General features: G+C 59.5%; 50 protein-coding genes and 8 tRNA genes (2 of these 58 cut by a window edge). 41 read left to right on the forward strand and 17 right to left on the reverse strand.

Annotated features, from left to right (window positions below):
• Window positions 1-334: the final stretch of a DEAD/DEAH box helicase gene (locus tag NB231_RS14990; protein WP_005004495.1), read on the forward strand. Its footprint begins 1,751 nt before the window's first position; 334 of the gene's 2,085 nt are visible here — the last part of the coding sequence; its start codon lies off the left edge, out of view; its stop codon occupies window positions 332-334.
• 170 nt (window positions 335-504) lie between these two features.
• Here NB231_RS14990 and NB231_RS14995 read toward each other — a convergent pair whose 3' ends face one another.
• A complete protein-coding gene (locus NB231_RS14995) occupies window positions 505-1,119 on the reverse strand; it encodes a class I SAM-dependent methyltransferase (RefSeq protein ID WP_005004498.1) in 615 nt (204 codons plus the stop codon).
• A gap of 415 nt (window positions 1,120-1,534) precedes the next feature.
• Between NB231_RS14995 and NB231_RS15000 the strand changes: the two genes are divergently transcribed.
• Window positions 1,535-1,780: a type II toxin-antitoxin system Phd/YefM family antitoxin gene (locus tag NB231_RS15000; protein ID WP_005004501.1), complete on the forward strand. Its 246-nt coding sequence runs from the start codon at window positions 1,535-1,537 to the stop codon at window positions 1,778-1,780.
• Window positions 1,781-1,783: 3 nt separating this feature from the next.
• A complete protein-coding gene (locus NB231_RS15005; protein WP_005004505.1) occupies window positions 1,784-2,161 on the forward strand; it encodes a type II toxin-antitoxin system VapC family toxin in 378 nt (125 codons plus the stop codon).
• Window positions 2,162-2,418: 257 nt separating this feature from the next.
• On the opposite strand, the gene NB231_RS15010 is transcribed toward NB231_RS15005, so the two are convergent.
• Window positions 2,419-2,505 (reverse strand) — tRNA-Leu (locus tag NB231_RS15010).
• A gap of 164 nt (window positions 2,506-2,669) precedes the next feature.
• Here NB231_RS15010 and rnr point away from each other — a divergent pair.
• The 9 genes from rnr (at window position 2,670) to alr (ending at window position 11,033) form a co-directional block, all read left to right on the forward strand.
• A complete protein-coding gene (rnr, locus tag NB231_RS15015; RefSeq protein ID WP_005004506.1) occupies window positions 2,670-4,991 on the forward strand; it encodes a ribonuclease R in 2,322 nt (773 codons plus the stop codon).
• Window positions 4,992-4,995: 4 nt separating this feature from the next.
• On the forward strand, window positions 4,996-5,766 hold the full coding sequence (gene rlmB / locus NB231_RS15020) for a 23S rRNA (guanosine(2251)-2'-O)-methyltransferase RlmB (RefSeq protein WP_005004512.1): 771 nt from the start codon (window positions 4,996-4,998) through the stop codon (window positions 5,764-5,766).
• Window positions 5,767-5,901: 135 nt separating this feature from the next.
• The gene (gene rpsF, locus NB231_RS15025) at window positions 5,902-6,327 is read left to right on the forward strand and encodes a 30S ribosomal protein S6 (protein ID WP_005004515.1); all 426 of its coding nucleotides are present in this window, start codon (window positions 5,902-5,904) and stop codon (window positions 6,325-6,327) included.
• Window positions 6,328-6,344: 17 nt separating this feature from the next.
• Window positions 6,345-6,698, forward strand: a complete 354-nt coding sequence (gene priB / locus NB231_RS15030) for a primosomal replication protein N (RefSeq protein ID WP_005004517.1) — start codon at window positions 6,345-6,347, stop codon at window positions 6,696-6,698.
• A gap of 23 nt (window positions 6,699-6,721) precedes the next feature.
• Complete coding sequence (gene rpsR / locus NB231_RS15035) at window positions 6,722-6,946, forward strand: 30S ribosomal protein S18 (protein WP_005004520.1); 225 nt, start codon at window positions 6,722-6,724, stop codon at window positions 6,944-6,946.
• A gap of 25 nt (window positions 6,947-6,971) precedes the next feature.
• Window positions 6,972-7,853: a YybS family protein gene (locus NB231_RS15040; RefSeq protein ID WP_005004521.1), complete on the forward strand. Its 882-nt coding sequence runs from the start codon at window positions 6,972-6,974 to the stop codon at window positions 7,851-7,853.
• 39 nt (window positions 7,854-7,892) lie between these two features.
• Window positions 7,893-8,342, forward strand: coding sequence for a 50S ribosomal protein L9 (rplI, locus tag NB231_RS15045; protein WP_005004523.1), 450 nt, complete (start codon window positions 7,893-7,895; stop codon window positions 8,340-8,342).
• 211 nt (window positions 8,343-8,553) lie between these two features.
• Window positions 8,554-9,939, forward strand: a complete 1,386-nt coding sequence (gene dnaB, locus NB231_RS15050) for a replicative DNA helicase (protein WP_005004525.1) — start codon at window positions 8,554-8,556, stop codon at window positions 9,937-9,939.
• Complete coding sequence (alr, locus tag NB231_RS15055; protein WP_005004527.1) at window positions 9,936-11,033, forward strand: alanine racemase; 1,098 nt, start codon at window positions 9,936-9,938, stop codon at window positions 11,031-11,033. The genes dnaB and alr overlap by 4 nt, the downstream gene beginning before the upstream one ends.
• Before the next feature lie 93 nt (window positions 11,034-11,126).
• Here alr and folD read toward each other — a convergent pair whose 3' ends face one another.
• Entirely contained in the window at window positions 11,127-11,987 is an 861-nt protein-coding gene (folD, locus tag NB231_RS15060) for a bifunctional methylenetetrahydrofolate dehydrogenase/methenyltetrahydrofolate cyclohydrolase FolD (protein ID WP_005004529.1), read from the reverse strand.
• A 438-nt stretch (window positions 11,988-12,425) separates the two neighbouring features.
• Here folD and NB231_RS15065 point away from each other — a divergent pair.
• The 13 genes from NB231_RS15065 to NB231_RS15125 all read left to right on the forward strand — a co-directional run bounded on the left by NB231_RS15065 (window position 12,426) and on the right by NB231_RS15125 (window position 22,238).
• Window positions 12,426-12,502, forward strand: a tRNA-Pro gene (locus NB231_RS15065).
• 95 nt (window positions 12,503-12,597) lie between these two features.
• Window positions 12,598-12,674, forward strand: a tRNA-Arg gene (locus NB231_RS15070).
• Between the two features lie 42 nt (window positions 12,675-12,716).
• Window positions 12,717-12,792, forward strand: a tRNA-His gene (locus NB231_RS15075).
• 13 nt (window positions 12,793-12,805) lie between these two features.
• A tRNA-Lys gene (locus NB231_RS15080) sits at window positions 12,806-12,881 on the forward strand.
• A 136-nt stretch (window positions 12,882-13,017) separates the two neighbouring features.
• A tRNA-Leu gene (locus NB231_RS15085) sits at window positions 13,018-13,105 on the forward strand.
• A gap of 70 nt (window positions 13,106-13,175) precedes the next feature.
• Window positions 13,176-14,537, forward strand: coding sequence for a trigger factor (gene tig, locus NB231_RS15090; protein ID WP_040664284.1), 1,362 nt, complete (start codon window positions 13,176-13,178; stop codon window positions 14,535-14,537).
• Entirely contained in the window at window positions 14,534-15,178 is a 645-nt protein-coding gene (gene clpP / locus NB231_RS15095; RefSeq protein ID WP_005004532.1) for an ATP-dependent Clp endopeptidase proteolytic subunit ClpP, read from the forward strand. Before tig ends, clpP begins: the two co-directional genes overlap by 4 nt.
• Before the next feature lie 229 nt (window positions 15,179-15,407).
• Window positions 15,408-16,685 (forward strand): ATP-dependent Clp protease ATP-binding subunit ClpX, encoded by a 1,278-nt coding sequence (clpX, locus tag NB231_RS15100; protein ID WP_005004533.1) that lies wholly within the window; start codon window positions 15,408-15,410, stop codon window positions 16,683-16,685.
• Window positions 16,686-16,874: 189 nt separating this feature from the next.
• Window positions 16,875-19,310: an endopeptidase La gene (lon, locus tag NB231_RS15105; protein WP_005004534.1), complete on the forward strand. Its 2,436-nt coding sequence runs from the start codon at window positions 16,875-16,877 to the stop codon at window positions 19,308-19,310.
• A 345-nt stretch (window positions 19,311-19,655) separates the two neighbouring features.
• Window positions 19,656-19,928: an HU family DNA-binding protein gene (locus NB231_RS15110; protein WP_005004535.1), complete on the forward strand. Its 273-nt coding sequence runs from the start codon at window positions 19,656-19,658 to the stop codon at window positions 19,926-19,928.
• Window positions 19,929-19,940: 12 nt separating this feature from the next.
• Window positions 19,941-20,013: transfer RNA gene (locus tag NB231_RS15115), tRNA-Val, on the forward strand.
• 11 nt (window positions 20,014-20,024) lie between these two features.
• Window positions 20,025-20,101 (forward strand) — tRNA-Asp (locus tag NB231_RS15120).
• A gap of 199 nt (window positions 20,102-20,300) precedes the next feature.
• Entirely contained in the window at window positions 20,301-22,238 is a 1,938-nt protein-coding gene (locus NB231_RS15125) for a SurA N-terminal domain-containing protein (RefSeq protein WP_005004536.1), read from the forward strand.
• Window positions 22,239-22,246: 8 nt separating this feature from the next.
• On the opposite strand, the gene NB231_RS15130 is transcribed toward NB231_RS15125, so the two are convergent.
• Entirely contained in the window at window positions 22,247-23,047 is an 801-nt protein-coding gene (locus NB231_RS15130; RefSeq protein ID WP_005004537.1) for an enoyl-ACP reductase FabI, read from the reverse strand.
• 440 nt (window positions 23,048-23,487) lie between these two features.
• Between NB231_RS15130 and der the strand changes: the two genes are divergently transcribed.
• The 7 genes from der (at window position 23,488) to NB231_RS15165 (ending at window position 33,918) form a co-directional block, all read left to right on the forward strand.
• Window positions 23,488-24,918 (forward strand): ribosome biogenesis GTPase Der, encoded by a 1,431-nt coding sequence (gene der, locus NB231_RS15135; protein WP_005004538.1) that lies wholly within the window; start codon window positions 23,488-23,490, stop codon window positions 24,916-24,918.
• Window positions 24,919-25,282: 364 nt separating this feature from the next.
• Window positions 25,283-26,161: a c-type cytochrome gene (locus NB231_RS15140; protein ID WP_005004539.1), complete on the forward strand. Its 879-nt coding sequence runs from the start codon at window positions 25,283-25,285 to the stop codon at window positions 26,159-26,161.
• 69 nt (window positions 26,162-26,230) lie between these two features.
• Window positions 26,231-29,887, forward strand: coding sequence for a nitrate reductase subunit alpha (locus tag NB231_RS15145; protein WP_005004540.1), 3,657 nt, complete (start codon window positions 26,231-26,233; stop codon window positions 29,885-29,887).
• A gap of 80 nt (window positions 29,888-29,967) precedes the next feature.
• Window positions 29,968-31,506 carry a nitrate reductase subunit beta gene (gene narH / locus NB231_RS15150; protein ID WP_005004545.1) on the forward strand — a complete coding sequence of 513 codons (1,539 nt, stop codon included), beginning with the start codon at window positions 29,968-29,970 and terminating at the stop codon, window positions 31,504-31,506.
• Between the two features lie 25 nt (window positions 31,507-31,531).
• Complete coding sequence (locus NB231_RS17130) at window positions 31,532-32,302, forward strand: nitrate reductase molybdenum cofactor assembly chaperone (protein WP_005004548.1); 771 nt, start codon at window positions 31,532-31,534, stop codon at window positions 32,300-32,302.
• Window positions 32,303-32,314: 12 nt separating this feature from the next.
• Window positions 32,315-33,004 (forward strand): respiratory nitrate reductase subunit gamma, encoded by a 690-nt coding sequence (locus tag NB231_RS15160; RefSeq protein ID WP_040662549.1) that lies wholly within the window; start codon window positions 32,315-32,317, stop codon window positions 33,002-33,004.
• A gap of 329 nt (window positions 33,005-33,333) precedes the next feature.
• Window positions 33,334-33,918, forward strand: a complete 585-nt coding sequence (locus tag NB231_RS15165) for an exonuclease domain-containing protein (RefSeq protein ID WP_156777046.1) — start codon at window positions 33,334-33,336, stop codon at window positions 33,916-33,918.
• A 232-nt stretch (window positions 33,919-34,150) separates the two neighbouring features.
• On the opposite strand, the gene NB231_RS15170 is transcribed toward NB231_RS15165, so the two are convergent.
• From NB231_RS15170 to gluQRS, 3 genes are all read right to left on the reverse strand, one after another.
• Window positions 34,151-35,170: a hydrolase gene (locus tag NB231_RS15170; protein WP_005004561.1), complete on the reverse strand. Its 1,020-nt coding sequence runs from the start codon at window positions 35,168-35,170 to the stop codon at window positions 34,151-34,153.
• 45 nt (window positions 35,171-35,215) lie between these two features.
• Entirely contained in the window at window positions 35,216-37,153 is a 1,938-nt protein-coding gene (acs, locus tag NB231_RS15175; RefSeq protein ID WP_005004563.1) for an acetate--CoA ligase, read from the reverse strand.
• Between the two features lie 197 nt (window positions 37,154-37,350).
• Window positions 37,351-38,295: a tRNA glutamyl-Q(34) synthetase GluQRS gene (gene gluQRS, locus NB231_RS15180; protein ID WP_005004566.1), complete on the reverse strand. Its 945-nt coding sequence runs from the start codon at window positions 38,293-38,295 to the stop codon at window positions 37,351-37,353.
• 73 nt (window positions 38,296-38,368) lie between these two features.
• Between gluQRS and NB231_RS15185 the strand changes: the two genes are divergently transcribed.
• On the forward strand, window positions 38,369-39,544 hold the full coding sequence (locus NB231_RS15185; RefSeq protein WP_040662551.1) for a pyridoxal phosphate-dependent aminotransferase: 1,176 nt from the start codon (window positions 38,369-38,371) through the stop codon (window positions 39,542-39,544).
• A gap of 93 nt (window positions 39,545-39,637) precedes the next feature.
• Here NB231_RS15185 and cysZ read toward each other — a convergent pair whose 3' ends face one another.
• Both cysZ and queF read right to left on the reverse strand, forming a co-directional pair.
• Complete coding sequence (gene cysZ / locus NB231_RS15190; protein WP_232210495.1) at window positions 39,638-40,417, reverse strand: sulfate transporter CysZ; 780 nt, start codon at window positions 40,415-40,417, stop codon at window positions 39,638-39,640.
• 178 nt (window positions 40,418-40,595) lie between these two features.
• Window positions 40,596-40,985, reverse strand: a complete 390-nt coding sequence (queF, locus tag NB231_RS15195; RefSeq protein WP_005004572.1) for a preQ(1) synthase — start codon at window positions 40,983-40,985, stop codon at window positions 40,596-40,598.
• A 180-nt stretch (window positions 40,986-41,165) separates the two neighbouring features.
• On the opposite strand from queF, the gene smc reads away from it, so the two are divergent.
• From smc to ligA, 3 genes are all read left to right on the forward strand, one after another.
• On the forward strand, window positions 41,166-44,678 hold the full coding sequence (gene smc / locus NB231_RS15200; RefSeq protein WP_005004573.1) for a chromosome segregation protein SMC: 3,513 nt from the start codon (window positions 41,166-41,168) through the stop codon (window positions 44,676-44,678).
• A 91-nt stretch (window positions 44,679-44,769) separates the two neighbouring features.
• Complete coding sequence (zipA, locus tag NB231_RS15205) at window positions 44,770-45,660, forward strand: cell division protein ZipA (protein ID WP_005004575.1); 891 nt, start codon at window positions 44,770-44,772, stop codon at window positions 45,658-45,660.
• A gap of 99 nt (window positions 45,661-45,759) precedes the next feature.
• Window positions 45,760-47,778 (forward strand): NAD-dependent DNA ligase LigA, encoded by a 2,019-nt coding sequence (ligA, locus tag NB231_RS15210; protein WP_005004578.1) that lies wholly within the window; start codon window positions 45,760-45,762, stop codon window positions 47,776-47,778.
• Between the two features lie 190 nt (window positions 47,779-47,968).
• Here ligA and NB231_RS15215 read toward each other — a convergent pair whose 3' ends face one another.
• Both NB231_RS15215 and NB231_RS15220 read right to left on the reverse strand, forming a co-directional pair.
• Window positions 47,969-48,262: a BolA family protein gene (locus tag NB231_RS15215; RefSeq protein WP_005004580.1), complete on the reverse strand. Its 294-nt coding sequence runs from the start codon at window positions 48,260-48,262 to the stop codon at window positions 47,969-47,971.
• The gene (locus NB231_RS15220; protein ID WP_005004581.1) at window positions 48,259-48,558 is read right to left on the reverse strand and encodes a YciI family protein; all 300 of its coding nucleotides are present in this window, start codon (window positions 48,556-48,558) and stop codon (window positions 48,259-48,261) included. The genes NB231_RS15215 and NB231_RS15220 overlap by 4 nt, the downstream gene beginning before the upstream one ends.
• 133 nt (window positions 48,559-48,691) lie before the next feature.
• Here NB231_RS15220 and NB231_RS15225 point away from each other — a divergent pair, with 133 nt between their 5' ends.
• The 5 genes from NB231_RS15225 (at window position 48,692) to rluB (ending at window position 52,915) form a co-directional block, all read left to right on the forward strand.
• The gene (locus NB231_RS15225) at window positions 48,692-49,315 is read left to right on the forward strand and encodes an L-threonylcarbamoyladenylate synthase (protein WP_005004583.1); all 624 of its coding nucleotides are present in this window, start codon (window positions 48,692-48,694) and stop codon (window positions 49,313-49,315) included.
• 92 nt (window positions 49,316-49,407) lie between these two features.
• Window positions 49,408-50,628, forward strand: coding sequence for a tryptophan--tRNA ligase (locus NB231_RS15230; protein ID WP_005004585.1), 1,221 nt, complete (start codon window positions 49,408-49,410; stop codon window positions 50,626-50,628).
• A complete protein-coding gene (locus NB231_RS15235; protein WP_005004587.1) occupies window positions 50,628-51,512 on the forward strand; it encodes a segregation and condensation protein A in 885 nt (294 codons plus the stop codon). The genes NB231_RS15230 and NB231_RS15235 overlap by 1 nt, the downstream gene beginning before the upstream one ends.
• 6 nt (window positions 51,513-51,518) lie before the next feature.
• Entirely contained in the window at window positions 51,519-52,115 is a 597-nt protein-coding gene (scpB, locus tag NB231_RS15240) for an SMC-Scp complex subunit ScpB (protein WP_005004589.1), read from the forward strand.
• Window positions 52,112-52,915 (forward strand): 23S rRNA pseudouridine(2605) synthase RluB, encoded by an 804-nt coding sequence (gene rluB / locus NB231_RS15245; protein WP_005004592.1) that lies wholly within the window; start codon window positions 52,112-52,114, stop codon window positions 52,913-52,915. The genes scpB and rluB overlap by 4 nt, the downstream gene beginning before the upstream one ends.
• An 18-nt stretch (window positions 52,916-52,933) precedes the next feature.
• Here the strand turns inward: rluB and NB231_RS15250 are convergent, their stop codons facing one another.
• The 6 genes from NB231_RS15250 to NB231_RS15275 form a co-directional block, all read right to left on the reverse strand.
• Window positions 52,934-53,503: a hypothetical protein gene (locus NB231_RS15250; protein WP_005004594.1), complete on the reverse strand. Its 570-nt coding sequence runs from the start codon at window positions 53,501-53,503 to the stop codon at window positions 52,934-52,936.
• Window positions 53,504-53,593: 90 nt separating this feature from the next.
• The gene (locus NB231_RS15255; protein WP_005004596.1) at window positions 53,594-54,382 is read right to left on the reverse strand and encodes an SDR family NAD(P)-dependent oxidoreductase; all 789 of its coding nucleotides are present in this window, start codon (window positions 54,380-54,382) and stop codon (window positions 53,594-53,596) included.
• A gap of 12 nt (window positions 54,383-54,394) precedes the next feature.
• Window positions 54,395-55,249, reverse strand: a complete 855-nt coding sequence (locus NB231_RS15260; RefSeq protein WP_005004598.1) for a squalene/phytoene synthase family protein — start codon at window positions 55,247-55,249, stop codon at window positions 54,395-54,397.
• Between the two features lie 142 nt (window positions 55,250-55,391).
• Complete coding sequence (locus tag NB231_RS15265; protein ID WP_156777047.1) at window positions 55,392-56,132, reverse strand: HAD family hydrolase; 741 nt, start codon at window positions 56,130-56,132, stop codon at window positions 55,392-55,394.
• Window positions 56,133-56,342: 210 nt separating this feature from the next.
• Window positions 56,343-57,047, reverse strand: a complete 705-nt coding sequence (gene ubiG / locus NB231_RS15270) for a bifunctional 2-polyprenyl-6-hydroxyphenol methylase/3-demethylubiquinol 3-O-methyltransferase UbiG (RefSeq protein WP_005004601.1) — start codon at window positions 57,045-57,047, stop codon at window positions 56,343-56,345.
• Window positions 57,048-57,263: 216 nt separating this feature from the next.
• Window positions 57,264-57,671: the end of a TRZ/ATZ family hydrolase gene (locus tag NB231_RS15275; RefSeq protein WP_040664312.1), read on the reverse strand. Its footprint extends 906 nt past the window's final position; the window shows 408 of its 1,314 coding nt (coding positions 907-1,314); its start codon lies off the right edge, out of view; its stop codon occupies window positions 57,264-57,266.

Here is a 57,671-nt window from a genome sequence, read left to right on the forward strand (position 1 = left end):
CACGCTATCCCTGACCCCCCTTCGGCTCCAGGAGGGCGGCTTCGAATGGTGGACCTACGCAGGGTTGGCCGCCAATATTTTGTTGGCCGCGCGCATCGCCGCCGCTGGCGGCAGTTGCGGCGCCGTCGGCTCCTATAGCTTTCGGTTCAAAATAAGCGATGCGGCGGTGACGGCGCACGGCGGCTGGGACGCCATACGCAAGCTCACCCCCAGGCTGGAGCCTCTGGACCGGCAGCGCATCAAGTTCGCTGAGTTGCTCCCCCATGATCTTTTGGCTGAGATGAGCTTGCGGCGAATCAATGCTAAATCCCGACCGCGCGGCGGCCTTTCATGATGTGTGTGGTCAAGGAGGCAAAGATCTGGAACCGGTAGGTGCCACTGTAGATTGTGATTGTCCCAAGTTCGACTCCGTCTCGCGAGCGCCGCAGCGGCGGGTGTGCCGGTCACGGCGTTTCGGCACCGAGACGGCAAGCCGCGCCTATGCCTGGGAAGGCTCCATGTGCCTTAGTTCGGGCGGGCGCGGCCTTCGTAGAGGAAGGCCATGGGCTTTGGTCCTTTCATATAACCGGTCTCGAGTTGAGCAATGGTGAAACCGGCTTGTTCAATAAGGTTTCGAATAGGCCGGTTCAGATGGCAACCGCCGCTGATCCTTTTCCAAATCGGAGTCAACCGATCTTGCCATTTCCTGACACGCTCCTCCGGCCCCAGCCCATGCTCCACGAACAGCAACTGTCCGCTCGGCGTGAGCACGCGGCGCATCTCGGTAAGGGCCGGTGCCGTTTCTGGAATGGTGCACAATGTCCACGTCGTCACCACCGTATCGATGCTGTTATCAGCAAGTGGGATCGACTCCGCCGAGCCTTCGATAAGGGTCATCGGTATGGTTGATCGCTCGGCGGCATACCGCGCCATCGCGATCAGCCGTGGCGAGGGCTCCAGGCCCTGGATGTCGCGCACGCCGGCAGGGTAGAAGGGCAGATTCAGGCCGGAGCCGATGCCGATCTCCAGCACATGGCCCTGCGCCATGGCAATTACCCGTTGGCGATAAGGCACAAGGTAGCGATTGCGCATCGCCATGTGGCAAAGCCTTGGCAGAATCACATCGTAATAGAAGCCCATGTTTCATTCCTTTCGCTTTGCTATAAAGTGCCTCTAAACATATCGCAGCTACTGCTTGCCAAGCTGTTGGGATACTCGATTTGAGGAGACGGATGGGGCACGTAAGCGGTTTGGTGGCGGAGTTCAAGGCGAAGACAACATTGCGGGAAAGCGCGTTAGCGCACGGAGGGTTGCTCGGATTGAGGTGCTGGAATCCAGTTCAAAGCCACGGCGAGGGACAGATTGACACAGTTGACCGGTGGTGGTGCGCGGACGACAGGCAGGGGTTGGTTCCGGCGCCGAAAAGAGCGGTTATATGCCCCATATTCAATTGGCTGCCTGGTAGGCAACGATCATAAATTGCGATCTGTCCCGCCTTAGCGAACAAGACTAAACTTAGTTGACCAAGCTGAATTGTCGGTTTACATTGGGTCGTATGAAGACGATCAACATTCACGAAGCCAAAACCCATCTGTCCCGAATCATCGAGCGGGTTGCGCGTGGGGAGTCGGTGATCATCGGCAAGGCGGGCAAGCCGGTGGCAGTGCTGAGCCCCTATGTTGCCTTGGGGCAGGCGCGTAAGCCGGGAAGCATGCAGGGCAAGATACGCATCGCCGACGACTTCGATGCCGCCGACGCCGTTATCGCCGATTTGTTCGAGGGCGCGGCCGGATCACGTTGATCAGTGGACATCCTGCTCGACACTCATGTATTGCTCTGGTGGTTAAGCGACGATCCGCGCCTGTCGGCTAAGGCGCGCAACCTGATCGCCGATCCGGCCAACGCGATCACGGTGAGCGCAGCGACGGCGTGGGAAATTGCCATCAAACAGGGGTTGGGCAAGCTCATGTTCGATGGCGATCTGGAACAGGCCGTCCGCGAGCAGGATTTTCAGATGCTTCCCATCACGTTTGCGCACACGGCGCAGATCGGACAATTGCCCGAGATTCATCGCGACCCGTTCGATCGCATGCTCGTGGCGCAGGCCCGCTCGGAAAATCTCGCACTACTCAGCGCCGACCCCCATGTCGCTCGCTATCCGGTTAACGTGATCGAGCCGTAGTCGTACGTAAACCGTGGCCGGTTCACGATTTCGCAGCGGTTTCGCCACCTGTGCGCCGCCGACCAACCTACCGGGCGCGATTCTGCCGTTCGACGGCGCCGATCGCTTCGAAATCGGATTTGCCCGCCTTTCTTCAGAATGCCACGAGAGCAATTCGCAGCGTTTCCTAGCGAGAAACGGCATGAAACGAGTCGTAAAACCGCTGAAAAGCAGATCGTTGCGAGGCTATCGATGGTCTTGTGATAGGCTGTTCGAAATGGTGCCGAGGAGAGGACTTGAACCTCCACGGGGTTACCCCCACTAGCACCTGAAGCTAGCGCGTCTACCAATTCCGCCACCTCGGCGTGTGCGGCGTCCGCGCACCAAGGTGCGCGGGTCGCACATTCTGCAGGCGGCGAGCTGGCCTGTCAATGCCGCGTCGAGAGAGCGCGAGCGCGCGGTGTTTGGCGGCATTCCCGAATAGCATTGATGGATAAGTTTTACCTCACATCGAGACGAACAATAGCGAATGACCAAAGAACATAACGCAAGTCTGGAGGACGATCCTTATCTCGAACGCGAACGGCGCAAATACGCGCAACCGATCCCCAGTCGCGAATACATCATCGAGCGGCTCGCTGAGCAAGCTCGGCCGCTTACCCGAGTGCAGCTTGCGGAGCTTTTCGCGCTGACCCAACCCGATGAGCTGGAAGGCCTGCGCCGCCGTTTACGGGCGATGGAGCGCGACGGTCAGTTGATTCGCAATCGACGCGGCGGCTATGTCATCGTCGACAATCGCGACTTGATCCGCGGTCGAGTGCGCGCGGCGGCGGATGGTTCGGGCTGGCTCAAACCGGACCGTCCGGGCTTAGAGGTTTACCTTCCGCCGCGTGCAATGAGTAGCCTACTGCACGGCGACCGCGTGGTGGTTCGATTGGTGAATCTCGACACGCGCGGCCGTCCCGAAGGTGAGTTGGTGGAGGTTCTGGAGCGGGCCAATCGGCGGGTGGCGGGCCGCTATTATGAAGAAAGTGGGGTGGGTTTCGTAGTTCCGGCGAGCCGGCATATTCACCAAGACATCATCATACCGGCCGCAGAGCGCAACGATGCGGCCTATGGGCAGTTGGTCGTCACCGAGATCCTCAGTCAGCCGGCCAAGCGCCGCCAGCCCATCGGCCGTATCGTCGAGGTACTAGGAGCGCATATCGAGGTTGGCCAGGAGATTACGGTTGCCGCAAGCGCCCATGGGATTCCGGTCGATTGGCCCGCTGAGGTCGAAGCGGCGCTCGCTGGGTATACCGATCGAGTGCCGGAATCGGCCAAGCAGGGACGGGTGGATTTGCGCCACCTTCCCTTGGTTACCATCGACGGGGCTAGCGCGCGCGATTTCGACGACGCGGTCTACGCCGAGCCCATGACCAATGGTTGGCGCCTCTACGTGGCGATCGCCGATGTTTCCCACTATGTTCGCCCCGGGACGCCACTCGAGCGCGAGGCCGTCAAGCGCGGCAACTCCGTTTACTTCCCCCGCAGCGTGGTGCCCATGCTGCCGGCAATACTCTCTAACGGATTGTGCTCGTTGAATCCCCGCGTGGATCGCCTTTGCGTGGTTTGTGAGATGCAGATCAGCCAGGAGGGCGCTTTGCGGCGTTCGCGCTTCTATGAGGCGGTCATGCGCTCCCGGGCGAGGTTGACCTACGAGGTGGTCGCGGCGTTGCATGGAGAGCGCGATCCGGCGCTGCGTCGGCGCCATCGTGGACTACTCAAGCATCTCGATCATCTCTTCGGCGTCTACCGGGTGTTGCGCAAGGAGCGTGATCGCCGTGGCGCGATCGACTTCGAGACCACCGAGAGCACCATCGAGTTCGACGAGACGGGGCGTATCCGTGCCATCCATTCGGCCCGGCGGACCGACGCCCACCGAATGATCGAAGAGTGCATGGTAAAGGCCAATTTGGCGGCGGCGCGCTTCCTGCGCCGCCATCGCATGCCGGCCCTGTATCGGGTACATGAGCCGCCGGAGACGGCACGGCTTGAAAAACTACGTGCCTTTCTTGGCCAGACCGGCCTGCGTCTGAGCGGCAGCGATAAGCCCCGGCCCAAGGATTTCGCCCGATTGATGCAGCGGGTGCATGATCGACCCGATCGGCATTTGATCGAGACGGTGTTGTTACGCTCGATGATGGCCGCCGAATACCGGCCCGACAATGCGGGGCATTTCGGGTTGGCGCTGGATGCCTATACTCACTTCACCTCGCCGATCCGGCGCTACCCCGACCTGATCGTGCATCGGGCCATCAAACACGTTCTCTCCGGTGGTCGCGCCGCGACTTTCGAGCTCAGCCACGATCAGTTGACCACCCTCGGTGAGCATTGCTCCATGACCGATCGGCGTGCTGAGGAGGCTACCCGAGACGCGGTGATGACCCTCAAATGTCGCTATATGGCCGAGCGCTTGGGAGAGGAGCTTCCTGGGGTGATCAGTGCGGTGACCTCGTTTGGTCTGTTCGTTGAGCTCGATGAGGTCTATGTCGACGGGCTCATCCACATCACCAATCTGGAGAGCGATTATTTTCATTTCGATCCCATCGGTCATCGCCTCGTTGGTGAGCGCACCGGCAAGGAGTATCGATTGGCCGATCGGTTGCGGGTACGAGTTGCGCAGGTGAATATCGACGAGCGTAAACTCGATCTGACGCTGGTGGCGCATCCGGTGGATGCGCACGGCAACCCGATGGAGCCTCCGCGACGCGGGCCGGGGCGGCGCCGCAAGGCTCATCCGGCACAGCGCTCCGCCTCGGTGAAGAAGACTAGCGGCGGAGGACGCTCGCGGAGCAAGCGCGTGCGCTAGCGTAATGACGCAAAATCGCATTATCCATGGCCTGCATAGCGTCCGCGCAGCGGTACGCTATGATCCCACCCATGTGGTTGAGGTTTGGCTCGATCGGCAAGCCCGCAGCGGGCGCTGGCAGGCACTGCGTCGGCAGCTAGAGGCACTCGCCTGCCCTGTACATCTAGTCGATCGTCGGCAATTGGATCGTCTCACGAGCGGGCAGGTACACCAGGGTGTGGCGATTCGGTACGCTGGGCAACCGCCCCGGGCCGAGCACGAGTTGGAGGCATTGCTCAGCGAACTCGGCCCGGATCCTTTGCTATTGGTGCTCGACCAAGTGCAGGATCCGCACAATCTCGGAGCCTGCTTACGCACGGCCGCCGGGGCCGGCGTCCAGGCGGTGATCACTCCGCGGGATCGCGCGGTCGGTTTGACGCCGACAGTGTACAAGGCCGCCACCGGCGCCGTGCAGCATATCCCTTTGTTCCAGGTGACCAATCTGGCGCGCACTTTGCGCAAGCTGCGCGAGGCGGGTATGTGGCTGATTGGTGCGGCCGAGCAGGCCGACGTTACACTCTATGAGGTGGATCTTAGTGGTCCGCTGGTCTTGGTCATGGGCGCGGAGGAGGCCGGTTTGCGTCGGCTCACGCGCGCATGCTGCGATCGGTTGATTCGAATCCCTATGCTCGGAGCGATCGACAGTCTCAACGTCTCGGTTGCTACCGGGGTGGTGCTCTACGAGGTCGTGCGTCAGCGGATGCACGGCTTTACCAAGCCCCCGCTGCGAGAGTAAACTTTGCCGCCTATTGTCCGTTGCTTGAGCTTTGCCCGGCTGTGGGCAGCGGCTCTCCTTGCCGAGCGCTGTTGGGCGGGCGGCTTTTCTGACTACACATGATGTAGTGGTCCGATTACCCGAAAGGAGTTATGCATGCGACATTATGAAGTCGTGTTCCTGGTCCATCCGGATCAGAGCGATCAGGTCTCGGCCATGATCGAGCGTTACCGGAGTCTGATCGAAGGCAACGGCGGCCAAATCCACCGTTTGGAGGATTGGGGGCGTCGTCAGCTAGCTTACCCGATCAAAAAACTGATCAAGGCGCATTACATTCTCATGAATGTGGAGTGTCGACCCGAGAATATGGAAGAGCTCGTTTCCATGTTCCGTTTCAACGATGCGGTCATTCGCCATATGGTTTTGTCCCGGCAAGAGGCAATCACCGACCCCTCTCCGCTGGCGAAAAGCCAGGACGAGGAAAGAGGCGCTCGGGGCGAGCGGCTGGACAAGCAGGGTCGAACCGACAAGCCCGACAGGAGCGAGACGGAAAGTGAGCAGGAGGAGCCTGCCGAGCTCTGAAGAGGTTGATTGGCGGTGTGGCCGAGACTCGATCCGAGTATGCCTTGACCCCGCGCGATAGCCACGTCAATGTGGTGACGCTGACCGGGGCTCTAGTGGCACCGGCCGAGCTGCGCTACTCACCGGCGGGTATTCCGATCGCCCGTTTCCTACTGGAGCACTTCTCCGAGCAGAGCGAGGCAGGGGCACATCGGCCGGTGCGTCTGCGGATCGGCGTGCGGGCTTCAGGGCAGCCGCTGGCCGAGGCGCTACAGGGGGTATCGGCGGGCACGTGTTTGCGCGTGGTCGGCTTTTTAATCCGATCCCGGCAAAGAAGCGGGGAATACCCATTGATCATCAGTGCCAGCCAAATCGAGCGGTTGGCGTCGTAGAGCAACCAGTAAAGGTAGAGGCTATGGCTCGTTTTTTCCGTCGCAGGAAGTATTGTCGATTTACGGCTGAGGGCGTTAGGGAAATCGATTATAAAGACCTCAATACGCTCAAGAGCTACGTTACTGAAACCGGTAAAATCGTTCCCAGCCGGATCACCGGGACGCGTGCCAAGTATCAGCGCCAGCTCGCCAGCGCCATCAAGCGCGCGCGCTACCTGGCGTTGCTACCCTACACTGACCGTCATTGATTAAGCCGGCCATCCGAGTTTATCCGTGAGGCGTTTCGCCGACTTCATCATGCGCGGCCGGGTGCCGGCGGTTTTGGTAATCTTCGTGAGCGCGATGGTGCCCCCCCTGCTCTGGGTCAGCGGTGGTGCATTGTCCCTTGTCACCCTACGGCGTGGTGCCGTCGAAGGTGCTTTCGCCGCAGGTGCTGCAACGCTTGTGCTTTTGGTCGCAATCGGCGCCTTGGCCGGCTCTCCGCAGCCTGCCCTGTCGCCGATTCTGCAGCTCTGGTTGCCGGTCTTTTTGATCGCTTTATGGTTGCGCTACAGTGTTTCCTTGGCACAAGCCTTAGAGGTCGCTGCGGGGTTGGCGGCGCTGGCTGTGGCCGTATTCCATTTTCTGCACCCGGATGCTGTTGGCTATTGGCGTGAGGTTTTTGCGCAGGCCCGGACTCTATTTCCGGCATCATCGCAGCTCGACTCTAAGGCTTGGGAAGAGGTGGTGACGCTGCTCGCCCCGGAGATGACGGGATTATGGGCGGTGAATCTGCTTGGTTTGGCTGTCGGTAGCCTGCTTTTGGGTCGTTGGTGGCAGGCCATGCTGTATAATCCGGGCGGGTTTCGCGCGGAGTTCCATGCCCTGCGCTTGGAGCGCTGGTTCGCGTGGCTGGTTTTGGCATGCCTGGTCGCGGCGGCGGGGTTGGGCCATGGGTTGGTCTACGATATTGCCTTCGTGCTCAGCGCGGTATTTGTGCTGCAGGCCCTGGCCGTATTGCATACATTCTCGGCTGGGCAGCGTTGGGGCAAGCTGTGGCTAGGGCTGGTCTACTTATTCTTGTTCTTGCCGCTGATACTCCAACTGGTGGCAGTGGTGGGTATCATCGATGTATTTCTGGATATGCGGCGACGCACTAAACTTGGCTCGCCTTAAGCGGCGTTTGCGAGAGCAGATTTTTTTGAGGGTTCAGCGATGGAAGTCATCTTACTTGAGAAGGTGGAGAATCTCGGTAGCCTAGGCGACCGAGTACGTGTGCGTCCAGGGTACGGGCGGAATTTTTTGATTCCTTATGGCAAGGCCAAGCCTGCCACATCAGAGAACATTAAAGACTTCGAGGCGCGCGCCGCGGAGCTGGCGCGTGCGGCTGCTGAGGTGTTGCAGTCTGCGCAGCAGCGCGCCGAGCAACTCGCTGGGCTGAGCGTGACTCTGACCGCGAAGGCGGGTGATGAGGGTAAACTGTTTGGCTCGGTCGGCACCGGCGATATCGCGGATGCGATTACCCGTGCCGGGGTCGAGATCCAGCGCAGCGAGGTGCGCCTACCCGACGGTCCGCTGCGTAGTTGTGGTGAGTTCGATGTCGCCCTGCATTTACATACGGATGTGAATGCAATCGTCAAAGTGACCATCGCCCCCGAGGGTTAACTAAAAAGGATCGTGCTTGGTCGGCAGCGCGCTGTGCCGATGAACGCGGATGGACTTGTCCGATCCGGATAAGGTTGCGATCAAACCTGTTCGTTTCTTGTCGACAATTTATTGCGTGCGGCTTGACCCTGCGGGCGGGTTTTAAAGCCCTGCAATGCGCTGGGTAAGGTCGTTGCCATCAGTGTGCTCGACCACCGGCAGAGGGTGATCGATGGTGGCCGTGGACGCGGTTTTGAGCGAAACCGAAGCGCTTAAGATTCCACCGCACTCAATCGAGGCTGAACAGGCCGTGCTCGGCGGTCTGATGGTTGACAATGACGCCTGGGATCAAGTGGCCGACCGGGTCGTCGATGCCGATCTCTATCGTCGTGATCACCGCTTGGTATTTCGCGCCATAGAGGCTCTGGCCGAAGCGGGTCAACCGATGGACGTGGTGACCCTCTCCGAGTGGTTGAAGGCTCAGGGCTTGCTCGAAGAAGCCGGCGGCCTTGCCTACTTGGGAGCCCTTGCCAGGGATACGCCCAGTTCGGCCAACATCCGCGCTTATGCCGATATCGTCCGGGAGAAGTCGGTATTGCGGCATCTGATCAGGGCCGGGACGGAGGTCGCGGGCAGCGGTTATCGACCTGAAGGTCGCAGCAGCAGCGATTTGCTCGATGCGGCCGAGCGCTTGATCTTCGAGATCGGTGAGCGGCTTCAGCGCCATCGGCAAGGCTTCGCCAGCGTAAAAGATATCCTCCCCGCGGTAGTGGAACGTATCGATACGCTCTACCTACAGGAAGGCGATGTCACCGGTCTGGCGACCGGTTTTACCGATTTTGATCGTATGACGGCTGGTCTGCAGGTCGGTGATCTGGTGATCGTTGCCGGCCGACCTTCCATGGGCAAGACGACCTTCGCGATGAACCTGGCGGAGGTCGCTGCTATGCGCGGGGATCAACCGGTGGCGCTGTTTAGCATGGAGATGCCTGGGGAGGCCTTGGCCATGCGCATGCTCTCTTCCCTCGGGCGAGTGGAGCTGCAAAGAATCCGCACCGGTCGTTTGGAAGACAGCGACTGGCCACGCCTGACCAGTACCATGAATCTGCTCTCCCAAGCGCGGCTGTTCATCGATGATACGCCAGCTCTGACTCCCATGGAGATGCGTGCTCGTGCCCGCCGGCTCAAACGCGAGCACGGTTTAGGCCTGATTGTGGTCGACTATCTCCAGCTCATGCACCTACCGGGTCATAAAGAAAACCGGGCCACCCAAATCGCTGAGATCTCCCGAGCGCTCAAAGCGATGGCCAAGGAGTTGGGAGTACCGGTGGTCGCGTTGTCGCAGCTCAACCGCAGCTTGGAGCAACGTCCCAATAAGCGTCCGGCCATGTCTGATCTACGCGAGTCCGGCGCAATCGAGCAAGATGCCGACGTTATCGTCTTTATCTATCGCGACGAAGTCTACAACCCGGACAGCCCTGACAAAGGCGTTGCGGAGATCATCATCGGCAAGCAGCGCAATGGCCCCATCGGAACCGTACGGCTGACGTTTCTCGGTAGATATACTCGGTTTGAGAACTACGTCGGCGACGACTATCGAGGTGAGGGCTTTTCGTGACACGCCTGGCTCGGGCAACCGTTGACCTCGGCGCGCTGCGGCACAATTTGGCGGTGGCTCGCCAAGCGGCCCCGAGTGCGCGTGTCATCGCGGTGTTAAAGGCCAACGGTTACGGGCACGGATTGCTTCAAGTTGCCGCAGCGTTGGCGCAAGCGGATGCCTTTGCGGTGAGCTGCATGGCTGAGGCGAGCCGGCTGCGTTTGGCCGGTTATCGGCACCGAATCATCCTGCTGGCAGGCTATTTCGAGCCGGATGAGCTGCCGCTGTTCGATCGGTACGCGCTCGATCCGGTTATCCATGCCGAGTGGCAATTGGCGCCGCTGGAGCGCTCAACCCTGCAGCGGCCGCTGGATGTTTGGCTCAAAGTGGATACGGGTATGCACCGGCTTGGTTTCCCCGCCGGGCAAGTATGCGAAGTCTACCAGCGGCTGCGCTCCATGCCCTCGGTGGCCAGCGTACGCTTTATGACTCATCTTGCGCGCGCCGATAACCGGCGCGATCCGACCACTCGGATGCAGCTAGAGACTTTTGAAGCCGCCTGTCAGGGGCTCTCTGGCGAGCGTAGCATCGCCAACTCGGCGGCTACACTCGCCTGGCGGCAAACCCATGCACAATGGGTTCGCCCGGGCATCATGCTCTACGGTTGCTCTCCTTTCATCGATGGTCTCGAAAGCCCAGCGCTGTGGCCCGTGCAAACCCTGGAGGCACGTCTGGTAGCAGTCAACTATCACCGGCGAGGAGATCTCATCGGCTATGGGGGAATCTATGCCTGTCCTGAAGCAATGCCGGTAGGCGTCGTCTCCGTTGGTTATGGCGACGGGTATCCGCGGCATGCTCCCAGCGGAACCCCATTGTTGGTTGCAGGACGCGAAGTGAGCTTGGTGGGTCGTGTCTCGATGGACATGCTCAGCGTGGATTTACGCTCGGCTCCGAATGCACAGGTTGGGGATTTGGTCGTGCTCTGGGGGGAGAGCCTGCCGGTGGGGCGCGTTGCCGAGCAGTGTGGCACCATCGCCTATGAACTGCTGTGCAAGCTTACGAGTCGCGTCCAGTTCCGTTATGTGAATCGACCCACCAACATGAGAGAGACCTAACGGGGTTGGTCCGGACCCGACACCGCGCCGAGCGCGAGCACCGGCATAGCTGGGCTGAGCCGCTGCTACCGCCCGTTTGTTCGGTGCACGATTTCAGGGCCGGTGGCTGTGCCGCTCCGCAGCGAGCAGAGTATTTTCCAGCAGTGCGGCGCGGGTCATGGGGCCCACCCCGCCGGGTACCGGAGTGATCCAGGCGGCTCGCTCGCAAGCCGTGGCGAAATCGACATCGCCTACCAGTTTACCAAGTGCATTGCGATTGATGCCGACGTCGATGACGATTGCGCCGGTTTTGATCCAAGTACCGGGAATGAAGCCTTCGCGGCCGACGGCGGCAATCACGATATCGGCACTGCGTACTTTGGCTTGTAGATCTCGGGTGCGGCTGTGGCAGATGGTGGGCGTGCAGCGCGCATTGAGCAGTTCGATGGCCATGGGGCGACCGACGATGTTTGATTGACCGATGACGATCGCATCCTTGCCTTCCAGTCGTTCGTCGGTGTGTTCCAACAGGCTCATTATGCCGTATGGAGTGCATGGACGTATGCCCGGTAGACGCAGCAGCAGGCGCCCGATATTCTCGGGATGGAATCCGTCCACATCTTTTCCGGGATCGATGCGCTCGATTACCGCCTGTGTGTCCATATGTCCCGGCAGCGGCAACTGGACCAGCACACCGTCGATTGCAGGATTCTTATTCAGCCGATCCACTAAGTTTACCAGTTCCTTTTCACTGGTCTGCAGGGGCAGTTCGTAGGCTTCGGAATGAAAGCCGACCTCAGTGCAGTCCCGGCGCTTATGGCTGACGTAGACGCTTGAGGCGGGGTTGTCCCCCACTTGGATCACGGCGAGACCGGGTCGAGGCAGCCCCGCGGTCATACGCTTGCGAACGGCCTCGGTGATGCGCCGGCGAATGGCCACAGCGATGGACTTGCCGTCGATGATGCGCACGCTCATAGTGATTAGGGCCTGTTGACAATTAGCCGCGCCGCCGCGCCGGCGGCCATTTCCTCGCAAGACAAGGCATCGCGAGCGATAACGCAGGATTGTGGGAAAATGGCCCCGGCCCTTTGGGTGGCGCCCAAAATGCGGCCATCCGGCGTTGCTCGTCGTTCATTTGGAATAGCCAAACTTCTCTCCTCGCGCCTTGGCTGGCCGCATTTTGGGCAGCCACGCGACGCCGCGGGTGATCGTCAACAGGCCCTAGGCTTCTATTTGCCAAACTTCGCGGATTTCACGACAATAGCAAAACGTGGATTTTCGCACGCAGTGCCGGATCTTCACAAGGCAGTACAGCGCGGCTGTTTGACGGGAGGCCTGGGCGTGCGTATTATGCTGCCGTTCTGTACCCGAGCGGTAGGGAACAGGCGTGGTGCGTATCGGGCAGGGGCTCAGCGGGGTGTAGCGCAGCCTGGTAGCGCGCCTGCTTTGGGAGCAGGAAGTCGGGGGTTCGAATCCCTCCACCCCGACCATTTTAGAGTCGCGCGGGTTTTGCCGATCGCGATCGATCGAGGGCAGCCGGTGAGTCGGCGTGTTACCCGCGGCAGGCACTGAGGCGGTTGGTTATGCGCCCGTGGCTCAATCGGATAGAGCATCGGCCTTCTAAGCCGACGGTTGCAGGTTCGAGTCCTGCCGGGCGTGCCAGTCCTCGGCGGATCCTAAATATGAAGAGCAAGCCGCGTAATGGTGGGCGTAGCTCAGTTGGTAGAGCTCCGGATTGTGGCTCCGGCGGTCGTGGGTTCAAATCCCATCGCTCACCCCAAAAATTAAATTTTGGGCCGCTAGCTCAACTGGTAGAGCAGCAGACTCTTAATCTGTCGGTTCGGGGTTCGAGTCCCTGGCGGCCCACCAAATTTGCTTTGTGTCGTGCTCGATCGCTGTTTTTGTCTTGCGTGTAACCAAAATCCCACACCATCATGGCTGTTCGCGGTGGCAAGCGCTTTTTGGCCGCTTGCATTACTGCTTGTATAATTCGGCTGAGATCCAAGCGAAAGTGGCGGAATCGGTAGACGCGCTGGGTTTAGGTCCCAGTGGGGCACTTCCCCGTGAGAGTTCGAGTCTCTCCTTTCGCACCACACGGTGAATCGGCATCCACCCGCCGATCATGATCCGAAGCCGAAACAGCCGCGCAACGAGGTAGGCTCGATGCAAGTATCCGTGGAAACGACCCAGGGCCTGGAGCGACGCTTGAGATTCCAGGTTTCTAACGAACGTATTGATAAGGAAGTGAAATCGCGCTTGACCTCTTTGAAAAGCCAAGTGCGATTGGATGGTTTCCGGCCGGGTAAGGTTCCCTATAAGGTCGTAGAAAAGCGCTACGGCGCCGAGGTCCGCGATGAAGTAGTGACCGAGGTGCTCCGGGCGAGCTATGTGGAGGCTATGGAGCAGGAGGGGCTGCGTCCAGCGGGTGCGCCGGATATTCAGCCTTTACCCACGGCGGAGGGTGAGGATCTAGAATACACGGCAACCTTCGAGGTGCTGCCGGAGATCGAGGTCAAGGGGCTCGATGAGCTCGAAGTGGAGCGACCGGCGGTGGAAATCGCGGATGCGGACCTTGACAAGGTGCTTGAGCAGCTGCGCCGGCAAAACGTCGACTACGTGGAGGTGGGGCGGCCTTCGGCTGACGATGACCGAGTCACCATCGATTTCACCGGGCAGATTGATGGCGCTGGGTTCAAGGGCGATAGAGGCAAGGATGTCGGAGTGCGGATTGGCTCTGGCCAGATGCCCAAGGAGTTCGAGCAAGCTCTGAAGGGATTGCGTGCCGAGGACGTGAAGGATATCGAGTACCATTTTCCGGAGCGCTCCCCAGATCAACAGCTTGCTGGGAAAACGGCCATTTTTCACGTTACGGTCAACCGGGTCGAGGAACCGCAGTTGCCGGCACTCGATGACGAGTTTGCAAAGCGGTTGGGCATCGAAGAGGGTGGTTTCGAGCAGGTTCGTGCCCAGATTCGTGAAAGCCTCGAATTCGAGCGTGACCGAGCGGTGCGTGCCCGGCTTAAGCAGCAGGTATTGGATAAGCTGTTGGCGCATCATGATGCGTTGGAATTGCCGCAGTCGTTGGTGAACGCTGAGCTCAAGGTGCTGCGGGAGCGGGCGTTGCGGCGAATGCAGCAAGCCGGTTCTGACGAGCAGACGCCGGATATTCCCGACTCAGCGCTCGAGCAGGGTGCGCGGCGCCGTGTCACATTATATCTGCTGATCAACGAGATCGTCCGCAGCAACGATATCCGGCTGGATGAGGGACGCTTGCAGGAAGCGTTGAACGAGCTCGCCTCCAACCACAGCCGACCTCAGGAACTCTTGCAATATTACATGGAACATCGGCAGATGATGGAGGGTCTGGAACTGGCCGTTATCGAAGATCAAGCTGTGGACTGGATTCTTGAGCGAGTGAAAACGGTCGATCAAGTGATGAGCTTCGACGAGCTGATGGGTATCAAAGGTGGAACCGAAGATCAAGACAGCGAGTCTGAAGATGAAGGCAACGAGGTGAACGCATGAGCACATCCAGTGATCGACGCCACGAGCCGATGGCCACCGGTCTCGTGCCGATGGTGGTGGAGCAGACCGCCCGGGGCGAGCGCGCCTATGATATCTATTCACGGCTGCTCAAGGAGCGGGTCATCTTTCTAGTGGGTCCGGTGGAAGATCATCAAGCCAACTTGTTGATCGCGCAATTGCTGTTTCTGGAGTCCGAGAATCCCGACAAAGACATTCACCTTTATATAAATAGCCCCGGCGGGGTCGTGAGTGCGGGCCTCGCCATCTATGACACCATGCAGTTCGTCAAGCCGGATGTCAGCACAGTTTGTCTCGGTCAGGCAGCGAGTATGGGCGCACTCTTGCTCACCGGTGGTGCCGCCGGCAAACGCTACTGTTTGCCGAACTCCCGTATCATGATCCATCAGCCGCTTGGCGGTTTTCAGGGACAGGCGACGGATGTGGAGATTCATGCGCGCGAGATACTGGCCATGCGTGAGCGCTTGAATCAAATTCTGGCTCAGCATACCGGGCAAGACATTGAGACGATCCAGCAGGACACGGAGCGTGATAATTTCATGGGCCCGGAGGCGGCGCAATCTTACGGTATAGTAGATGGAGTGTTGCGCGATCGGGGGAAGCTCGCACCATCCGAGTCATGACGGCCCGTAGGGTCGGTGCCGCATGAGCAATGATCGATTGACGCTTGAACTTGAACTAACAGCCCGCTCGGCTCATTCTTAAAGATAGAAAGGTCGGCGTGCTACTCGGCCCATAAGTAGGGTAGGGGCACTCAAAGTTTTTGCAAGGCGATAACTACGCTCTTGCGTGAGTCGGCAAAAGAAGGCATGGTTTGAGGAGAGTCCTTCTGCCACGTTCGAGGTTGACATAATGACTGACAGAGAGAACGGCAGAGGCGACGGGAGCGGCAAGCTGCTCTACTGCTCTTTTTGCGGTAAGAGTCAGCATGAGGTGCGCAAGCTTATTGCGGGCCCGTCCGTTTTCGTCTGCGACGAATGTGTCGAGCTCTGTAACGACATCATTCGTGAAGAGATGGAGGAGAAAGCGGCGGGAACGGGTAGCAAGTTGCCCAAGCCGCATGAGATTAAGACCGTATTGGATGACTATGTCATTGGCCAAGAGCAGGCGAAGAAGGTCCTGTCGGTGGCGGTCTACAATCACTATAAGCGCATGGAGGCCAGCCACTCGAAGAGCGAGGTCGAACTCTCCAAGAGCAATATCTTGCTGATTGGCCCTACGGGTTCAGGAAAGACTTTGCTGGCGGAAACCTTGGCGCGATTGCTTGATGTGCCATTTACCATCGCCGATGCGACTACCTTGACGGAGGCGGGTTATGTCGGTGAGGATGTAGAGAACATCATCCAGAAGCTGTTGCAGAAATGCGACTACGATGTCGAGAAGGCTCAACAGGGTATCGTCTACATCGATGAAATCGATAAGATTTCGCGCAAGGCGGATAATCCGTCCATTACCCGCGATGTCTCGGGTGAAGGTGTGCAGCAGGCTTTGTTGAAGCTGATCGAGGGGACGATTGCTTCGGTACCACCGCAGGGGGGCCGTAAGCATCCACAACAAGAGTTTCTTCAGGTAAATACGGGAAACATCTTGTTCATCTGCGGCGGAGCTTTCGCCGGGCTGGAGAAGATCATCCAGCAGCGTTCCGAGCGTGGCGGCATCGGCTTTTCAGCTGAGATCAAGGGGCGGGAGCAACGCAAGAGCATCGGCGACTCACTGCGGGATGTGGAACCGGAAGACTTGATCCGGTATGGGTTGATTCCTGAATTCGTCGGTCGCATGCCGGTAGTGGCAACCTTGACTGAGCTCGATGAGGAGGCTTTGATGCGCATTCTCATAGAGCCTAAGAACGCCTTGGTTAAGCAATATCAGAAGCTCTTTACGATGGAAGGCGCGGCGCTCGAGTTTCGAGAGGACGCTCTGCGTGGAGTAGCCCGTAACGCGATGGAGCGCAAGACGGGTGCCCGTGGTTTGCGTACGCTGATCGAGCGTGTATTGCTGGATACTATGTACGAGCTGCCTTCGATGGAGCACGTCAGCAAGGTGGTCGTCGATGAGTCAGTTATAAGCGGTGAGTCCAAGCCTTTCATTATTTATGCAGGCTCGGATCAGCCGGTGGCGGCATCCGACTGACTCCACCCGAGCCCACCAGGGGCCGGTTCGGCCCCGTCCGCTCCGTAGCAGAGCGCCGGCCGCTTCGCGACCGGCGTTTTTTTCTGCATTGAAAACGGGCTGAGGTGGCCGCATGTTGGAGTTTAATCCGCACACGGGCCGCCTAGCGGTGGCCGTGCCATGTAGTCGATTTCGATGAGGAATTCCGGTATGGCGAGTGACACCGTGACCGAATACATCGATACCGCACCGGTACTGCCATTGCGCGACGTTGTCGTTTACCCGCATATGGTGATCCCGCTGTTCGTGGGCCGAGAGAAGTCAATCCGTGCACTGGAAGCCGCTATGGAGGTGGATAAGCGAATCTTCCTGGCCGCTCAGAAAAGTGCTGAGGTCGATGATCCGGGGCGCAATGATATCTACCGAGTCGGCACCGTGGCCAATATCTTGCAAATGCTCAAGTTGCCCGATGGAACGGTGAAAGTGTTGGTTGAAGGCGCCGAGCGGGCCCGTATCGTACATCTCGATACGGCGGGAGCCTATTTTTCGGCTCGTGTCGAAGGACTTGAAGAAAGCGGTTATCGTGGTGAGCGCGAGGTCGGAATTATCATGCGCTCGCTGCTCACTTTGTTTGAGCAGTACGTTAAGTTGAACAAGAAGATTCCGCCGGAAATCCTCTCTTCACTATCCGGCATCGATGATCCGGGTCGTTTGGCCGATACGATTGCCGCGCATATGTCGCTCAAGATCGAGGAGAAGCAGAAGATTCTCGAGATAGAGAATGTGCAGAAACGCTTGGAGCATATGATGGCTCTCATAGAAGGGGAGCTCGATGTCCTCCAAGTGGAAAAGCGCATCCGCGGGCGTGTCAAACAGCAGATGGAGAAATCTCAGCGCGAGTATTACCTCAACGAGCAGATGAAGGCGATTCAAAAGGAGCTCGGTGAGCTGGAGGACGCCCCGAACGAACTCGAGGAGCTTGAGAAGAAAATCAAGTCTTCGGGTATGCCCAAGGAAGCACGGGAAAAGGCGGAACAGGAGCTCAATAAGCTGCGCTTGATGTCACCGATGTCAGCTGAGGCTACGGTGGTTCGTAACTACTTGGACTGGATCATCAGCGTGCCGTGGAAAAAACGTACGCGAGTGAGCCACGATTTGCGTCACGCCAAGAAGATTCTGGATGCCGATCACTACGGTCTAGAGCGTGTCAAGGAACGGATCGTCGAGTATCTGGCGGTGCAGCAGCGTGTGCGCAAGCTCAGAGGTCCTATTTTATGCTTGGTTGGTCCGCCCGGCGTTGGTAAAACCTCACTGGGCCAGTCCATTGCCCGTACAGTCAATCGCAAATTCGTGCGGATGTCATTGGGTGGCGTACGCGACGAGGCAGAGATACGGGGCCATCGCCGGACTTATATCGGCTCGTTGCCCGGCAAGATCTTGCAAAAGCTCGCCAAGGTAGGAACCCGTAATCCGCTGTTCTTGTTCGATGAAGTGGACAAGATGGCGATGGATTTCCGTGGCGATCCGGCCTCGGCGTTGCTTGAAGTGCTGGATCCTGAGCAGAACTCGACGTTCAATGATCACTATCTGGAAGTCGACTTCGATCTCTCCGATGTTATGTTCGTGTGCACCGCCAACACGCTGAGCATACCGGCTCCGTTGCTGGATCGTATGGAGGTGATCCGCTTGCCGGGGTATACGGAGGAGGAAAAAGTCAATATCGCCTTACGTTATTTGATCCCCAAACAGCGCAAAGCCAACGGAATAAGAAAGGGTGAGATGGATATCAGCGAGAACGCAATCCGTGGTATTGTGCGCTATTACACGCGTGAGGCGGGTGTGCGTAACCTTGAACGGGAAATCGCCAAGATTTGCCGTAAGGTGGTCAAAAGTGTATTGCTCAAGCCACGCGAGAAAAAGATTCTAATTACCCAGCAAAATCTGGACAAATACCTTGGTGTGCAACGTTATCGCTATGGCGTCGTGGAGGAGAGCGATCAAGTCGGTCGCGTCACGGGGCTTGCCTGGACCGAGGTCGGCGGTGAATTACTTACCATCGAGACCGCTGTCGTGCCCGGCAAAGGCCGGTTGACCAATACGGGTCAGCTGGGGGAGGTGATGCGCGAGTCCATTCAAGCCGCTATGACGGTAGTACGCAGCCGTACCCGAGCGCTTGGAATCGATCCGGAGTTTCATCAGAAGCTGGATGTCCATATTCATGTCCCGGAGGGTGCCATTCCGAAAGACGGTCCGAGTGCGGGGATAGGAATGTGCTTGGCTTTGGTGTCGGCGCTAACCGGGATACCGGTTCGTGCGGATGTGGCAATGACCGGCGAGATTACGTTGCGCGGTGAAGTCCTGCCTATCGGTGGGCTCAAGGAGAAGCTTCTAGCGGCATTGCGTGGCGGTATCAAGACCGTATTGATCCCAGAGGAGAACCGCAAGGATCTGGCCGATATAACCAAGGATGTGAAGAATCGGCTTGATATCCGCCCGGTGCGTTGGATCGACGAGGTCTTGGAGGTCGCTTTGACCCAGCAGCCAACCCCGCTGCCCGAAAGCGAGGGCGAGGCTCAAGAGCCTGGCAAAGATGAGCGTCGTTCCACCAAGGGGCGCAAAAAAAGAGATGTGGTCCGGCCCCACTAAGGCATCGGATCTGTGTTGACGCCTTTCCCGAGCGTCTGCTATATAAAATGCGCGGCAGGCCGGTCGTTGTGGCCTGCCGTTCGCTTACAATAAAAAAACACCCGTTTTTGACGGCTTCACCTACAAGTAGGATCATCGGGTGCTAAGAGGCTCAATAGCATGGGGCGCGGCGCTTCTGTCGTCCCGAATGTCAAGGTTGTTCTCAACAAATGAGGACGCTAGCATACCGCCATGATGTCTGTGGTATTGCTTCAACGCTGAGAGGGGCCGAAATTATCGCCTTTTCCAGGTGGGTTGCGTCCAGGGAATTTGCTTGTGTTCAGAGAACAACAGGGGAATACTTGAATGAACAAGTCGGAACTGATCGAAGTCGTTGCCCAGTCTGCCGACCTTTCTAAAGCAGCTGCAAGCCGTGCTGTCGATGCGTTCGTTACTTCCGTGACTGATGCTCTAAAGGAAGGCGACCAGGTGACGTTAGTCGGATTTGGGACATTTGCTGTTCGTGAGCGTGCCGCGCGTACTGGTCGTAACCCCAGGACGGGTGAAAGCATCACCATCCCGGCATCCAAAACGCCCGGGTTCAAGGCTGGCAAGGCTTTGAAGGATGCAGTAAATTAGCCAACTACGTGCGGGTGGTTAGCTCAGCTGGGAGAGCGTCGCCCTTACAAGGCGAAAGTCGGGGGTTCGAGCCCCTCACCACCCATTAAGAAAACCGGAGCGGTAGTTCAGCTGGTTAGAATGCCGGCCTGTCACGCCGGAGGTCGCGGGTTCAAGTCCCGTCCGCTCCGCCACTTCTCTTCGTCAATGAGTGTGGCGCGTCGACGCACTACACAAGAGAGGCGCCTTGCGGGGCGCCTTTTTACTTCTATGCTCGTCCAAGTCGGGTTGGCTAAGTTATGGCTCAGCGCCTGTTTCATTAAACCTGCCCGGGGCGGTTGCGTTGGTTGTCGAGTCTTAAAAAGACGCGCGCACTGAACAGGTAGCTCTATCATGCTGCAAACCATCCGAGATCGGGCGCAAGGTATAGTGGCCTATATCATTGTTGGTCTGCTGATCATCCCTTTCGCTTTTTTCGGTGTTTACAATTATTTTACGGGAGATTCAAACCCGACCGTTGCCACCGTGAACGGTATCGATATCACGCGTGCCGAATTGGATGCGGCCGTGCAGCGTCAGCAGAGCCAATTACGCGAGTTGCTGGGTGATCAATACAATCCGGCGCTGTTTGATGAGAGCCATCTACGCCCACAGGTGCTCGACCGCCTAGTCGACCAGGCTGTGTTGTTGTATTTCATACGCAGCCAGGGCTTTCGCGTGACGGACGAATCGCTGCGTTCATTTATTCGTAGCCAACCGTATTTTCTCGCCGATGGTCAATTCTCAAAGGAACGTTACCGGGCGGTGCTGCGGCAGAGCGGCTATTCTACGGACCAATACGAGGCCCAACTACGCCAGCAGCAGCTGTTGCGACAATTGGAACTCGGTATCGTCGGTACCGCCGTGGCTACTAAGCACGAGATGGCGCGATTCGTGGCGCTCGAGCGCCAAAGCCGCGACCTGGCCTGGCTCAAGATCGACTCGGCGAATTTTCGGGATCAGACTCAAGTGGACGCAAAGGCCATCCAGCAATATTACGCTACGCACAAACAAGCATTTGAACAGCCCGCGCAGGTGAAGGTCAGCTACATCGAGCTCTCCGAGAACGCCTTGGCAGATCAGCTCGAGCTGGATGACAAAGCAGTGCAGCGGTTTTACGAGGAATTCAAAGACAGCCGTTTCACAGTCCCTGATGCGCGTCGAGTCCGGCACATCCTAATCAAACTGCCGAAAGATGCGAGCCAGCACCAGATCGAAGTCGCCCGCGGGCAAATCGAGGCGTTGCGCGAGCGAATCGTGCAGGGCGCGAGTTTTGCCGAACTCGCGCAACGTCAATCTCAGGATGTGGGTTCGGCGCGACAGAGTGGTGATCTTGGTTTCGTGCGCCAAGGGGAGATGGCCAAGGCGATCGATGAGGCGGCTTTCAAGCTTCCAATCGGCGAGACCAGTGAGCCCATACGCAGTCGGTTTGGTTGGCACCTGATCGAGGTTACGGCTAGCCGCGCCGGTGGGGTCAAGCCATTCAGTGAGGTCGAATCTCAGATTCGCCAGGAATTGCTTAAGCAGCAGTCTGGCAAGCGTTTCTATAAGCTCAGCAATCAGGCGGCCAACTATGCCTATGAGCATCCAGACAGTCTCGAGCCGTTAGCCGCTAAATTCGGCCTCAAAATCCGTCAGAGCAATTGGTTCTCGCAAGCCGGTGCTAAGGAAGGCATCGCCTCACACCCCAAGGTCGTCAAGGCCGCTTTCAGCGACGAGGTTTTGAAACAAGGACTCAATAGTCAAAGCATCGATCTCGGCGATGAGCACCAGGTGATTTTGCGTGTCGATCAGCACAAGCCGGCGGCTGTGCGCCCACTGGCCGAGGTCCGGGATCGAGTCCGCGAGCATCTGGTTACTGTTGGGGCATCTGAACAGGCACAAAAACTTGGTGCGCAGTTGCTCGAAAAAGCGAAATCCGGGCAATCTCTCGAAGCTCTGGCTGAGGCTAATCAGCACGCCCGGTACTCGGCTGTGGGCTGGGTGCGACGTGGTAGCAACAAAGTCCCGGCGGCCATTGTGGAACGAGGTTTTCGTCTCCCGCATCCAAGCAGTGACGCGCTTGCCCTGGCAGGAATCGAGTTATCGGATGGGGGCTATGGCGTGGTGGAAGTGCGTGGTGTGCGTGATGGCGCGCTCGACAAGCTCGACGCGGCCGAGCGCACGCAGGTGCGCCAGGGGCTACAGCGTTTGAACGCCGAGTCCACCTTGCAGGCGATGATTCATGTGTTGCGACAACAGGCTGATGTGGAATTCGATCGCGGGCAGGTTCCGTCTGGCGATGCGCCGTGACGCATCGGTTATGGATTATCGCTCAGTTCGGCTCCGGAGAGCGCGACCGCATGGAAGCCGGCGTCTACATGCAGTACCTCGCCGGTGATACCCAGCGCCAAGTCCGAGCAGAGAAACGCGCTGGCGTTGCCGACCTCCTCCAGGGTCACGTTGCGCCGCAGCGGCGCGGCCTTGAGATTGAAGTCCAGCATCTTGCGGAAATTGCCGATTCCGGAAGCCGCTAAGGTACGGATGGGACCGGCCGAGACCGCGTTCACCCGGATGCCGTCCGGTCCGAGGTCATAGGCCATATACCGCACATTGGCTTCGAGGCTTGCCTTGGCCGGCCCCATGACGTTGTAGCTCGGCAGCGCGCGTTCGCCGCCCAGATAGGTCAGCGTCAGCAGTGCGGCGTTGCGGCCTTGCATCAGTGAGCGTCCAGAGCGCGCGAGCGCGATAAAACTATAGCTGCTGATATCTTGTGCAATCCGAAATCCTTCGCGGGTCGTATTATCGACGAAGGAGCCTTGCAATTCCTCGCGGGGTGCAAAGCCGACGGCGTGAACCACGATATCGATACCTTCCCAGCGCTTACCAAGCGTTTCGAAAACGGTCTCGATTTGGTCATCGTCGGTAACGTCCAGCGGCAGTACGAGTTCGCTGCCGCACTCCCGCGCACACTGTTCCACACGCGATCTGAGCTTGTCGTTCTGATAGGTGAGAGCGAGTGTGGCCCCTTCCCGATACATGGCTTGGGCAATACCCCAGGCAATGGAACGGTTGCTGGCGATACCGACAATGAGGGCACGCTTATCTTTGAGAAATCCCATGTCATCTTCCCGGCTGCGGCAGTCTAGGGGGGAGACCGAATTGGGTTCGGCCAGGCTATCTGTTTACTTTCCTATCGCACTCGCACTCGCACTCGCACTCGCACTCGCACTCGCACTCGCACTCGCACTCGCACTCAAGCGGCGCTTGCGAGCATTAGCTTCAGGGTGTTGCGGTCATGCTCCATGCTGCCTGATGCTATCATCAAACACCGGCATTCGCCGAGGAAGAGGCTTCACATGGGCTCTATCGCAATACACCCCGGTTGGTCGGTGTTATCCTCTTCGCGGTTATAAATATACTTGTCGCCTTGTCGAGTCGACGACGCAGGGCGCTCAGGCCGTGCAGGTGGCTCACTATTCTAAGGTGCCCAAGCGATGTCCGCTATTAGGGCTACGTTTATTCACTAAGCGGCTTTGATGGGGCGAAAAGCGTGAATTCCATGGAACCCGTAATCGTTCTGGTAGGGCGGCCCAACGTCGGTAAATCGACATTATTTAATTGCCTCACTCGTAGCCGCGATGCCTTGGTAGCCGATTTCCCCGAACTGACCCGCGATCGCCAGTATGGCCGAGGGCGGATCGGGCCGTGTGCCTATATCGTGGTGGATACTGGTGGTATGGGGCAGGGCAATGGGGCTATTAGCGAGGGTGTCCAAGCTCAGGCGCGCCAGGCGATCGCACAAGCCGATGCCGTGTTGTTTTTGGTCGATGCACGCAGCGGACCCACCGCGGCGGACGAGGCGCTTGCAGGCGAGTTGCGCGCGCAGGGCAAACAGCTGTTTTTGGTCCCCAACAAGGTGGATGGGCTCGACGCGCGTGTCGTAGCGGCGGATTTTTATACGCTCGGTTTGGGAGACCCGCATCCAATAGCCGCGGCGCACGGTACCGGCGTGGCTCGGCTCATGGCCAGCGTGCTGCAGGGTATGACGGCAGCGGTAAACGAGGTGGTGGAGCCCCCCTATCGAAGAGATACCGCTGTCGAGCGCATTCGGGTTGCCATAGTTGGGCGTCCCAATGTCGGCAAGAGCACACTGATCAATCGCCTTTTGGGCGAAGAGCGAGTGCTCGTTCACGATCAACCCGGCACTACACGAGACAGCATCTTTATTCCCTTCGAGCGCGACGGGTTCGCCTACACTCTGATCGATACCGCCGGGATGCGGCGCCGCAGCCGCGTCTATGAAGCCGTGGAGAAATTCAGCGCCATCAAGACGCTGCAGGCCGTCACGGCAGCACAGGTCGTGATCTTGCTGCTGGATGCTCACGAGAGCATCACCGAGCAGGATGTTCGTATCATCGGTTATGTGCTCGATGCCGGTCGTGCGTTGGTGCTGGCGGTTAATAAATGGGATGGCCTGGAGCCTTCGCGTAGGGAGCAGATCCGCCGCGGATTGGAGCGCAAGTTGGGCTTCCTCGATTTCGCCAAGCTGTATTTCATCTCGGCACTCTACGGCACGGGTGTGGGTTTGCTGTACGGTGCGGTGCAACAGGCCTATGCATCCTCTTGCCGTAAACTCGATACGCCGCAGCTCAATCGGATATTGACCGAGGCGGTGGCCGCGCATCAGCCTCCATTGGTGCGGGGACGTCGGGTGAAGCTGCGCTACGCCCACCAAGGTGGGCGCAATCCGCCGGTGATCGTCATCCACGGTAACCAAACCGCTCGGTTGACATCCGCCTACCGGCGCTATCTGGTCAATATCTTTCAACGCCAATTGGGCCTCTGGGGTACCCCTATCCGTTTGGAGCTCCGGGCTGGATCGAACCCTTATGCCGGGCGTGTCAACGTGCTCTCTCCCCGTCAGCAGGCCCGGCGCAAACGGCTGTTGGCCTTCGTCAAGCGGAACCGGTCGCGGCGCAAGCGCGGCTAGTCGCCCGGGGGTGATCCTCGAAGCTTGCCCAGGTGCTACCGGCACGGGTGTCTTCTCGACCCAGCTGCCCGGAAAAACTCCGCAGGCCTGTCTGGGGAGAGGTTTGCGAGTGACGCACGGCTGTAGGTAAATTACCGACAGTCGCCGCGGGTCTCTTGAAAAAGGTTGAGTCGCGTGCTACATATCCTCGCACGGGTTGTTGCAAATTTCTTTGCAGCTTTTCTTCACAACAGAGGCGTCGTACGTGGCGCACGGCTCGCGCGGAGCGCGAGCTGTTGCGTTTAGATGCGGGCGGGCCTTTTCGTAGACGCGCGCGGGACATTGAAAATAAGGAATTCAACGTCCTGGGTAAGGAGGTTAAGCGATGCTGAATGCCCCGAGCAGGCGGCGAGCGCGGTTTAAGCAGGTGTTGTTGGTGTCGGCGGCGATCGGTCTTGGAGTGTTCACTACGGGCACTTGGGCGGGTGATGCGTCCGCAGGCGCTACGCTCTTCAAGCAAAAATGCGCGGCCTGCCATACTATTGGTCAAGGCGACAGGGTGGGTCCGGATCTCAAGGGTATTACCAAAGAGCGTGATGAAGCGTGGCTGAAGGAATGGCTTAAAGATCCGGCTGCGATGATCGCCTCGGGCGATCCGGTCGCCAAAAAAGTCAGTGAAAAATACCCCATGACCATGCCCAATCTGGGGCTGTCGGACCAGCAGATCGATGATTTGATCGCTTATATGGCTCAAGATGGAGCCGCGGGTGCTCAGTCCTCGGCAGCGGGCGCCACTGGATCGGCCGCGGCCCCGGCGGCAGCGGCTACGGAGGAGAGCGCGGGCTCGGCCGACAAGGGTGAGCAGTTGTTCACCGGTGAGACGAGCTTTCGAAACGGTGGTCCCTCCTGCGCCGCTTGCCACAGCGCTGCCGGGTTAGGTGGCGGCAGCATGGGGCCTGATCTGACGAGCACGCACGGTCGGCTCGGTGATGCCATTGTCACTTGGCCAGAGGCGATGGCGCCGATGCAGCCAATCTTCTCTGCCAAACCGCTGACGGACTCCGAGAAAGCGGATCTGCTTGCTTTCTTCAAGGCGACAGCCGCTGACCCCAATCAATCCTCCGGCGGACCGGTGGGTATGCTGCTCGGGTTGTCGATCCTCGGGGTCGTGGCGCTCGGGGCGATCGTGAGCTTCGTTTGGCGGCGTCGGATTATTGCGGTCCGTGAGCCCATGGTGTCGGGTACTGGTCGCTGGCGGCGGTGATCGTCAATGATCGGTAAAGAAGCAGTGATGACCACTGAATTACGATTTCGACGAGGAGGCTAACAAGCTATGGGCTGGATTCAGGATCTTATCAATCCAAAGACACGCCGGTGGGAGGAGTTTTACCGCAACCGCTGGCAGCACGATAACATCTTCCGGAGCACCCACGGTGTGAACTGCACGGGTGGCTGTTCGTGGGCGATTTACGTCAAGGACGGCATCATCACCTGGGAAATGCAGCAGACCGACTACCCCTTGCTCGGGCGGGGTGAAGGTGGCCGCGGCATACCGCCCTATGAGCCGCGCGGCTGTCAGCGCGGCATCTCTGCATCGTGGTATGTCTACAGCCCGATTCGCGTCAAATACCCCTACGGCAAGGGTGTATTGCTGGACTTCTGGCGCGAGGCGCGCTCCAGTCACAACAACCCGGTCGAAGCGTGGAGCTCCATCGTCACCGACGAGAACAAGCGTAAGCGCTGGCAGAAGGCCCGCGGCAAAGGCGGCTATCGACGCACAACCTGGGACGAGCTGCTCGAGCTCATCGCCTCCGCTTGTCTGTACACCGCCCAGAAGTACGGACCCGATCGGGTAATGGGCTTCTCCCCGATCCCGGCCATGTCGATGCTCTCCTATGCGGCCGGCTCGCGCTTCCTGCAGCTCTTCGGCGGCGTGAACATGAGCTTCTATGACTGGTACGCCGATCTGCCCAACTCCTTCCCGGAGATCTGGGGTGATCAGACCGACGTCTGCGAGAGCGCCGACTGGTACAACAGTAAGTTCATCGTATCGATGGCCTCCAACCTCAACATGACCCGCACCCCGGATGTGCATTTTATCTCCGAGGCGCGCCATGAGGGGGCCAAGTTCGTGGTGCTGGCGCCGGATTTCAGCCAGGTCAGCAAGTACGCCGACTGGTGGATCCCCGTTAAGAAAGGGGAGGACCTTGGGCTGTGGATGGCAGCCGGCCATGTCATCTACACCGAGTTCTACGTCAAGCGCCAAGTGCCTTACTTCATCGACTACGTGACGCGCTACACGGACATGCCGTTCCTGGTCAAGCTCGAGAAGGACGGTGATGGCTACCGTCCGGGTCGCTACCTGACCAGCGAGGAGGTCAAGAAGTACAAGAAGCAGGAGAACGCCGCCTGGAAGCAGCTGGTGTTCGATCGCAAGAGCAACGAGGCCCGCTGCCCGAAAGGCCAGATCGGCCATCGACATGGCAAGCACGGTCAGTGGAACCTCAAGATGGAGGACGGTCTCGACAACAGCCCCATCGAGCCCGTGCTGAGCTTCCTCGGCGAGAGCGACGATGTCGCCATGGTGCAGTTCTACGAGTTCGCCTCGCAGACCGTATACAAGCGCGGCGTACCGGCGAAGAAGATCGACACCGGCAGCGGCAGTGTATTGGTCGCCACGGTCTATGACCTGAACATGGGTCAGTATGCTGTGAATCGTGGTCTGCCGGGCGATTACCCGGAGAGCTACGACGATCTCAAGCCCTACACCCCGGCCTGGCAGGAGCAGTTCAGCGGCATCGGCCGGCAGACGGTCATTCGCTTCGCCCGCGAGTTCGCCGGCACCGCGGAGAAGACCAAGGGCCGCTCGATGGTCATCGTCGGCGCCAGCGCCAACCACTGGTACCACAACAACCACATCTATCGGGCCGCCATCAACTGCCTGATTGCCTGCGGTTGCTGTGGCCGCAACGGCGGCGGCATGAACCACTACGTCGGTCAGGAGAAGCTCGCGATTGTTGCGCCATGGAACGCTCTCGCCCTGGCTGGCGATTGGGGTATCAAGCCGCGTCTGCAGCAGTCGCCGGTCTGGCATTACGTCAACAGTGACAGCTGGCGCTATGAGGGCTCGTTCGAGGAGTATGCACCCTCTCCGCCCAATGCCAAATGGGCCAAAGGTCACTCTGTCGATTTGGTCGCCAAGTCGGTGCGCATGGGTTGGATGCCGCACTACCCGCAGTTCAACCGCAGTCCGCTGGAGGTCGCCCGCGAGGCGGAAAAGGCGGGTGCGAAGGACGACAAGGGTATGGCGGATTATGTGGTGCAGGCGCTGAAGAAGAAGAATCTCAGCTTTTCGGTCGACGATCCGGATGCCCCGGAGAACTGGCCGCGAGTGTGGTTCATTTGGCGGGGCAACGCCATGCAGTCGAGCGCCAAGGGCGCGGAGTTCTTCTTGCGACACTACCTTGGCACGCATGACAACGCGGTCGCCGAAGAGCGCGCCAAGCCGCACGTCAAGCACGTCAAGTTCCGCGAGCCTGCTCCGCGCGGTAAGTTCGACTTGGTGGTCGACATCAACTTCCGGATGGATTCCACGGCGTTGTACTCCGATATCGTGCTGCCGACGGCCTTCTGGTACGAGAAGAACGATCTCAACAGCACCGACTTGCACTCGTTCATCCATCCGTTGGGTCAGGCGGTGCCGCCGGTCTGGGAGTCCAAGAGTGACTGGGACATCTTCAAGGCGTTTGCCAAGAAGATCAGCGAGATGGCGCCTAGCGTGTTTTCGGAGCCATTCAAGGATGTCGTTGCGGCACCGCTGACGCACGACACGCCGGACGAGATCGCCCAGCGCGACGTGAAGGACTGGCTGGAAGGCGAGTGCGAGCCCATTCCGGGTAAGACCATGCCGCATTTCCGGGTGGTCGAGCGCGATTACAGTTTGCTCTACAATAAGTACATCTCCTTGGGCTCCGCTATACGGGAGAACGGGATCAGCGGCAATGGCTGCAGTTTCCCAATCACGAAGCAATACGATGAGCTCACCAACCAGCCGGTCGGCGGCTCACCCGACCCGCGCCATCGCCGGGCAGTCGAGTGGGGCGGCAAGCGCTACCCTTGCGTCGAAGACGCGCTCGATGCCGCCAACGTGTTGTTGTACCTGGCCCCGGAGACCAACGGCGAGGTGGCCTATCAGGCCTTCAAGTCGGAGCAGGAGCACTGCGGTGTGCCGTTGACCGACTTGGCGGAGCCTTACCGTGGTCACCAGGTAACATTCTATGACCTCACCCGTCAGCCACGGCGGTTGCTGTGCAGCCCCGTTTGGACCGGCAATTGTGGTGACGGCCGGGCCTACTCGGCTTGGACGCTGCAGATCGATCGGTTGGTTCCGTTCCGGACATTGACCGGCCGGCAGCACATCTACATCGATCATCCCTGGTATATGGACTTCGGCGAGCATCTGTGCACTTATCGGCCGAAGCTCGACTACAAGAAGATCCATGATCTGGATAACAGCCCGATCGATGACAAGACGTTGATCCTGAATTACATCACGCCACACGGGAAGTGGAACATCCACTCGACCTACAAGGACAACCACCGCATGTTGACCTTGTCGCGTGGTATGGATCCGGTTTGGATCAACGATAAGGATGCGGCGCGGGTCGGTTTGAAGGACAACGACTGGGTCGAAGTCTATAATGACAATGGTGTAATCGTGACGCGCGCCAACGTAAGCCGCCGAGTGCAGTCGGGCATGTGCCTGTACTACCACGCCGTCGAGCGGACCATCTACATACCCAAGTCGCAGATCCGCGGCGGCCGGCGTGCCGGTGGTCACAACAGCGTCACGCGTACCCGCATCAACCCGGTATACCTTGCAGGAGGGAATGCGCAATTCACCTACCTGTTCAATTATTGGGGTCCGACCGGAATCATGACGCGGGATACGCACGTTGCAGTGCGCAAACTCGAGAAGCTCGAGTGGTAGCGTGAACGAGAGGCATCAAGTAAGCGGCCGCGCCCGAGGCGCGGCCGCGCGATTCGTGATCTCTAGGAGGTTATTGAAAGATGGATATTCGAGCTCAAGTCTCCATGGTTTTCCATCTCGACAAGTGCATTGGTTGTCATACCTGCAGCATCGCCTGTAAGAACATCTGGACTGACCGCCAGGGCACCGAGTACATGTGGTGGAACAACGTTGAAACGAAGCCCGGTACCGGTTACCCCACCCAGTGGGAGGACCAGGAGAAGTACAAGGGCGGTTGGGAGCGTGATTCTCGCGGGCGGCTGAAGCTGAAGCTGCAGGGCCGTGCCGGCGCGCTCACCAATATTTTCTACAACCCCAGCCTGCCGACGTTGGATGACTACTACGAGCCTTGGACGTACGATTATAAAAATCTGTTCGATGCGCCGGAGGGTGACGATCAGCCAACCGCCCGCGCCGTCTCGTTGGTCACTGGCGATTTCATGGACACGCTCGAAGCGGGTCCGAACTGGGATGACGATATGGGTGGCTCCGAGGTCTATGCGGCCAACGACCCCAACATCCTCAAGTCCCTGAGCGAGTCCGAGCAGCAGTCGCTCAAGAATCTTGAGCAGACGGTGTTCTTCTATCTGCCGCGGATTTGCAACCACTGCCTCAACCCGGGTTGTGTGGCGGCGTGTCCGACGGGCGCCATTTACAAGCGCGGTGAGGACGGGATCGTTCTGATCAGTCAGAATCGGTGCCGCGCTTGGCGTATGTGTGTCTCCGGTTGCCCTTACAAGAAGACCTATTTCAACTGGTCGACCGGTAAGTCCGAGAAGTGCATTCTGTGTTATCCGCGTCTCGAGAGCGGACAGCCTCCAGCCTGCTTCCACTCCTGTGTCGGGCGTATCCGCTATATCGGTATGGTGCTGTACGATGCCGATGGCATTGAGCAGGCGGCGCGCTCGCCCGATGACGGTTTGGTCGACGCGCAGCGGGCGTTGATCAAAGACCCGTACGATCCGGAGGTTATCGCGGGGGCCAAGCGTAACGGTATTGGTGACGCTGTGGTGACGGCGGCGCAAAACTCGCCGGTCTACAAGTTTGTGAAGCGTTGGGGCTTGGCGCTACCGTTGCACCCAGAGTTCCGCACCATGCCGATGCTCTTCTATGTGCCGCCGTTGCTGCCGGTTATCGCGGCGATTCGGGATGGACAATACGAGACCACGGCGGGTATGGAGACGGCACCGGCGGATGAGACCGGACCGAATCTCAACACGGTCGACAAGGCTCGGATTCCGATGCAGTACATGGCGAGCCTGTTTACCGCCGGTAATGTCGATAAGATCAAGCACGTCTACCATAAGCTGGTAGCCGTGCGTATGTACATGCGCTCCGAACAGGTCGGTGACCAGAAGGAAGAGGATGTGCAGGAGGCATTGCGACGGGCGGATCTCACGCCTGAGCAGTGCATTTCGATCTTCGAGCTCACTTCCTTGCCCACGTTCGAGGAGCGCTTCGTGGTTCCGCCGATGGAGCGTGAGCGGGCGATGGACGGCGAGTTGCCACCGCTTGATCCGTACAGCCGTAAAGCAGCCGGTGGGTTTGGCTTCAGGGACGCCCCCGCGCGGAGGTTCTGACGTGCGGAGAAGCAGCAATGTGGTAATGGTGTTGCCGAAGCGCGTCTTTACGCTCTTCGGCACCATCCTCGATTACCCGACTCAAGACCTCAGTGCTCACGTTGCGGAATGTGAGGAAGTTATCGGCGACCGAGTCCCTGAATCGGTCGCCGATCTCGCAGAGTTTCGCAAGACGATCGAGGAGTCTTCTTTAGGCTATCTCGAAGAGGTGCATACCGCCTTTTTTGACCTCACTCCTGTTTGCAGGCCTTATGTGGGTTACCACCTGTTTGGGGAAACCTATCGCCGCAGTATTTTTATGATCCGGCTGAAGGAGCTCTATGCGGAGCGCGGTTTCAAGGTAGCTGGTACGGAGCTGCCCGACCGCTTATCCGTATTTTTGAGTTTTCTTGGGATCAACGAGGATCTCGCGCTCGGGCGTGAGCTCATTGATGAGGCCTTAGCGCCGGCGATAGCTAAAATGACCGGAATGGAGGTTCCCGTGAGCCGGGTCATAGCAGGTCGCGGGCGGCGGCGTTCGGCCAAGAAAGAGAAAGAGGAGGTCGGCCCCGTTCCGGGAGGCGCGCATTCCGATCCCGAGCTGCCGGGCACGGGAGACGATGCGACCGAGCTGCACGGCGATAGCCACGGCGGCAACGTGGAAGGTGGTGTTTTGCTTGAAGGTGTTCAAGAAGCGGCGGGTGTGTCGACTAGCACTGAGTGTCTATATGTAAAGCCGCTGCGGTCCCTGGCACGGGTTATACCGGCGCTGTGGGAACCGGAACGGAAGGCGGCTACAGGCCGCGCTGACCTATAAGAGGAGCAAGCGATGTCGGATGTTATATTTGTGGGGTTCCCTTACGTCGCGGTGGCACTCGCCGTTCTGGTGGGTATTTATCGATACCGATCGGATACTTTTTCGTATTCAAGCTTTTCTTCGCAGTTGCTCGAGAACCAGAAGTTGTTCTGGGGTTCGGCGCTTTGGCATTACGCGGTCGTGCTGATTCTGCTGGCGCATTTTATTGCTTTTTTGTTGCCGCCGTTGTGGGGCGGGATCATCGGCGGTCCGCTGCGGTTTCCCCTTGAAGCGCTTGGCCTGATTCTTTCTCTGGTCGGTTTTGTCGCCCTAGGCTGGCTCATGATGCGGCGTTTTTCCACCCGGCGCATTTATGTGGTCACCACCCGCATGGACTGGGTCGTGGTCGGCTTGCTGTTGTTCCAGATGCTGTTTGGTTTCGTGATATCGTTGTCATACCGCTGGGGTGGCGAGTGGTTTGTCTCCAGCACGGCGCCTTGGCTCTGGTCATTGGTGACCTTCAACCCGAAGCCGGAGTATGTTACCGCGTTTCCGTTTTTGATTCAGTTGCATTTCTTCACGGGATTCCTGCTCATTGCGCTGTTTCCATTCTCTCGCTTGGTCCACTTGGTGGCCTTCCCGATTGGTTACCTGTGGCGGCCCTATCAGCGTGTGATTTGGAACCGCGCGCCGCGTCCAGGCCCGGGGTTCCGCACTTCATAAAAACAGCAAAGATGTGTATTTAATTAGCATAGCTGTTTTGTTCAGAAGAATGTGAACTGACGACGAGGCCCGCCATCCGACGGTAGCAAATCGAGAGAATTTGTTGCCGCGGGTGGCGGGCATCTACATTCTCGGGCGCCTGTCTTCGCTGCTGGGGCGTTACGCTCGTATGCAATGGCCCTAGCATGTGCCAAGAAAGCCGAGCCTAGACCATCCTTATAGGTTAGCCTGATGTTCACGTTGCTCGCTCCTTCCATTCGACGGGGTATTTGACGGGTTTTATATAAAATCGGTTTTCAAGATGTATTTTGCCTAACTGGAGGTAACACGTGGCTTATATCGCATTATCAATAAAGAGTGTCCGGGTCTCGGCTGATAAAGGCTTTCGGGTCGTTGAAATAGCAGGCATAGAGATGCGTGATGGCGAGCCGACAGGGGAGAATTTCCACCGTTACATCAATCCCGATATCGAGGTTGAAGAGAGCGCGTTAAAGATTCATGGTCTTAGCTCGGCGATGTTGGCGGATAAACCCCTTTTTTCTGAAATAGCTCCTTATTTTTGTGATTTTATACGGGGACGCGCCGTTATTGCTTACAAGCTGGATCAGGTCGCGGCGTTGGAAAGGGAGTTCGTACATTTAATGGGTCGCTTGCTGCCGCCCTGGAAAGCGCGTGGCTGGGATTTGGATGAACAATGCAGTCTCCAGTCTTTGGCGATGCTGGCCCGAGTGGTCGAAGTGCCGGATGATGAACTCGAAGCCATCTGTGCTCATTACGATATCGAGCCGCCGAAATCGCCCGGTGCAGAGGATGAGGCGAAATGTGTCGGAGCCGTGTACGCGGCTATGGAACCGGATCTTGTCGCTTGGGAGCGGGAGCACGGTGAGTTGGTCATAAGCGATCCGGATAATTAATGGGGAGCGGATGAATTGATCTGTTCGCCTTGAGCCCTTCGGCTAGCGCAGGAAACGCCGTCGAAGGGCGTTCTTAAGATTTTAAGTTGCCATATAAAATTGCTATTCATACTTCGACAAGCCCGTCCCGAGTTTAGTCGAAGGCTCAGCATAAAAAAAATTCAGAGACTCCTCAGCTGTCTTTATTCATTCGGACTAGCATATAAATGTGTTCCTTTCGATAGCTCGGCATTCAGCCGACGGTTTTGAATATTGACAGGAAGTAAGTAATAATTCGTTGTTCGAGCCAATAGTCGGCATACCATGGCCAACGGCCTTGAACGAAGCCCACATGACCGCCGCTAGGAGTGAGTTCGAGTTGGACGCACGGTGCGAGCTGTTGTGCCAAGACGATGCTGGGTAAAGGAGCGAATGGATCGTCATGTGCGTGGATGATCAAAGTGGCATGCCGGATCGCGTGGAGATGAGGCCCGCAGCTACAACGCCGATAGTAGTCTGCGGCATCGATGTAACCATGTAAGGGCGCCGTGATGTGGTTGTCGAACGCACGCAGCGTACGAACGGTACGCAGCTGCCGTATTGAAATTGGTGCATCGTCTTGGTTGGCATATTTGCGCCGTACTCGTTGTTTTAGGCGACGCAACAGATCCCATTGATAAACGCGTGCAAAGCTTCGGTTGAGTGTGTCGGTGCAAGCCGCAAGATCAAAGGGTACGGAGATGGCCACAGCCGCATCCACCGGTGCTTTCGAATCGGCGATGAGCCAATTGAGAAGGATGCTGCCGCCCAATGAAAAGCCGACTACGCCAATGGGCCGATTCGGGCAGCACGCGCGGAGTTCCTGCACGACGATCTGTAGATCTTGCCAGGCACCCGCATGGTAGAAGCGATCGCTGCGGTTCGGCCACGAACCGGCGCCACGGTATTCCATGATGACGCCCTGCAGTCCATGCTGACTGAGGACTCGGAGCATACCGAGTGCGTAACCGGCAGTGGCACAACCGCCGAGTCCATGGAGAATCAAAATCAGCGCACCGTCGCGGCGTGGGCCCCAAGCTAGATTAAGGCAATCCTGGTCCGGAAGAACAAACCACTGCCATTGTACCGGCAGTTTAGGAGGCCGGCGTACCAGCGCGGGCCATAGTGTTTGACCGTTTCCTCCAAGTAGCCACCAGGCCGGCCGAAAGCGGATGGCGCACTCGGCGTCACTGGCGATTCGAGCGGCGTGTTCGCTAGCCTTTTGATCGGGCATCCAGTGGCAAATTGGCCAGCGCACGCTCCTTATCGAAGTTGCAGCTCACTGGTGGGCTCGGCTCTCGACCAAACGCGCCACTACTGATGGATCGGCCAGGGTGCTGGTATCCCCCAGATTGTCGAGCTCGTTGGCAGCAACCTTGCGCAGGATGCGGCGCATGATCTTGCCGGAACGTGTCTTGGGCAAGGACGGTGCCCACTGAATGATATCGGGTTTGGCAATCGCACCGATTTCTTCGCGCACCAGATCGATCAACTCTTGGCGCAGAGTATCGGACGGGGCATTGCCTATTATAAGCGTCACGTAAGCGTAGATGCCTTGGCCTTTGATGGCATGCGGGTAACCGACCACCGCCGCTTCGGCAACGGCTGAGTGGAGTACTAGGGCGCTCTCGATCTCCGCGGTACCCATACGGTGGCCGGATATATTGAGTACGTCGTCGATCCGACCTGTAATCCAGTAATAACCATCTTGATCACGACGGGCACCATCTCCCGTGAAATACATGCCGGGGTAATGGGTGAGATAAGTGTTAAGAAAACGCTCATGATCGCCGTAGACGGTGCGCATCATGCTGGGCCAGGCGCGCGCGATGCAAAGATTGCCCTCGCCAGGCCCACTCACAATGTTACCTTCATTGTCCACCAGCTGTGGTTCGATGCCGAAGAAGGGCAGGGTCGCGGACCCGGGTTTGAGATCCGTCGCGCCGGGCAGGGGTGAAATCATGATCGTGCCCGTCTCGGTTTGCCACCAAGTATCCACGATCGGGCAGCGGCCCTCGCCGACGATATGATAATACCACTCCCAGGCTTCCGGATTGATCGGTTCACCTACCGTGCCGAGTAGCCGAAGGCTGCGCCGGCTCGTTTTCTTGACGGGTTCGTCACCCTGGCCCATCAAGGCACGAATTGCCGTGGGTGCGGTATAGAAAATGCTCACTTGGTGTTTGTCGATGATCTGCCAGAAGCGGGATGCGTCCGGGTAGGTGGGCACCCCTTCGAAGAGCAGCGTCGTCGCGCCGTTTGCCAGCGGCCCGTAGACGATGTAGGAGTGCCCTGTAACCCAGCCGACATCAGCCGTACACCAATAGACCTCATTGTCGTGGTAGTCGAAGATGTATTTATGGGTCATGGCCGCTTGAAGCAGGTAGCCAGCGGTGGTGTGGAGTACCCCTTTGGGCTTGCCGGTCGAGCCGGATGTGTAGAGGATGTAAAATGAGTCTTCAGCGTCCATCGGCTCGGCCGGGCAGTCCACCGTGGCCGTGCGAATGGCATCGTGGTACCAGATGTCACGGCCGTCGGTCCAGGTGATGTCGCTCCCCGTGCGACGGACGACGAATACCGTGTCGACTTTGGGACATTCCGCTAAAGCCCGCTCGGCATTCTCTTTCAGCGGTACTGGGCGCCCGCCGCGCACGCCCTCGTCGGCGGTGATCAGAACGTGGCAATCCGAATCAAGAATCCGATCGCGCAATGCGTTCGATGAGAAACCGCCGAATATCACCGAATGAACCGCCCCGATGCGGCTGCAGGCAAGCATTGTTGCGGCCGCCTCGGGAATCATCGGTAGGTAAATACAGACCCGATCGCCTTTGCGTACACCACGGGCCTTCAGCGCGTTGGCGAAACGGCAGACCTGCTCATGGAGTTCACGGTAAGTGATACGCTTGTCCTGATCAGGCTCATCTCCTTCCCAGATGAGAGCGATTTGATCACCTCGGGTCGCGAGATGTCGATCCAAACAATTGTAACTGACGTTTAGCTTGGCCCCCTCGAACCAACGGATGTCGCCTTTGTGCAAATCCGCGTAATGGACGCGATCCCATCGTTTGAACCAAGTAAGAAACGCCTCGGCCTGCTCGCCCCAGAAGCTGTCCGGATCGCTGATCGAGCGCTGATACATTTGTTCGTACTGCCGGCGGTCGAGCAAGGCGTGTTCGGTCACGGCGGCTGGAACCGGATACACTTTTGATTCGGACATCCTTCGTGCTCCTCCGTACTGGATGCGTCCTCATGCGCAAGCTTGCTGGCACTGGTGGGCTCGATTCTACAGGGGTGCGCCTAGTTGCGGTTGCCGAGTGCTAATACGTTCAGCTGTTCTCGCGGTCAGCTCGCCGATCCCTATCTGTAAAGACTAGCAGAGCCGAGCGGGTTTCTGATACGTGAGCGCCGCAGCGATTACGGCCAGAATGCTGCAGGTGGGTTAAGTAGTCGTTGCGGTCGCCAGTGCCGTAGCGCCCATCCCAACAGTTCGCCCGGCGGAGCGGCGCGCAGTTCGGCCGGGGGGGCCTGCCTGAGAAATGCCAAGGCGCTATGAAGCCAAGCGCCGGCGCGGTGTGGGTGCACCGGTGGTGCCTGAGTCTGTTTGCTCAGCTTTTTGCCTTCAGTATCACGAGCGACTGGTAGATGCAGGTAACGCGGCGTTGGCAGACCGAGCTTACGCTGGAGCAGAATCTGCGGTGGTGCACAGTTCAGTAGATCGCCGCCACGCACCACGTCAGTCACCCCGAGTGCCGCATCGTCCACTACGCTCGCCAAATGATAGGCGTATAAGCCATCCGCCCGGCATATCACGAAGTCGCCGACCATACGTTCCAGATCCATCTCCTGGATGCCGATGCAGGCGCGATCCTGGAAACGAATCGGTGCCGAGCGGCTTAGCATGCGCCAGGAGCGGAGCGGGCGGTCGATCGGGCGTCCCGCCCGGCAGGTTCCGGGATAGATATACCCGGCCGGCCCCAAGCGGCCTGTCCGGCTGATCTCGCGGCGTGAGCAACCGCACGGGAAGGCAAGTCCGGCGCGTTGCAGGTGCACCAGTGCCGCCCGATACGCCTCTTCACGCTTGCTCTGGTAGGCCACCGGGCCGTCCCACCACAAACCGAAACCATCCAAGGTCCGCAATATCGAACCATCAGCACCCGGCACGTTCCGGGGACGGTCTAGATCATCGATGCGTACCGCCCACCGGCCACCCTGCGCGTGCGCATCCAGCCAACTGCCCAGGGCCGCCACCAGCGAGCCGAAATGCAGCGGCCCGGTCGGGCTTGGCGCGAATCGCCCGATGTAGCTGCTCGGGCGGGCTCGAACCGCAGTTTGCCGGTTAATATGTTCCCAGCTCATCATTTAGCGTTTAACGTTTGGCACCGTGTCGGTCGCATGCCGATGGAGCATGCGGGTGAGTAGAGGAGGGCTCGGCTTGAACCATCCCAAGTATCTGCGCTTAGCCGGTAGAGTTGAACGCATCCGGCCATTCTATGTCATGGAATTGCTGCGGCGAGCCCGGGAGCTCGAGGCGCAGGGGCGCGATATCGTCCATATGGAGATCGGCGAGCCGGACTTTACTACGGCCGCACCGGTGGTCGAGGCCGGCGTCCGTGCCTTGCGCAAGGGGTACACCCACTATCTGCCCGCAGTGGGTTTGCCGGCGTTACGCGAGGCGATTGCCGAGCACTATGCCGATCGCTACGGGGCACGGATCGATCCCCGCCGTATTTTCATTACGCCGGGGGCGAGTGGAGCTCTACTGTTGGCGATGGCGCTAGTGGTCAATCCCGGCGAGGAGGTCCTGGTCGCTGACCCCGGCTATCCATGCAATCGCAACTTCATCGAGTTGGTCAATGGTGTTCCCCGTGGTTTACCGGTGAGTGCAGTAGACGGTTATCAGCTCACCGCTGAAGCGGTGGCGTCCGCTTGGGGTGAACGCACAGCGGCCGTGCTCATCGGTTCGCCCGACAACCCGACCGGTGTACTTGCGAGCGCCGCACGGTTGCAGGATCTCGACGCGGAGGTTCGGCGTCGGCAGGGCATGCTGATCGTCGATGAGATATACCATGGTCTGCACTATGTCGCCGATCCCGCGAGCGCGGTGCGACACTGTCGGCAGGCGTTGATCATCAACAGCTTCTCGAAATACTACGGTATGACCGGCTGGCGTCTAGGCTGGCTGGTGGCACCCTGCGGCTACGAGGCGGCGGTGGAGAAGCTGCTCCAGAACTTTTTCATCAATGCTTCGACCCCGGCGCAATATGCGGCACTGGCCTGTTTTACGGTGCAGGCACGCGAGATTTTCGAGCAGCGACGTACAGCTTTCCGGCAGCGCCGTGACTTTTTGGCACCGGCTCTATGCGAGTTGGGCTTTCGTCTGCCGATCGTACCCGATGGGGCCTTTTACCTTTATGCAGACTGCTCCGCGTTGGCCGCTGATAGCAATGATTTGGCTCGGCTGCTGTTGGAGGAGGCGGGGGTGGCGGTTACCCCCGGGCTTGATTTCGAGCGCACGGCACCGCATCGACATCTGCGTTTCGCTTACACTACTTCGCTGCCGCGCTTGCAGGAGGGTGTGCGCCGCATCGCCGGCTACTTAGGGCGCTGATATCGATCTGACGCTGCCGGCGGGTTTTGCCGAGACCCGCCGCCAGAAGACACAACATCCACCCTCGCACTCCCGGCAAAGCCTACCGCGGGCTTAGGTGGCTTGAGTAGTGCGACTGCGAAGATCCGCTTGCAGCAGGGTGGCGCCGATCACCGCTGTGGGCATGGCCACCAGATTAACGAACGGGATAATGGTCAAGCAGAGCACACCGGCGCCGAACCCTAGGTGGAGCAAGCGGTGTTGGTGCGTTATGCGCCGCTGTTCGCGAAAGGGGATACCTCGGTTACCGAGTGGATAGTCACCGTATTCCAAGGCGATGATCCAGGCGCCGAAGAGACCCCACAGAAACGGCGCGACGACTTGGACGACCGGGATGATGAACAGGATCAGCAGCGGGATGCCGAGCAGCGCAAAATAGGCGATTTTGCGCAGCTCGTCCATGATCGCCTCGACCGACTCAGCTAGGAATGCTTTACCTTCGGGCGCCTGCGGTGGGGATTGGCCAGTCGCGTGCTGCTCGACTCGCGCGGAGAGCAGGCTATTGAATGGGGCGCCGATCAGATTGGCGAGCGCGGTGAACGTATAAAACATCACCACCACGGCGGCCAGCAGGAACAAAGGCCAGAGCAGCCAGCGTATGGTTCCTTCCAGAAACGTCAGTAGCTGACCGAGCATGCCGCTGTGTTCAGACGGTATAGCCGGTGGCAGGAGCCACAGCAGCAAAGTGTGGAACCACTCGGCGCCCCACCAGAGTAGGCCCGCGAACACCAGCACGTTGATTGCGATGGGCAGCAAGACAAAGCGCCGCAATCCCTGGGCGGTCAGAAGTTGGAAACCCTGCGGGACATAGGTGATACCGCGAAAAAAGTCCATCAGCATAATGCGCCTAGCTTTAATGTTAGCAATGAATGACTGGCCCGCCGGGGCACCTGGCGCCCACCTCGGCCTGAATCCGAGAGCCGGCGTCTAAGCGGGATCAATTTCGTGCCACCCTAATGAACCGTAAATCCCGGATCGAGCGACCGAGGGTACCCGCTAGGCACGCTTTCGTTCACGGCAAGTGGACCGGTGGCGCTGGCTGCCAGCCCGCCTGGCGGTGCTCTGCCACAACCGTAGTATAGATGCCGCCTCTTACGTTAAATTCGGCCGTCAGGCGGGCAAAACGGGGGGCAAGCGCATTGACCAGATCGGAGAGAATGTGGTTGGTCACCGCTTCGTGGAAAGCGCCTTCGTCTCGGTAAGACCAAATGTATTGCTTGAGTGATTTGAGCTCCACACAATGCTGATCCGGGACATAGTCGATGTGGAGTGTAGCGAAATCGGGTTGACCGGTCTTGGGGCACAGGCAGGTGAACTCAGGGATGCGAATATGGAGTGTATAGTCGCGCTCCGGCTGTGGGTTAGGGAAGGTGGTTAATTCCCGATTCGGCTTCGTGGCCATGGTTCTCGACAATACCCGGCAAACTTAAGCGAAAAATTGTATCGTTTGCCGTGCCCAGAGACCAGCATTCCGCCCCGCTCCTTTACTTACGACGCTGCAAGTGGGAGAGAGCGTTGAGGCCTGGCCTCTCAATGGACCGCGGCCCATCCGGCGCCTTTGCAAACAAAGCAATGGAATACGATGCGTCTAAACAAAATCAAATTAGCCGGTTTCAAATCCTTCGTCGAGCCAACGACCGTCTCCCTGCCCGGTAGCATCGTGGGGGTCGTGGGTCCCAACGGCTGCGGTAAATCCAATATCATCGACGCGGTGCGTTGGGTGATGGGCGAGAGTTCGCCGAGATACCTGCGCGGTGAGTCCATGGCGGATGTCATATTCAATGGCTCTGATGCACGCAAGCCGGTGAGCATGGCTTCCATTGAACTCATCTTTGACAACACGGATGCCGCCGCCGACAGTAAGTATTCGGCTTACAATGAGATTTCAGTCCGCCGCCAGGTCAATCGTGAGGGCCAGTCGAACTATTATTTCAATGGCGCGCGCTGCCGGCGTCGGGACATCACGGATGTCTTTCTCGGTACCGGTCTCGGGCCGCGCAGCTATTCCCTCATCGAACAAAGTATGATCGCACGGATTATCGATGCGCGCCCGGATGAACTGCGAGCCCACTTAGAGGAGGCGGCCGGCATCTCATTCTATCGGGAACGACGCAAGGAGACCGAGCGTCGGATGCTCGATACTTTGGAGAACCTCGGGCGTTTGAACGATATCCGCAGTGAGCTTGGCCGTCAGCTCGACAAGCTCACGCGCCAAGCGCGGGCGGCCACGCGCTACCGGGCGCTGAAGGTCGAGCAACGCGAACGCCAAGCCCAGCTCCATGTGCTCAAACTACAGACCTTGGATAGCGAACAACAGCGCGTGCGCTGCGAGCGTTCGGCCCACGAAGGCGATCTTGAGGCACAGCTCGCCCGGCAAAGCGCGTTGGAGCACGAAGTCGAAGACTCCCGTGCTTGTTATGCTGAATGCAATGGCCGTGTCAATGAATTACAGGCGCAATACTACACGGCCGGCAGTGAGATCTCGCGGGTCGAGCAACAGATAGACCACCGCCGCGAGCTGGGTGAGGCGAGCCGGCAAGAGCTGGAACGCAACCGCGAGGCGCTGCTCGAGATCGAGCGTAACTTCGATCAGGACCAGGGTAAGCTCGCGAAGCTGCAAGCGCAGCAGCAAGAGCTGGTGCCGGCCGTCAATGAAGCAGCGGTGGCCGAAATCGCCGCGCGGGAGGCGGCCGGCTCATGGCGAGATCAGCTTGAAAAATGGCGCCAACGTTGGGATCGTTTCAGTGAAGAGGTCGCGCAGTCGGTGCGGATCGTTCAAGTCGAACGGGCCCGCATCGAGCAGCTAGAGCAGCGCTCCCATGAACTCACGCGCCGCGCTCGGCGTCTGCAAGAGGAAACCGATCAACTGATTCGGGATGATCCCGAGGCGGAACTCGCGCAGCTCAGCGAGCGTGAGCGGTCGCTGCTCGAAGAGCTCGCTGAGCTGGAGCAACGGCACCAAAGACAACAAGCCGCTCTCGGCGAGTTGCGCGAGCGGATAACGCAGCTGACCGATGAGTTGGATGAAGTCCGTGAGGCACTGCATCGCGACCAGGCTCGACTCACCTCGCTTGAGACGATCCAACAAGCCGCTTTGGGTGAGGACGAAACGCTCAGGACCTGGCTCGAGAATCTAGCGCTCGATGGCGAGCGCCGGCTGTCACAGTGGGTCGATGTGGAGCCCGGCTGGGAACATGCCGTGGAGACGGTGCTGGGCTCGGCGCTGCAAGCGATCGTGACCGAGCGAACGTGTACGCCCGGCGAAGCTCTAAGACCACCCTCCGCGGGCACGGTGATGCTGTTCACGCCGGGCGCTGACGAGGCATTTACCGACCCATCGCTCGCACTCGCTTCGACCCTGCGCGATAAAGTGAATGCGCCCTGGGCTTTGGACGATTTGCTCGGCCACGTCTATTGCGTCGATGATCTGGACTCGGCTTGCACGCTGGCGGCTGGCCTCGGTACCCATGAGTCGGTCGTTACGCCAGAGGGGGTTTGGTTGGGCCGGCGCTGGGTTCGTCTGCCCGGAACCAACAATCCGGCGGCTGGCGTCATTGCCCGTGGGCGGGAGCTCGAAGCGCTGCGCTCCGGGGTTGCTCTCTGGCAGAAGCGTCTGGCGGCCCTACAGTCCGAGCAGGGCCGCTTGCGCTCAGAGTTGGCCGGCGCGGAGTCGACATTCGAGGCGCTGCGGGAGGAGCTGGCGAGGCGGCAACGGGATCTCGCAAGCGATCGCACTCGCGCGGAGAGTCTCTTGCACCGTCGCGACCAAATTCGTCAGCGGCGCTCGGTCATCGCTCAGGAGCAAACGGAGATTGCCGCGACGAGGCAGGATACGGTCGAGGTTATTCGCACTGCCCAGGCGCGCCTGCAAGAGGCCTTGGAGCGCGGCGAGACTCTCGAGCGCGAGCGGGCGCTGCATAACGAGGAACAGCAACGTCTACAAGCACAGCTTGCAACGGCACAAAACCGGTGCAACGAACTCCAGGCACGCCTTCATGAGCTCACCTTACAGGAGCAAAGCGTCGCTACCGCACAAGCTGCACTGGAGGAATCCTTCACGCGTTTGCAGACCCGTCGTGAACGACTACTGACCCGGGATGCCGAGCTTGAGGCGGTGCTGGCGCAGTTGGATGCTCCCGAAGCCGAGCTCGAAAGCGAGCGTGAGCGTTTATTGGCGCGGCAGCGCACAGTAGAAGAGGAGCTGCGCCAGGCGCGTCGAGAACTCGACGAATCCGGGCGGCGTCTACGCGAGCTCGAACCACAGCGCAGCCAGGCCGCTCAGCGAGCGGTGGAGCTGCGTCACGTGTTGGAATCGGTTCGCTTGCGTGAGCAGGAGCTGAAAATCCGGGCGCAAGCCCAAGTGGAGCAGCTCGACGAGCTCGGCTATGAACCTGAGTCGGTGGTGGCCAAGTTGAATCCAGAGTTGAACGAGGCTGCTTGTGCCCAGGAACTGAGCCGCTTGCAGGAGCAGATCGCTCGGCTCGAACCTGTCAACCTGGCGGCGATCGATGAATGTCGGGACTTGGAAGAGCGCAAAGCCTATATCGAGGGGCAGCATGCCGATCTCACTGTAGCTTTGAAGACTCTGGAGGACGCCATTCGCCATATCGATCAGGAAACACGACGGCGCTTCAAGGAGACCTTCGAGCAAGTCGACCAACGGCTGAGAGCGTTGTTTCCGCGGCTTTTCGGCGGCGGGCAGGCCCACCTCGAGCTCACTGGCGAGGATCTGTTGGAGGCGGCCATTACGATCATGGCCCGGCCGCCAGGCAAGAAAATCACCAGCCTCCACTTACTGTCGAGTGGCGAGAAGGCGCTGACCGCGGTTTCCCTGATTTTTGCCTTGTTTGAGCTGAATCCAGCACCATTTTGTATGCTCGATGAGGTGGATGCGCCGCTCGATGAGGCCAATGTGGGCCGCTTCTGCGACTTGCTCAGGGAGCAAAGCGCCCGGGTACAGTTCATCATGATTACCCATAATAAGACCACCATGCAGGTGGCCAGCCACTTGCTCGGTATCACCATGAACGAGCCTGGAGTATCGCGATTGGTGGCGGTGGATCTGGCGCAGGCGGTCGAACTGGCCGCGGTTTGAATCGTGGGGGGTTGAGCTTCGTGTGCGTCGAGTGCAGTCTGTGAGACCTCATGGGAGGTACGCAGATAGTTATAGCTATCAGGATATAGGCATGGAAGAGCTTCGCTGGCTGCTATTGATTCTGGGTCTGCTGGTCATCGTGTTGGTGTACGGCTATGGTCGAGTCCAGGAATGGCGCGATGAAGGTCCACCCTGGCGGCGGCGTGCGAAATTGGAACCCTTCGCCGATGAGGCGCTCTCGAGTGAGGATATAGAGGGTACGCTCAGCGAATTGGATAGCTTGATTAGTGAACATCAAGAGGAGCTGGGCGAGCCCTACCGTTCGGAACCGGTTGCTGCGGCGGATGATCACAATGGAGTGGGGGCGAGTCGGGCCGATGACGAATCGAGCGCACCGCCACAACCGAGCAGCCACCGATCCGAGCGCCACGAAGGGCGGCTGGCATCGTTGCTTGGTGGTCGAGGGAAAAACTTGCAGCCTGAGCCCGCTCACGAGCCGGAGAACAAAGCAAGGAATTCAGGCGAAGAGAAACTTGTCGTAATCAACCTGGTTGCCCTGCCGGAGGATGGTCGGTTTGCGGGGCCGGAGCTGGTGCACGCGATGGAAGCGGCGGGTATGCACTACGGCGCGCATCGGATCTTCCATCGCTTGCTGGATACGCGGCTGCTGAACACGCACAGCAGCCCTTGTGTGCTATTCAGCGCTGCGAACATCCTTGAGCCGGGATGGTTCGATCTGGAGCAGATCGCGAACTTTGATACGCCTGGAGTCGTTTTTTTCATGCGCTTGCCCGGGCCCTACGATGGGCTTGTCACGTTCGAGCAGATGCTCACCACGGCCCGCACGGTGGCTGAGCGGGTTGGGGGGCAACTGCTCGATAGGCGCCATTGCGATCTCACCCAACAGGCCATTGAGCACATCCGCGAGGATCTAATCGAATATCGACGCCGGGCGCATTTGGCTGCGCGGCAAGCCCGTTAATCGCTCGCCCAACCGTATGGCCGATTTGATCCGTCAAACCCGGGTGGTCTGCGTGTGTGTCAGCGCCCCCACTGTGAGAACGCGGAGGCCGTGCTAGCCATGGTGCGCGTCGAGCGGGCAGCGGTCGAGCGGCGGGTCGCCGCGTTGCGTGATCAAATCGAGCAGCATAATTACCGCTATTTTGTGCTCGATGACCCACAAGTCTCGGATGCCGACTACGATGTGCTGATGCGTGAGTTGCAGGCGCTCGAGGCGGATCACCCGGACTTGGTTTCCCCGGATTCCCCGACGCAGCGCGTGGGTGCGAAGCCGGTAGAGGCCTTCGGGGAGGCTCGGCACGGGGTTCCCATGCTTTCATTGGACAACGCTTTCGATGCGGGAGAGCTGGGTGAGTTCGATCGCCGGATTCGAGAACGGTTGGGTATAAACCGCATCGCCTATATGGCCGAGCCCAAGCTGGACGGGCTGTCCGTTAACCTGCGCTATGAGCAGGGGCGGCTGGTCCAGGGCGGTACGCGGGGAGACGGGCAGGTCGGGGAGGACATCACCGCCAATATTCGCACGCTGCGTACGATACCGTTGCGCTTGCGCGGCAAGGGCTGGCCTGAGCTGATCGAGGTGCGAGGCGAGATCGTCATCCGCAAAGCCGACTTCAAGCACCTCAATACGCTTCGCCTCGAAGCGGGCGAGCGCCTTTTCGCCAATCCCCGCAACGCGGCCGCTGGTAGCCTGCGTCAGCTTGACCCTAGGGTCACCGCCCGCCGACCCTTGACTTTCTTTGCCTTCGGCATCGGAGAGTCTAGAGAGGTGATCGCGGGTCGACAGTCCCAGATTCTGGAGCGGCTGCACGGCTGGGGGTTCCCCGTCTATGAACGAGTCCAGGTGGTGAGCGGGGTAGAGGAATGCCTCGCCTATTATCGCCGTTTGATGGCACAGCGTGAAACATTGCCATTCGAGATCGACGGCACGGTCTACAAAGTAGACGATTTGAGCAGTCAGCAGCGCTTGGGCTTTACCGCCCGGGCACCGCGTTGGGCCGTGGCCTATAAACTTCCCGCGCGCGAGGGCCTCAGCGTCGTGCTCGATATCGAGCCCTCCGTCGGCCGTACGGGCGTCATTACACCGGTTGCCCGACTGGAGCCGGTGCCACTCGGCGGCGTGATCGTCCGTCATGCGACCTTGCATAACGAGGACGAGGTTCGGCGCAAGGACGTGCGAATCGGCGATACCGTCATGCTGCGCCGGGCCGGCGATGTGATCCCGGAGATCATCGGCGTGCAGCCTGAGAAGCGCCCGCAAGGCGCTCAACCCTGGCGTATGCCGCTGAAATGCCCAGTCTGTTCCGCAGAAGTCATGCGTCTAGAGCATCAGGCGGCCCATCGCTGTCTCGGCGGTCTCTACTGCGCGGCGCAGCGTACGGGTGCCATTTTGCATTTCGCCTCACGCCGGGCCATGGACATCGACGGCCTGGGTGAGAAGCTGGTGGAGCAGTTGGTCGGTCGTGGACTGGTTGCTACGGTGGCTGATCTTTATTCGCTCGAGCGAGCCCAGTTGGTAGAACTGGAGCGAATGGGGGAGCGCTCCGCAGGTAATTTGCTGCGAGCGATTGACGCCTCACGCGCGACGACTCTGGCGCGTTTCCTCTATGCTTTGGGGATACCCGAGGTGGGTGAGGTTACGGCTAAGCGGCTGGCGGAGCATTACGGCGACCTTGATCCACTGGAGCGAGCCACCGAGGAGGCGCTCACCCGACTCCCCGACATCGGCCCTGTGCTGGCGCAGCGTATTACCCATTTTTTTGCCCAACCGCACAATCGCGAAGTTATCGATGCTTTGCGCCGCAGTGGGCTCCACTGGTCGGTACCGGACGGTGCGAACCAAAGCACACCGCTAGCCGGCCGGGTTTTCGTTCTGACAGGCACGCTCAAAGGTTACACCCGAGAAGAAGCGCAGGAGCGTATCGAGGCCCTCGGCGGCCGAGTCACCGGCCATGTGTCCAAGAACACCGACTACATGATCGTTGGCGAGGCCCCGGGTTCGAAACGGGATAAGGCGGTGCAACTCGGCATTACCTTATTGGACGAGAGCGGTTTTCGGCAGTTGATCGTGGATAAATAGGAATCGGACTGCACATGAGGCTCGGCTTAAATCGAGTCTTGCGGGTCTAAAATCCACGATGTTGGTCGGCACCGATCCTCGTGCCTGGCGGTTCGGGGGCGGCGTCCGGTAAACTTTCAACCCCGCGAGTGTCTCGGACATCATACGCCGCAATGCGATAGGTGGCGTTAGGTGGCGTTGCAGTCTGCGCTTAGCCCTTATCCTGTTGCTGGTGCTCCTGCGGGCTCAGCGCTTGAATGCTTAAGGCGTGAATGGTATCGGCGCGCATCGCCTCGCCCATTGCCTCGTATACCATGCGGTGACGTTGGAGCGTGCTCCGACCGGTGAAATCCGGGCTAACTATCAATACCCGGTAATGGCCGCCGCCGTCCTTGGCCCCGGCGTGCCCGGCGTGCAATCGGCTGTCATCACGCACCGTTACGGTTTCAACCTGCAGCGCTGCGCGCAGCCGCTGCTCGATCATTACAACCCGCGATTCGGTCATGGCAGTACCCGCTTGAATGGTTTGACGATCACCCGTTGATAGACACCTGCCTCGACGTAAGGATCGGCACCGGCCCAGGCCTGCGCCGCCTCCAGCGATGCGAATTCGGCAATCACCAGGCTACCGGAAAAACCGGCCGGCCCGGGGTCTTCGCTATCGACGGCCGGGTGCGGACCGGCCAGCAGCAGACGCCCCTCGGCTTGCAGCTGTTCCAGGCGCTGCAAATGGGCACCGCGGGCCTTGGCCCGTAATGGTTGGCTATTCGCGACGTCCTCGCTGAGGATGGCATAGTGCATTAATCGAGGGCCTCCATGCTGGATAGACACTGCTGGCTAGCCTACCACAACCCACCGTCCCTGACGCAGCCAGGACGAGTCGTTACAATGTAGCTACGTGCCGCCCGCAGGCATCCAGCAGAGGGTACCCCCCATGTGCCAGTTTTTCGTGATCCATCCGATGACCCCCCAGCCGCGCCTGATTCGTCGAACCGCCGAGATTCTGCAGCGCGGTGGGGTGATCGCCTACCCCACCGATACCGCCTATGCGCTGGGCTGCTGCATGGGGGAGAGGGAGGCCGTAGAACGAATTCGGCGCTTGCGCAAGCTGCACGAGCGGCATAATTTTACCTTGGCCTGCCGGGATTTATCGGATATCGGCACCTACGCCAAGGTCGGTAATAATGCCTTTCGTTTGCTCAAGGCTCATACTCCGGGACCGTATACCTTCGTCCTTCCCGCCACCGGCGAGGTGCCGCGGCGACTCCAACACCCGAAGCGCAAGACCATTGGCATCCGCGTCCCGGACAGTGCAGTAGCGAATGCTATTTGTGCCGAACTCGGCGCACCCTTGATGACCACTACCCTGCTGTTGCCCCATGAGGATCTGCCATTGACTGATCCGGAGCTGATACGCGAGCGTATTGGTGCGCAGCTGGATCTGATCATCGATGGCGGCGCCGGCGGGTTGGAGTTGAGCACGGTAATCGATCTCACCGGCGAGACACCGGCGGTGATACGGCGTGGTGTGGGGAATGCCGCGGTATTCGAAGCATAACGGCAGCCTGGCACAACAGGCGGCTGCGTCGCCTGTTGTGCCAGGCTATCATACGGTTCGTTTCCGTTGAGCGAAATCAACTCTAGGAGGTGATGTTGAGCATACACGACCCGCGCCAGGCTCGCGTTCTTTCCGGGATGCGGCCTACCGGCCGGTTGCATTTAGGCCATTACCACGGTGTTCTAAAAAATTGGGTGCAGTTACAGCAGGAACATGAGTGTTTCTTTTTCGTCGCGGATTGGCATGCGTTGACCACAGCCTACGATGAGCGCGAAATCATCGGTGAGAACATTTGGGATTTGGTGATCGACTGGTTGGCCTGTGGCGTCAACCCGAGTTTGGCAAAAATCTTCATCCAGTCGCGGGTTATCGAACACGCCGAGTTGCACGTGTTGTTGTCTATGATCGCCCCGCTCGGCTGGCTGGAGCGGGTGCCTACCTACAAGGACCAGCAAAAGAATTTGCGTGACAAGGATCTGCTCACTTACGGCTTCTTGGGCTATCCGGTACTGCAGAGCGCCGATATTCTCATCTATCAGGCGAGCGCCGTGCCGGTCGGAGAAGATCAGGTCTCGCATGTGGAGCTCACGCGCGAACTCGCTCGGCGTTTCAATTACTTGTTCGGCCGTGAGCCCGATTTTGCGGACAAGGCCACCGCCGCAGTCAAGCGGATGGGCAAGAAAAATGCCCGGCTCTACACCGAGCTGCGCCGTAAATACCAGCAACAGGGTGACCACGAGGCGTTGGGTGAGGCGCGGGCGTTGATCGAGAGCCAGCAGAACATTACGCTGGGTGAGCGCGAGCGTCTACTGGGTTACCTGGAAGGCACAGGACGCACTATTTTGCCGGAGCCGAGGGCGCTGCTGACACCCGCCTCGCGTATGCCAGGGCTGGACGGGCGCAAGATGTCCAAATCCTACGGCAATACGATTTCGCTGCGAGACGAGCCGCAAGCTGTGGAGCAAAAGATCCGAACCATGCCTACGGACCCCGCTCGGGTGCGACGCACCGATCCGGGCGAGCCTACCAAATGCCCGGTTTGGGACTTCCACCGGCTTTACTCCGAGCAAAAGACGCAGGAGTGGGTGCTCGCCGGCTGCCGTTCCGCCGGCATTGGCTGTCTGGAGTGTAAACAGCCGATCATCGATGCCGTGCAGGCGGAACTGGCGCCCATTCATGAGCGAGCCCGCGCGTTCGAAGCCGATCCGCAAGCCGTACGCCGCATTGTCGCGGATGGTTGCGAGAAGGCCCGTAGGGTGGCTCGAGAGACGATGCAGGAGGTGCGGGCTGCTGTCGGCCTGGATTATCGGTGATGGCACGCGAAGTGGATGCAGCCCCGGCGGCGGCCTACCCAGAGCACGCGGATGCTCAATCCATAGCCGCGACCGCCAAGATCAGAGGCGAGCCGCTGACCAAGTTTCCGCACGATCTCTATATTCCGCCGGATGCCTTGGAGGTCATCCTGGAGGCCTTCGAGGGGCCGCTTGATCTGTTGCTTTATTTGATCCGTCGGCAGAACCTCGATGTTCTCGATATCCCGATTGCCGAGATTACTCGGCAATACATGCGTTACGTCGAACTGATGCAGGATCTGCGACTGGAGCTTGCGGCCGAGTACCTGGTCATGGCGGCGGTTTTGGCGCATATCAAGTCACGCATGCTACTGCCACAGCCAGCCGTGCAGGAGCCCGAAGAAGCCGATCCGCGGGTCGAGTTGGCGCGCCGGCTCCAGGAGTACGAGCAGTTCAAGGAGGCGGCGCAGGCCCTCGATGAGCAGCCCCGAGTTGCGCGGGATGTCTTTCCGGGGCATGTCCCAGCTCCGTCGTTACCACGTATTGAACGAGCCGAACCGACGGTGAGCCTGGGCGAGTTGTTCTTGGCGTTGGCGGATGTAATGGCTCGGGCGAAGCACTTTACCCATCACGCGGTGCAACGCGAGGCACTTTCAGTACGCCAGCGTATGGTCGATATACTGAACCGGGTGGATAGCGAGCGCTTCAGCGCGTTTGCGGAGCTGTTTTCCGCCAACGAGGGGCGTTTAGGTCTTACCGTCACGTTCCTGGCGGTGCTAGAGCTTTACCGGGGGCGGTTGATCGAGCTGCGCCAGACCGAGGCGTTTGCACCGATCTACCTGCGTGCGGTTGCGCACGCAGGGCAGGGGCCGCCGAGCTCTGGGCAATCGATAAGGGATGATTAAGCCATAATGGAGTCAGAGCTGAAATACATCATCGAAGCCGCTTTATTAGCGGCCGGTGAGCCGCTGTCGGTGGAACGTCTGCAGAGGCTGTTTCCGCAAGACCGACAACCGGGGACGGCGGTCGTGCGCGGAGCCTTGGTTGCGCTGGCTGAGGACTACCAGCACCGTGGCATCGAACTCAAAGAGGTCGCCAGCGGCTATCGGATCCAGGTGCGCGCGGAGTTGGCGCCTTGGGTGGCGCAACTTTGGGCGGCGCGGCCGGGGCGCTATTCCCGCGCTCTGCTGGAAACACTCGCGATCATTGCTTACCGGCAACCGATCACACGTGGTGAAATCGAGGAGATCCGAGGCGTTGCCCTGAGCACCTCGATTATGCGAACGCTGCAGGAGCGTGGCTGGATCCATGTCGCAGGCCATCGGCCGTTGCCGGGGCGACCGGCCCTGTTCGGCACTACCCGGGCTTTCCTCGATTACTTCAACCTCAAAAGCCTGGAGGAACTGCCTGCACTGAGCGAGCTCAAGGACTGGAGCGAGGCTCAGCCGGAACTCGAACTGTGTCTCGCCCAGTCCGATGGGGACGATACGGTGTGGGTGGCGGGATGAGCGAGACGGAAAAACTGCAAAAGGTCCTGGCCCGGGCTGGCATGGGTTCGCGCCGGCAGATGGAGCATTGGATTCGGGACGGCCGCATCCGGGTCAACGGTCGAATCGCCCGACTCGGTGAGCGTGTGGCACCGCGGATGCAGATTACGGTAGATGGGCGGCCGCTGCGGCGGCGGAGCTTAAGTGGGTTGCCACGTATGTTGCTTTATCACAAGCCGGTCGGCGTGGTGACCACGCGTTCGGATCCCGCCGGACGTCCGACCGTTTTTCAGCATCTGCCGAGAATCAAAAAAGGGCGCTGGATCGCGGTGGGCCGACTGGATATCAATACCTGTGGTTTGCTGCTGTTCACCACCGATGGGGAACTCGCCAACCGTTTGATGCATCCATCCTTTCGCCTGGTGCGCGAATACGCTGTTCGGGTCTACGGTGAAGTCACCGCCGAGATGATTACCCGTTTGCAACAAGGTGTGGAGCTTGAGGATGGCCGTGGCGCCTTTGATCGCATCGAAGTGCTCTGCGAAGCGCAAGCAGCCAACGGCTGGTATCGGGTAAGCCTGGCCGAGGGGCGTCGCCGAGAAGTTCGACGGCTTTGGGAGTCGCAGGGGGTGCGCGTGAGTCGATTGATCCGGTTACGCTACGGCCCAGTGCGGCTGCCGCCCGGGCTGCGTCAGGGACAAATCAGGAAGTTGGGCCCGGCTGAGATAGTCCGCTTGTGCCGGGCCGTCGATCTGGATCCCGCTTGGCCGAAGCAGCAGGCTTGTACCCGCCGCCTGAGCGAGGCGCTGAAAAACGAGTAACGAGTCCGCCACCCATTTTTACGGCCCAGGCTGTTCTCCCGTGGAGGCGATTAGGTATGGGCGCCGCGCGAGTGACACCGTGCTGCGGCGGGCGGCTATTGTAGGCGTGCCCAGTGCTGGGTCGGCGCTTGTTTGAGGTGCTGTCGCTGCGAGCACATGAGGCTCGCGCACATTATGGCGGACGGTCGTGATCCGGCTCTGCAGAGCCGCCGGTAAGTGCGAATACGCACCGATCAGCAGCACCAAGCGCCGTATTCCATCGTCGATATCGCACAAACTGCACAAGCGGCTCTGAATCGAGGGTTTGCTCAGTGCCGGCTCGAATTCCCGCAGCAGGTAGATACCGTCGTGGCGACTGGCCGCGATATAGGCGAGCACATCCGCTGGGGAGCGAGTCCGTGGAATGAAGATATGCTCGACGCCGATCCGGTAGAGCCCGCATTGCGATGACCAATCGTAGACGGCCTGCCCGGTTGTGAGCGAATACCGTTTGAATAAGGCGAGCAGTCGATCGGTCTCCTGAGTCTTGAGAGCGGCAATGCGATTCGTGGAGTCGATGATCTGTTGCAGCGTATTGGTTGCATCCATAGCGCTCACTGGTGAGTTTTTTGTAACTGGAGAGTCACTGTAGTGGATTAAAAGCACAACATTATGTGATTTATGTCAAATTTTGGCTTCTCAGCCAGTGCGGCATTTGTCTATCGCCAGGGTGAACATCCCACCCTGGCGGGCCGGGCGTCTAGGATCGAGTAGGTAGATCAGTCCGCGGGCCGCCCCGTCTGGTGAGCGCAACTCCGCCGGATTCTCAGCCGGGTAGGCGAGCGCGCGCAGCGCCGTGCGGGTCGCACCCGGGTCGTAGCTTACGCAGCGCACCGGCGAGTCGTCTGGTAGTTCGGCGGCGAGCGTTCGCATCAAACCCTCGAGTCCGGATTTGGCGACGCCGTAGGCGCCGGCGTAAGGCTTGCCGATGCGTCCGGCCAGGTCGCTGATGAAAATCACGCGGCTGTGTGAGGCGCGCTCGAGCAGCGGCAGACAGGCTCGGGTGAGTAAAAAGGGTGCATTGAGGTTGATATGCAGGGTTCGGAACCAAGTCTCGATGTCGTAGTGGGCGATCGGACAGGGTCGGCCCAGTTCGGCGGCATTGTGGATCAGCGCATCGAGGCCGGCTAGGCTGTCATTCAGCCGTTGGGCGAGTTCCGTATAGTCTTGGGGCTTCGCGCCGAGCAAATCCATGGGGTAAATGGCTGGCTGGGGGCCGCCGGCTGTCTCGATCTCATCGTAAACGCGCTCCAAGGGTGGAATGTGCCGATCGAGTAGAATCACTGTGGCCCCGGCTTGTGCCGCCGCCAAGGCGGTTGCACGCCCGATTCCGGCGCCGGCGCCGGTAATGAGCACTCGCTGGTTGGCCAAGGCGTTGGCGGTAGGGCGGTAATCGACCGGGATTTCCTCGGTCATGGTTTCGGGCATTGCTCGATCTCCTCAGCTTGGTATGCGCGCTCGCGGCTGCGCGCGTGCCGTGCGCCACGCCAGCCAGAGTTTGTGCAATGGGGTCAGGTGATAACGTCGCTCCAATAGCGGAAAGTGATCGTTCGTCATCACTTCGAGCAACGATCGGTACAGTTCGCCCAGTACAAGACCGGGGCGCTGTGACCAGCGCTCCGTCGGCGGCAGCCGCTGCGAGGCTTGGGCATAAAAACGGCGCGCGCGATCGGCTTGCTCGGTGAACAAGCGGCGCACCGGCTCGCTGGTCGTCGAGCGTTGCAAATCGCTCCACTCGACACCGGCGTTGCGGATTTCCGCCTCCGGGATGTAGCACCGCCCAGCCGCTGCATAGCGGCGGACGTTGCGTAGAAAACGAGTCAATTGCAGCGCGGTGCCCAAATCGTGGGCGAAGTCGAAGGCTCGGCGGTCGCGGTAGCCGCAGACCTGCACCGACAGACTGGCGATGGAGCAGCCGAGTCGATGGCAGTAAAGCGAGAGCTCGCGAAAGCTCGGATAGAGATTGTACTCCAAGTCCATTTGCGTACCTTCGAGAATCTGCTCGAAGTAGTGCCGATCCAGTCGATAGCGCTGCACCGGTGCATGCAAGGCTTGGCTGATGGGGTGGCTGCCGCAGCCCTCGAAGATGCGCGCGAGTTCCTCCCGCCACCAGGCGAGCTTGGCCGCAGCCACCTGGTGGTCGTGGCACTCCACCACGATTTCAGTCACTTCGGCGTGGAAGGCGTGCAAGGCAAGCAGCGCCGCGCGTTTGTCCGCTTCCGTAAACAGCAACGCATAATGCAGGCTCGATCCCCGGGGGGCGGCTTTGTCGCGGCAGAATTCGACGGCGTTCACGGTGTGTTCGCTACTCCGCAGGAGCGGGTGTGCTGCTCCGGGATTTGGGTGCAATGCGCGGCTTCCACGAGCGGTACTCAGCCTGAGATAACCGACCCGCCCAGCGCGGCCGAATTCGGTGCTGCTAGCCGTCTGATGACGCTCATAGGGTCGTTTGGATGCCCGGCGGGCTCGACTGGCTCGACGGACCCAGCGCGGGGGCCAACCAGGACAGGATCTCCAGGGGATGCTCGATGAGCCCGTCGGCGCCCCAATCGGCTACTTGAGCATTGGGCTCGAGATAGCCGAACAGCGCCGCCAAGGCTGGGGTGCCGGCGCGCCGCGCGGCCGCAATGTCCTGCGGTGCATCACCCACCATCACACACTCCGGTGGCGTCAGAGCCAACTGTCGGCAGGCGGTGAAGATGGGGTGGGGATTGGGTTTGTGCAACGCTCGACAATCGCCGGTAACCACACAGGCGGCACGCCGAAGGTAGCCAAGTTGTTTCAGCAGCGGTCGAGTGAGCCAGCTCGGCTTATTGGTTACGATCCCCCAGCGCAGGTTGCGGGCCTCGATCTCGGCTAGCAGCTCGTCGATACCGGGGAAGGGACGGGTCTGGCAGCTGAGTCGCGCCCGGTAGATGTCGAGGTAGCGTTGCAGCAACGATGCGAAACCCGGTTCATCGCGACTGAGCGCAAAGCCGTGGCGAATCATCGCGGCTCCCCCCTGTGCGACTATCGGGCGGAGTGGCTCCGGCGCCAGGGTGGTCAGGCCGTGCTCGCGGCGCAGGTCGTTGAGGCTGCCGATTAGATCGGGTGCCGTGTCAAGGAGCGTGCCGTCCAAGTCCAACAAAACCGCCTTGGCAAGGCGTGACGAGGCGCCACCTGCGGCAGAATGAATCATCCCGCGCACCTCAGCCGGTTTATGCAGCGCGGCAACGGTAATCGTTGCGGCGGGCCTGGTTCGCAAAAGTAGCGCTGCCACCCTTTGGCAGCGGTGTCATCTCTGGTCTTAGTCATCCGAATATCCCGCTAACAACCCCGTTTGTCTTTCATTCTCTTGGAATCCGCTGAGCGGACCCTTGGCGCGTGTGTTTCCTATACCTCGGCGGACCTATTGTTCGAGCGTAAAATGTGCCAGGTAGTTGACCGACACATCGTGGCTGAGCGCATAACGGCGCGTGATCGGGTTGTACCCGAGGCCACGCAGATCCTGTAACAAAAGGCCTTGGGCACGGGCCCACGCCCCCAGCTCGGAGGGGCGGATGAATTGGCGGTAATCGTGGGTGCCGCAAGGCAGCAGCCGCAGCACGTATTCAGCCCCGATGATCGCTAACAAATAGGCTTTTGGGTTGCGGTTGATAGTCGAGAAAATGGCTACGCCACCGGGGCGGAGCAGGCGTGCACAGGCGCTGATCGACATCGCCGGATCCGGCACGTGCTCAAGCAGTTCCATACAGGTAACCGCGTCGAATTCATGGGGACGGCTTTGCGCGAGCTCCTCCACGCTGGTCAGTTGATAATCGACTGCGGTGTGCGCCTCCGCGGCATGGAGCCTTGCCACGGCCAGGCTCCGTTCGGCCAGGTCGATGCCGAGCACCCTGGCGCCGCGCCGTGCCATGGCTTCGCTCAGCAGGCCGCCGCCGCAGCCTACGTCGACAATGCGCCGATTGGCGAGACCTCCGAGGCATTGCTCGACGTACGCAAGACGCAGGGGATTGATCTGATGTAAGGGCTTGAATTCGCCCTCAGGATCCCACCATCGGCTGGCGATACGATCAAATTTGGCAAGCTCTAGGGGGTCGATATTCGGGGGCACTTCTAGCAACCTTCCGCCTCACTATGAAGCCACGCGGGAGGCCGCGCAAACGGGGCGTCTGCGGATCCCCGCACGGCCATCTCGGCCGGTGCCGGGTGGTCACGGTACATACAACCCAGGCCCACACCGGTTCGAACAAGGCACCGTAATTTTTTTGTGGAGAAACTTGGGCTGACCCGTTGCCGCGCCCACTTGGCGTTGGCGCACGGGAACCCATCAGGCCTGTATCTTATCATGCCAGTATTGGCATTGGCTGAGTATTGCCGTCGGATCCAAGCTCGTGAGTCGCCCGTTCGTGACCGCCTCGCGACCCGCCACCCAAACATCGCTTACCTGGGATCGATCGACGGCATAGACGAGTTGCGAGATCGGATTGTAGACCGGCGCGCTGCTTAGGCAGCCGAGATCGATCGCTACCAGGTCGGCGTATTTGCCAGGCACTAAAGAGCCGATCCGGTCGGCGAGCCCCAGTGCTTGGGCGCCTGCCAGTGTTGCCATATGCAGCGCGTGGTGAGCGGGCAGTGCCGTTGCGTCGCCGGCCACGCCTTTGGCGAGCAACGCCGCCATGCGCATTTCGCCGAACATGTCCAAATCATTGTTGCTGGCTGCTCCATCAGTACCGAG

The organism is Nitrococcus mobilis Nb-231 (assembly GCF_000153205.1).
Classification (GTDB): Bacteria; Pseudomonadota; Gammaproteobacteria; order Nitrococcales; family Nitrococcaceae; genus Nitrococcus; species Nitrococcus mobilis.

Excerpts from the sequence above, each read along its gene's own strand:
- NB231_RS15145 (WP_005004540.1), top strand. The coding sequence starts at position 26,231 with ATGGGCTGGATTCAGGATCTTATCAATCCAAAGACACGCCGGTGGGAG.
- NB231_RS15265 (WP_156777047.1), bottom strand. The coding sequence starts at position 56,132 with ATGATTCATTCTGCCGCAGGTGGCGCCTCGTCACGCCTTGCCAAGGCG.
- rluB (WP_005004592.1), top strand. The coding sequence starts at position 52,112 with ATGAGCGAGACGGAAAAACTGCAAAAGGTCCTGGCCCGGGCTGGCATG.
- dnaB (WP_005004525.1), top strand. The coding sequence starts at position 8,554 with ATGGTGGCCGTGGACGCGGTTTTGAGCGAAACCGAAGCGCTTAAGATT.
- tig (WP_040664284.1), top strand. The coding sequence starts at position 13,176 with ATGCAAGTATCCGTGGAAACGACCCAGGGCCTGGAGCGACGCTTGAGA.
- NB231_RS15235 (WP_005004587.1), top strand. The coding sequence starts at position 50,628 with ATGGCACGCGAAGTGGATGCAGCCCCGGCGGCGGCCTACCCAGAGCAC.
- queF (WP_005004572.1), bottom strand. The coding sequence starts at position 40,985 with ATGGCCACGAAGCCGAATCGGGAATTAACCACCTTCCCTAACCCACAG.
- clpX (WP_005004533.1), top strand. The coding sequence starts at position 15,408 with ATGACTGACAGAGAGAACGGCAGAGGCGACGGGAGCGGCAAGCTGCTC.
- NB231_RS15110 (WP_005004535.1), top strand. The coding sequence starts at position 19,656 with ATGAACAAGTCGGAACTGATCGAAGTCGTTGCCCAGTCTGCCGACCTT.
- NB231_RS15000 (WP_005004501.1), top strand. The coding sequence starts at position 1,535 with ATGAAGACGATCAACATTCACGAAGCCAAAACCCATCTGTCCCGAATC.
- folD (WP_005004529.1), bottom strand. The coding sequence starts at position 11,987 with ATGAGCGTGCGCATCATCGACGGCAAGTCCATCGCTGTGGCCATTCGC.
- zipA (WP_005004575.1), top strand. The coding sequence starts at position 44,770 with ATGGAAGAGCTTCGCTGGCTGCTATTGATTCTGGGTCTGCTGGTCATC.
- NB231_RS15230 (WP_005004585.1), top strand. The coding sequence starts at position 49,408 with ATGTTGAGCATACACGACCCGCGCCAGGCTCGCGTTCTTTCCGGGATG.
- smc (WP_005004573.1), top strand. The coding sequence starts at position 41,166 with ATGCGTCTAAACAAAATCAAATTAGCCGGTTTCAAATCCTTCGTCGAG.
- rpsR (WP_005004520.1), top strand. The coding sequence starts at position 6,722 with ATGGCTCGTTTTTTCCGTCGCAGGAAGTATTGTCGATTTACGGCTGAG.
- rpsF (WP_005004515.1), top strand. The coding sequence starts at position 5,902 with ATGCGACATTATGAAGTCGTGTTCCTGGTCCATCCGGATCAGAGCGAT.
- NB231_RS15170 (WP_005004561.1), bottom strand. The coding sequence starts at position 35,170 with ATGCCCGATCAAAAGGCTAGCGAACACGCCGCTCGAATCGCCAGTGAC.
- NB231_RS15255 (WP_005004596.1), bottom strand. The coding sequence starts at position 54,382 with ATGCCCGAAACCATGACCGAGGAAATCCCGGTCGATTACCGCCCTACC.
- ligA (WP_005004578.1), top strand. The coding sequence starts at position 45,760 with ATGGTGCGCGTCGAGCGGGCAGCGGTCGAGCGGCGGGTCGCCGCGTTG.
- der (WP_005004538.1), top strand. The coding sequence starts at position 23,488 with ATGGAACCCGTAATCGTTCTGGTAGGGCGGCCCAACGTCGGTAAATCG.
- NB231_RS17130 (WP_005004548.1), top strand. The coding sequence starts at position 31,532 with ATGGTGTTGCCGAAGCGCGTCTTTACGCTCTTCGGCACCATCCTCGAT.
- NB231_RS15215 (WP_005004580.1), bottom strand. The coding sequence starts at position 48,262 with ATGACCGAATCGCGGGTTGTAATGATCGAGCAGCGGCTGCGCGCAGCG.
- NB231_RS15160 (WP_040662549.1), top strand. The coding sequence starts at position 32,315 with ATGTCGGATGTTATATTTGTGGGGTTCCCTTACGTCGCGGTGGCACTC.
- cysZ (WP_232210495.1), bottom strand. The coding sequence starts at position 40,417 with ATGGACTTTTTTCGCGGTATCACCTATGTCCCGCAGGGTTTCCAACTT.
- rnr (WP_005004506.1), top strand. The coding sequence starts at position 2,670 with ATGACCAAAGAACATAACGCAAGTCTGGAGGACGATCCTTATCTCGAA.
- NB231_RS15225 (WP_005004583.1), top strand. The coding sequence starts at position 48,692 with ATGTGCCAGTTTTTCGTGATCCATCCGATGACCCCCCAGCCGCGCCTG.
- narH (WP_005004545.1), top strand. The coding sequence starts at position 29,968 with ATGGATATTCGAGCTCAAGTCTCCATGGTTTTCCATCTCGACAAGTGC.
- NB231_RS15125 (WP_005004536.1), top strand. The coding sequence starts at position 20,301 with ATGCTGCAAACCATCCGAGATCGGGCGCAAGGTATAGTGGCCTATATC.
- lon (WP_005004534.1), top strand. The coding sequence starts at position 16,875 with ATGGCGAGTGACACCGTGACCGAATACATCGATACCGCACCGGTACTG.
- rplI (WP_005004523.1), top strand. The coding sequence starts at position 7,893 with ATGGAAGTCATCTTACTTGAGAAGGTGGAGAATCTCGGTAGCCTAGGC.
- acs (WP_005004563.1), bottom strand. The coding sequence starts at position 37,153 with ATGTCCGAATCAAAAGTGTATCCGGTTCCAGCCGCCGTGACCGAACAC.
- NB231_RS15220 (WP_005004581.1), bottom strand. The coding sequence starts at position 48,558 with ATGCACTATGCCATCCTCAGCGAGGACGTCGCGAATAGCCAACCATTA.
- rlmB (WP_005004512.1), top strand. The coding sequence starts at position 4,996 with ATGACGCAAAATCGCATTATCCATGGCCTGCATAGCGTCCGCGCAGCG.
- NB231_RS15140 (WP_005004539.1), top strand. The coding sequence starts at position 25,283 with ATGCTGAATGCCCCGAGCAGGCGGCGAGCGCGGTTTAAGCAGGTGTTG.
- clpP (WP_005004532.1), top strand. The coding sequence starts at position 14,534 with ATGAGCACATCCAGTGATCGACGCCACGAGCCGATGGCCACCGGTCTC.
- gluQRS (WP_005004566.1), bottom strand. The coding sequence starts at position 38,295 with ATGATGAGCTGGGAACATATTAACCGGCAAACTGCGGTTCGAGCCCGC.
- NB231_RS15130 (WP_005004537.1), bottom strand. The coding sequence starts at position 23,047 with ATGGGATTTCTCAAAGATAAGCGTGCCCTCATTGTCGGTATCGCCAGC.
- scpB (WP_005004589.1), top strand. The coding sequence starts at position 51,519 with ATGGAGTCAGAGCTGAAATACATCATCGAAGCCGCTTTATTAGCGGCC.
- NB231_RS14995 (WP_005004498.1), bottom strand. The coding sequence starts at position 1,119 with ATGGGCTTCTATTACGATGTGATTCTGCCAAGGCTTTGCCACATGGCG.
- NB231_RS15250 (WP_005004594.1), bottom strand. The coding sequence starts at position 53,503 with ATGGATGCAACCAATACGCTGCAACAGATCATCGACTCCACGAATCGC.